Here is a 57,671-nt window from a genome sequence, read left to right on the forward strand (position 1 = left end):
AGGCACGCAAATCGTTATGGGGGTACTTCAGACTATCTTGAACACCGTAGATTTCGGCATGTCAGTTGCCGAGGCGGTCATCGCCCCGCGCTTTTCCTCCACCAGCAATGCCATTGATGTCTCGAACCGTATTCCGCGCGCGGTGACCAGATCACTCGAGGCGGAGGGTCGTCCGGTGATCCGCAATCCTTACAGCCATACGATTGGCTGGGTGCATGCGATTGGCCTGACCTCTGGCAAAATCGACGGAATGGCCGATCCGGGACGAGATGGCGTGGCCTACCGGGTCAGATCATCCGACATAAAGCCCTGTTCGAGTTGGAGCTGACACTGTTCCGGTCGCAATCTTGAAACTACGCGTGCAAAGGGCACTAGATGAACTACGGCGACACCAGACCTGATTGTCTCGATTTCAACCCTTTCAAAGCGATCGTGACACCCCGTCCGATTGGGTGGATTGGAACTCTGGATGATCAAGGCACCCCCAATCTTGCGCCTTATTCGTTTTTCAACGGGTTGGGTGCCTATCCCGATCAGGTTTTCTTTGCGAGCGATGGGGCCAAGCATAGCTATGTGAATGCCCGTGACAGGGGAGAGTTCACCTTTTCGCTGGCCACCGAAGAGCTTGCGCAGGCCATGAACAAATCCGCTGCGACCCTGCCCTACGGCGTCAGCGAGTTTGACGTTGCGGGGTTGGACAAGGGCCAGCCGGTAAACATCCGCACCCCGTTCGTTGCGGCAAGCCCTGCCGCCTTTGAATGTGTCACGATCCATACCATGCAGCTTGAAGACCGCACCGGGAAACTGATTGATCGCTATATGGTCATCGGAGAGGTCGTAAGAACCCACATTCGCGATGAGTTCGTCAAGGATGGGCGCTTCGACACGGTTGGAGCAAGGCCCATAGCACGGATGGGATATCGCGACTACACGACTGTGCAGAACGCATGGGAATTGTTGCGGCCAGATGACTGAGCGCGTTTCCGGTCTCGACAGGCCAATCTCAGGCCCGAGAACGCATGATATACGCGCGGTCCATTCGAACGATCATCAAAATGAAACGTGACACTTCACTCACCCGCCTCGTTCATCTGCTGCTCATCTATTCTGGGGCTCTCGCGTTTGGACTTGTTGCCCACTGGATGCAGTTTCCCCTGCCATGGATGATCGGGGCCCTGGTGTTCTCCTCGACCGTCCGAATGGCAGAACTGCCTCTTCGGGTGCCCGGGCAAACACGGCAGATCGGGCAGGTTCTTGTCGCAACATCGGTTGGGCTTTCCTTCACGCCCGAGGCAGTTGGTGCCATGGTCTCGCTTTTAATCCCAATGGTTGGCGCCGCGGTTTTAACAATTGGTCTTGGTTTCGTGGTTGCCGCATTTCTGATGCGCCTGACCCGGGTCGATGTCATCACGGCGGTTTTGGCCTCCATTCCGATGGGGCCTGTGGAAAGTGCAAATCTGGCGGTCAAGCACAACGTGCTTCCCGGGCCGGTCGTCTTCGCACAAACGCTTAGAATCTTGTTGTTGGTCGTCTTGATCCCGCCTGCAATCGTCGCGATCGACGGCACGGTCAAAGATCCGGTTGCGGCCCTCAGCCGTATGGACTGGACCGTTTCGGGCGCTTTGCTGTTGGCTGCGACAGGGGTCATCGGTGCTCTGGCCGCACGAGTGGTGCGTCTTGCCAATCCATTCTTTGTAGGCTCACTGGGCGGGGCGGCGTTCGCCGCTGCGCTGAGCCTGCCGATCACCGCGTATCCATATCCATTGTTGGTTTTGGCGCAAGTGTTCCTCGGTGTCTGGCTGGGAGCCGTTTTTGATCGTGATCTTTTGCGCCGTGCGCGCGGATTCATTCCGGGTGCTCTAGCAGCCTCTCTTTTTCTCATTGCCTTGTGTATTGCCATGGGCCTCGTGCTGACTTGGGTCACCGATCAAACATGGCAGGTCATGCTGTTGGCAACGGCTCCTGGGAGCGTGACTGAAATGGCCCTGACGGCGAAGATACTCGAGGACGGATTGGCAATTGTGACGGCATTTCACGTCGTTCGCATATTCATCATTCTGCCATTCGCCAATTCAATAATTGAGTTTACAGTATTTGTGGCAACCCGTTGGGGGGCTCGATGAGAGTGAATGTGGGTTGTGAACAGGCGGTCCAACTTTGGGGTCGGACCACATCAGGAGGGCCAAGACAGTTAATTGGGCCTAGAAAATGGGGCACGCCTGTGTCACCGCGCTCCCATACATGATCCCGGATCTTGGACAAAACTCGCCGTCTCCCTCCGATCCGACCCGTCCAACATCCTTGCAGACAAGGTACCTCTCCAGGTTGCCATGTCGCAGCGTCTCAGCACGCTCGACGAAGCACCACTGTAAAAGCTTACCGCTAGGCGCTCTGGGGCGCTCCGTGGATGCGATCCGCAGATTCTGACGATGCTGATACTGTGACTGACGCAAGCTCAGCCAGCGCGCGATTCTGCAAGCCTTTGCACGTTCTCTGGCGGAACATGCACCTTGTTTTATTGGCCCATCGAATCTGGAAGGTTTACATGAATTCCGGATTTTTGGTTTTCGGGGTCAAATCCGTCAACTTAGTGTAAACTTAGGGTAAACCTTTTATACGAATTCCGGACTATATCGGCCGGTTTCAGCGCATCGAAAGTTTCCACCTCTTTTAGTCAGGTAAACCTTGTGCAGCCTAGATTCAAACCTTCTGACGGCGTCCGGCGAAGGTTGGCAGTCCAGCCATTCCTCTACCTACGGGCACATTGATTGTCCGATAGCCATCTTATCATGGGTCTCTTCAGGCGACGTCATGCCAAGCCTCTCACCTATCCTCTCATAGCACAGCGTTGCTCTCCAAAAGCCCTGACCGATTCCACATCAGGCCCAAAACCTGAGTGAATGCTCAACCTAAGTCGCTCAATTTTATATTAAAAATAATCTTGCAAAAGACTCGCTTCTGGATAACGATTATTTCAGGCTCAAATGCGAGTCTAAAAAACAAATGAGCAAAGAGGCTCTTCAACTGCGGTTTCCGAACCGCGTTGGAGGGCCTTTTTTCGTTGCCGCATGAAACGGCTGCTCGTACCCAACAGAGGAGAAGTAAGAATGAAACGTCGTGATTTCCTGGGAGGAGTCGGTGCCGTGGGGACAGCCAGCGCGCTGTCGGCTCCGGCTTTGCTTTCGACGGTTAGCCGCGCCGCTGCGCAAGGCACCGACATCCCGGTGGGCTTGCTGTTTTCACTGACCGGTGCCGTGGCCGTGGTCGAGAGCACACTGCATGACGCAGCTTTGATGGCGATCGAAGAGATCAATGCGGCAGGCGGCGTGCATGGTCGTCAGTTGCGCCCGATCATTGAAGATCCCGCTTCTGATCCTGCGACCTATGCCGACCGAGCCCGTCGCCTGATGATCCGTGATAAGTGCGTGAGCGTATTCGGCTCCTACACGTCAGCCAGCCGCCAGGCCGTGTTACCGGTCACAGAGCAGCGCAAGAACCTCTACTGGTATCCAACGCTCTACGAGGGTCGCGAGTGCTCTCGTAACGTAATGTATGGCGGTGCTGTGCCGAACCAGCAGCAGGATGAGTTGATTCCGTGGGCCATCGAAAACTTCGGGCCTCGCTTCTACATGATCGGCAACAACTATGTTTATCCGAAAGAGGAGAACAACTACTGCAAGACCTTGCTGGAAAAACACGGCGGCGAAGTCGTGCACGAAGAGTATGTGCCCTTGGGTCATTCCGATTTCAGCTCGGTCATCAATCGCATCCGTGCCGAAGAGCCGGACGTAATCTTTGCAACAGTGGTTGGGGACTCCGACGTAGCATTCGCACGCCAGTATCATGCAGCAGAGCTTGATCCCGCCAAGATGCCTGTTGTCAGCCTTACACGCTCAGAGGTCGAAGTTAAGGCTATTGGCGGCGAAGCCGCGGCCGGGCACTTCTCATCCGCTCCCTATTTCATGGGCACCCAAACGCCGGAAAACGAGCGTTTCGTCGAATCCTACAAGTCCCGCTACGGCGGCGACCAGGTAACACACTTCGTCAGCGAAGCGGCGTACTTCCAAGTGTATCAGTTCAAAGCCGCTTTGGAGAAGCTGGATCCGGCAAATATCACTCCCGAAACAATCCGCGACGCTGCCGTTGGCCTGACCCTCACCGCACCACAGGGCGAAGTCTTGATCGACGAAAACCTGCATACGCATCTCTGGCCCAAAATCGGTCAGTGGCAGGCGAATGGTCAAGCGGAGGTACTTCTGCAGTCGCAGAGCCGTGTCGCCCCCCTGCCCTATGCAGCCTACGAGGGACAGAGCTGCACCGGCCAGGGCTTGGTCCAGGGCTGACGCTCGAAAACTCCGACTCACAAACGACAACAGCGGACGGCCCGGCTCTCTTGGGAGCCGGGCGAACAGGAGGGGCGTATCTATGGACGTCATATTGAACCAGATTTTCGCCGGACTCAGCATGGCCTCGATCCTGCTGATGATCGCCCTCGGCTTAGCTATCATTTATGGTGCCATGGGTGTCATAAACTTGGCGCACGGTGAGTTCGTGATGCTCGGTGCATACACGACGTGGGCATTACAGACTCACGCAGGTCTAAGCATTCTCGTGGCCTTGCCATTCGTATTCCTCACCGTTGGTGCAGTTGGATGGGTAATTGAGAAGGTTATCGTTCAGCGTCTTTACCACCGACCACTGGACACAATTCTGGCCACATGGGGCATCGGTATCATTCTGCAGCAGTTGGTTCGGCTATCCGTTGGGGCAGAATCGCGGTTCGTGAAAGGTCCGGAAATTCTCAGTGGCAACATTGAGATTGGCGGGCTTATCATGTCGAACTACCGAATATTCGTGATCATCTTTTCACTTGCAGTACTTGCGGCTTCGTGGGCGCTCATGACGCGCACAGAATTCGGAATGAAGCTGCGCGCAGTCATCCAGAACCGGCAGATATCCGAGTGCTACGGCATTGAGGCAAAGCACGTTTATTCGATTACCTTTGCTTATGGTGCAGGCTTGGCTGGAATAGCCGGAGCGCTGATTACCCCCCTCTTCAGTACAATACCCACGATGGGAACTGGCCTTGTGGTCGACGCTTTCCTCGTCGTGATCGTAGGCGGTTTGGGCAGTCTTCTAGGCGCCGCCACTGCATCAGTGCTGATCGGCGAAGCAACCGCTCTCTTCTCGATGTTGCTTAACGACACCTTGGGCCGAATTGCCGTCCTGGCTGGCATAATCGTGCTTATCCGGTTCCGCCCGCGCGGTCTCTTCCCTTCAAACACACGCCGCTGAGGAGAGCGATATGACGACCCGACTATTCTATGACCTTCTCGCTCTGGTGATATTCGCACTGGTGATCGTTCTTGGAGTGCCAATTCTCATGGGCTTCGATGGGTTCGAACTCAACACCTTTGCTCGTTATCTGGCTCTCGGCATCGTTTCGCTCGCACTGGCGTTGTCATGGGGGAGTGCCGGGTTGCTCAATCTGGGCCAGGCAGCCACCTTCGGGATGGGCTCTTACGCGATGGCAATGCATCTCAAGCTCAAAGCGAGCGGGGATGCCCTCCCCGATTTCATGGGTTGGAATAATGTCCCAGAACTTCCCCTGATTTGGGTTCCCTTTCACTCACTCGGCTTCACCCTGTTGGCCGGGCTACTGGCGCCGGCGTTCGTGGGCGGACTGATCGCTACTTTCATGTTCCGCGCGCGAATTGCCGGCGTTTTTGTCGCGATCATTACGTTGGCCTTTCTTGTGGCCTTCCAGTTGGTTGTGATCGAACAACAGGGTATAACTGGTGGGCAGAATGGCCTTACGGGCCTTGCGCCCCTGACCTTGCCAGGCTGGAGCGTCGACACCTACGGCGTTGGGTTCTATTACCTGGTTGCTGGCTGCCTAATGGTGGCGATCACTCTCGGGCTATATCTTTCCCACAGCAAATTCGGCCTGATACTTCGCGCGATCCGGGAAGATGCTGAGCGCACTCGCTTCTTTGGCTACAATGTAGCAAATTACCAAACTGTTATCTTTTGCATCTCAGCCGGTCTGGCCGGCTGGGCGGGCATGCTCTACACCTTGGTGCTGGAGTTCGCCTCGCCGACGTATATGAGCGTTTCTTTCAGCCTTGCCATTGTGATCTGGTGCGCCGTTGGCGGACGAAACTCCGTACTTGCTGCTGCAATCGGCGCAATCCTGGTGAACCTCCTCGAGGGACGCCTCTCCGACGTCTTTGTCGAGGGGTGGAATCTAATGCTCGGAATCATCTTCGTTCTTGTGGTGATGTTCATGCCGCGCGGGCTTCACGGCCTCGTTGAAGATGCATGGCGTTTCATCCGCAATCGCCCCCGCAAGAACGAAAAAGTTCTGAACAAGTCAAACTTGCAGCCCCAACCCGTCAAAACCGGACAGGAGAATTGAGCATGTCCCAACTCCAGGTGAATGACCTGCATGTCGATTTCGGCGGGCTGCGCGCTGTTGATGGTCTCAGTTTCAACGTAGCCGAAGGCGAGATTCTCTGTCTGCTTGGTCCTAATGGCGCAGGTAAGTCGACAACACTTGACCTTATCTGTGGCAAGACCCAGCCGACCGGAGGTTCCATCCGTTTCGAAGGCGTCGAGATCTCACAATTATTGGAATTTCGACGCGCACGCTTGGGTATTGGGCGTAAGTTCCAGGTGCCCTCAGTTTATAAGGAATTGACGGTCGCTGAGAACCTCTCGGTCGCGCGTGCGCGTCGCCCCGGCATACTGCATGCACTAACGCGTTTCGCCCTTTCAGACGGGCGAGCCGTGTCGCCGATACTCGAGCGCATTGGACTGGAGGCCAAGGCCAATGAACTGGCCGGCAACCTGTCTCACGGAGAAACACAATGGCTCGAGATCGCCATGCTCATCGCCCAGGACAGCCGCCTTATCCTGATGGATGAGCCCACTGCCGGGATGACCACTCAGGAAACCGAGCGCACAGCCGATATATTCCGGTCTCTCAGCAAGAGTCACACGCTGATCGTCGTCGAGCATGACATGTCCTTTGTCCGAACCGTCGCGGATCGCATCGTCGTCATGAACCGCGGCTCGATGTTGGCCGAGGGAACGATTGAGGAAATCGAAACCAACGAAGACGTCAAAACAGCATATCTGGGGCATTGATCATGGAAACCATGCGCGCAAAGGACCTTTATTCCTTTTATGGCAAGAGCCCAGTGATACAGGGCGTCGACTTTGACCTAGAGCCCGGCGAGTTTCTCGCAATTCTTGGGCGCAACGGGGTAGGCAAGACCACTTTACTCAAATCACTCATGGGTTTGACCGATCGATGTGATGGCGGGCTGGTGTTCGGCGAGCAGGACTTACTGAGCCTAAGCACCTCGCAGCGCGCACAACTTGGCTTGGCCTACATTCCACAGGGTCGCGAGATCATTCCCAACTTCACAGTTCATGAGAATATTCTTATGGGCACGTTTGCACGGACTGACGGGAAGCGTGAAATCCCGGGTTATCTCTTCGAAATGTTCCCAATCCTGGACGAGTTCATTGACCGAAAAGGTGGGGATCTCTCCGGCGGCCAGCAACAACAACTGGCAATTGCCCGCGCACTAGCGATGGACCCCAAGATCCTCATCCTCGATGAGCCGACCGAAGGCATCCAGCCGAATATCGTCAAGCAAATCGAGGAGGCCATCATTCGGCTGAACAAGGAGCGCGGCCTCGGCATCATTCTCGTTGAACAGAACGTGCCTTTCGCGCGGCGCGCCTCCGACCGTTTCATGGTGCTTGACAAGGGCCGTGTGGTTCTTGGCGGGCACAGCACAGATCTCACCGACTCCGTCGTGGAGAAGCACCTGACCTTCTGAAGGCCAGGAGATTAGCAACGAAGCACCTCAAGGAAAGGACACAACATGAGACATGGTGACATCTCAAGCAGCGACAACACAGTTGGTGTTGCAGTCGTCAATTACAAAATGCCCCGGATGCATACCAAAGCCGAGGTCCTCGACAATGCAAAGAACATTGCCGACATGATCGTCGGTATGAAGAAAGGGCTTCCCGGGATGGATCTCGTCATCTTCCCGGAATACAGCACTCAGGGGATCATGTATGATCCCGACGAGATGATGGAGACCGCAGCGACTATCCCTGGTGAAGAAACCGAAATCTTCGCAGCCGCGTGCCGCAAGGCGAATACTTGGGGTGTTTTCTCAATCACTGGCGAACGGCACGAAGAGCATCCCAAGAAGACCCCTTACAACACTCTCATCCTTATGAATAACAAGGGTGAGATCGTGCAGAAGTACCGCAAGGTTCTGCCTTGGAACCCGATCGAAGGCTGGTATCCAGGCGATCAAACCTATGTCTGTGAGGGCCCCAAAGGTCTCAAGGTCAGCCTGATCATCTGTGACGATGGCAACTACCCCGAAATCTGGCGCGATTGCGCAATGAAAGGGGCCGAACTCATCGTGCGCTGCCAAGGCTACATGTATCCGGCCAAAGAGCAGCAGGTAATCATGGCAAAAGCGATGGCATGGGCAAACAATAGCTACGTTGCTGTCGCGAATGCCGCCGGTTTTGACGGTGTCTACTCATATTTCGGACACTCTGCCATTATCGGCTTCGACGGTCGCACCCTCGGAGAATGCGGCGAAGAGGATATGGGTATTCAATACGCACAGCTTTCGATCCCTGAGATCCGCGATGCACGTGCCAATGATCAATCCCAGAACCACCTCTTCAAGCTGCTGCACCGGGGCTATACCGGCATCCATGCATCTGGCGATGGTGACAAAGGCGTGGCCGAATGCCCGTTCGAGTTTTATCGCAACTGGGTGAACGACGCCGAAAAGACACGCGAGCATGTCGAGTCCTTTACTCGCTCGACAGTTGGGGTGGCCTGCTGCCCCGTCGGCGGCTTGCCGACCGGCGCAAAAGAGAAAGAAGCGGATTGATCCCGCTGTAAATTATCCATCGGAACGGCGCTGATTGCGCCGTTCCAAGTTTTCTCGAGGGTCATGGATTAGAGATGCCTTTTCTGACTGATAGACTGCATGACACAGCGCGCCAGGAAAAGCTGGCCTCAGCCTTGGCTGACGAAAATGCGCGCATGACTGTGGCGAATACGACAAAGCAGCCGGAGACAGGTTTGCAGTCTCGTTTTACGTTCGACCTCCGGATGGTCGAAGATGAATTACGTGCGGCTATTATCGGGCAGGATGAAAGTATCAACGAATTGCTCGACATCCTCAAAGTCGTTCGGGCTGATATCGGCGACCCACGCAAGCCTCTGGCTACGGTTTTGTTCTGCGGTCCAACGGGGGTCGGCAAAACTGAAACGGTGCGAACGCTTGCACGTGCGCTCTATGGTGATGCAGACGCTTTCTGCCGCATTGACATGAATACACTCTCCCAAGAGCACTATGCGGCCGCTCTTACGGGTGCGCCTCCCGGATATGTCGGTTCCAAAGAAGGCACGACGATCCTTGACCAAGAGAAGATCGAAGGCACGCGCAACCTTCCGGGGCTTGTGCTTTTTGACGAGTTGGAAAAGGCCAGCAACGAGGTTGTGCTGGCGCTCATGAATGTGTTTGACAATGGCTTGCTGACTGTTGCTTCAGGAGAAAAAACCTACTCTTTCCGCAATGCGTTGGTCTTCATGTCCTCCAACCTTGGCGCGCGCGAATTGATGGATCTTGATGAGCAACGTAGCCGCCTATGGCATCGGTTCGTCTCACCCCGCAAAAGCCGTCGGGCCCATGCCCACGACATTGTCATGAAATGCCTTCTTGAGCGATTTCCGCCCGAGTTGGTCAATCGGATCGACCATGTCGATACGTTTAATTGGATATCCCGCGATAAGGTCCCTGCACTCGTAGACGTCGAGTTGTCGCGTCTCAATCGGCGCCTTCGCAAACACGACCTTTCACTGGACATCACCGCAACCCTGAGGGATTTTCTTTCATCTGAAGGATATGATAAGCAGTTTGGCGCGCGGGGTTTAAGACGGGCGATGCGGCGGCATCTCGAGTTTCCCTTGGCCGGCTTTCTACTGAACGGGCCATCCCCAACATCTGCTGGACCGGACCAGCATGTGATCCAAATTCATGCGGACCGAAAAGATGGAACGGTTCAGTTTCAATACTCCTGAATAAAGGTGCCTGTTCGTGACAAGAAACGAAAGCTGGAAGATCGGACTGCTCTTTTCGACATCAGGTGTGACCTCGATAATCGAGCAGTCGCAACTGAATGGCGCGTTATTGGCCATTGATCAGATCAACGCAAAGGGTGGAATTCGCGGACTTCCGCTGGAGGCGGTCAGCTACGATCCTGGCTCCATCGTTCCTCGTTACGGTGAATTGGCAGAGCGCTTGATCGTGGAAGATAAAGTAAGTGTCATCTTTGGCTGCTACATGTCATCTTCACGCAAAGAAGTTTTGCCCGTGGTTGAGCGGCGCAATGCACTTTTCTTCTATCCGACCCTTTATGAGGGCTTTGAATATTCTCCGAACGTCATCTACGGAGGTGCCTGCCCTAACCAGAATAGCGTGCCGCTCGCCAACTATTTGATGAGCGCGTTTGGCCAGCGAATATTCTTCGTTGGCTCCAACTACATCTATCCTCATGAATCCAATCGCGTAATGCGGAACGTCCTTCGGCAAGGGGGAGGTGAAGTGGTTGGCGAACGCTACTTTGACCTCCATACCTGCGCCGAGGGCTTTACAGACGTTATAAAGGAAATCATGGACGTACGGCCTGACGCTATCTTTTCTACAATCGTTGGCCAATCATGCATCGAGTTTTATCGCGCCTATCACGCGGCCGGGGGTGACGGTCGAGTCTGTCCGATTGCCAGCCTTACGACAAACGAAGGAGAGATTAACGCAATCGGAGCAGAGGCTTCAGTAGGACACATAACTGCAGCCCCCTATTTCCGATCAATCAACTCTCCAGCCAATCGGCGGTTTCTTAAGGCCTATGAACAGAAATTTGGTTCGACTATTGATGTCACAAGCTGCTGCGAAGCTGCATATAGTCAGGTGCATCTCTTTGCGGCAGTCTTGGAGGAGACTGGAGAAATGGACACGGATTGTTTGCGCGAGGCCTTGCTCGGCGAAGCGTTCGACGCGCCACAGGGGCAGATCAAGATCGACCCTGACAACAATCACACATATCTTCAATCGCGTATCGCTATGGTAAACGAAGACGGTGAGTTTGTGATTGATTTGAAGGTCCGCAGGGCAATCAAACCAGACCCGTATCTAGTCTACCCAGCGATCCATGACTGGAGCTTCCGCACCCAGAAAGTTTCCGCAGGTGGCGGTCACCATGCATGATCTGATCCGTGACTTGCGAGATCAGAATGTTCTCCTCGTCCATCCACGCGACAGGAGTGCCGACGAACTTCTACAGCAGGTCAATCGGATCGGGTGCAGCTTTGATCACATGTGGCCAGTACCACGTGCCTTGCCAGACAAGTTCGACATGGTCTTCGTCGATGTTACTGACCAGTCCGCAAGCGAGCTGAAGAACTTTCTCGACAAAAAAGAAAAGCCAGTAACCATCATTACGATCATCGGATACGAGAACCCTTCAGTATTGGATATCATTCTGGAAATCGGCGCACATGCCGTGCTGACAAAGCCTGTGAGAGCAGCTGGCGTGCTAAGCAGTATGTTGATGGCGCGACGATTTCAGTCGGAGCAAGAAAGATTCTCCAAGGACCTCAACAAACTACGGGAAAAGCTGGAGAATGTGCAAAAGGTAAATGATGCAAAATTCATCCTGATGCGCCATCGCGGAATTACAGAGCGCGAAGCTTACGATCTGATCCGCAAACAGGCTATGGCCAAGCGGACGACAACAACAGAAATTGCACAATCGATTATTAATGCTGAAAGCATCCTGAGCAATATGGGTGATAATTGAAGCGCTCTACAAGAAGCGACTGAATACTCGCAGGGGCAATCTGTGTCGCGGGATCCGGCGAGGTGCCGCACTTCGGCCATTCCTCGCCGGGAATATCAAGGTTTGTCTTCCTACGCCCGCCTTGGCTCGCAGATGCGGCGCAGGAGTTGTACACGCCGCAACGTCGGTGCCGGGTCAAGGTCCAAGCTGATCATCCGGAATAACACAAGCCAGGCGCGCTCGTTCTCGGTGAGATCTTTCATTTTCAGCATCCCATTCACCTCCTGAAGATCGCGTTGATCGCTGCCTGCGACCGGCTGGTGAGCCGAGGGTCGCTGTTGTCGGAGGCCTCCCGGATCGCCTCGATCCAGCCCCGCTCGTTCGCGGTTATCGGCTCGCCGAAGATCTCGGTCACGGCCGCCGCTGCCGTCTGCCCGATCGCCTGCTCGAGGGCGAGGCGCATCAGGAAGGCCGGGTCACACTCCAAGGCACGGGCCAGGGCCGGGACACGGTCGAGCGCCGCCTTGGAGGAGCCCTGCTTTACCATCGTGATCATATTCTGATTTCTGTAACCAGCCTGCATGGCAATTTCGGCCTGCGTCTTCCTTGGCTTCAATTCCAGAACGCGGCGTTCCACGTACTGCGCAAGCTGGGTGTCCTGATGCGGTTTCTTAGTCATCTCTGTCTCTCTCATATCAAACGCAGCACGCGCTGCATGTCTTCGATATAGCGATCGAGAGTATGGGAAAGCGTGGCAGGAAGACATGAAATGCAGTTGGGAAAAAGCACATAACCTATTGAATTATATAGGAGCGTTTTTGGTGTGTTTTGAGAAATTCTACAATGATATCAATGCAAAGAAGCGGAATCATAATCCGCGTGTCGGGGGTTCAAGTCCCTCCTCCGCTACCAGACCTTTCCAGTGAAGTTAGTACATAAAAACAAGGTGGTTATCCGATTTCTTCGGGTGATTGCGTCTTAGCGTACTGGGGTTCTATTTTACCTCAAATCGGCTAGAATTCTGGCTTTTAGCACATAACGAAGTGGAAAATGCGGGTGCCGGGATGGGGCCGCCTACGGTCCCGAGGCGAAGCGTTCGATCGTTCCGCCTTCCTCTTTCCGGCCTCCTCGAAGACACCAGGCGCGAGGATCGCCAATTCTGGCACCTCGGCGATCACCTATTCCTCCGGCGGGTTCGGCCGAGAAACACGTCGCCCGCTGTCAGGGTCCTTGATCATGCGAACTCGGTTCCAGACCTGACGACCTGCATACAACGAGTTTTGCAGGATACCGTTGGCACGCTTGGCATTACCGTTGTTTGTCGAGGCATTCCAACGCGAGCCACGCGGTGGCGCGATGCCGTCAACGTTCAGGCCGTGTGCAATGTCTCGGGGCGAATTGCCGGCCAGATATTCACAGAAGATGCGCCGAACGACATCCGCTTCACCCTCGACTATCCTTCGCACACCAACCTCGCCCGGCACTGCTTCGTACCCATAGGCCAATCCACCGGGACTGCGTCCTTTTCTGGCGCGCCCTGTCATCCCGCGTCTGATCTTGAGGACATTGTCCTTGCGGTAGAACTGGTCTGGAAATTGAATGCCGGTTTGTAGCCCGTGATCCAGACCTCGCCGAGCCCCTTGAGGACGGCACTGATATTCTGGTGCTTGAACTCAACCGAGCCTTCAGACCGGTTGTTGAGGCGTGGCAAGAGCTGCCGCCGATGCTCCGCCTTGTTGTAGGGATGGCCTGCCACATCGTCGGCCAGAATCGCGAAGTAATCCGCGACGATCAGATCGTTCTCTTCATCTGTCCACGCTTGGCTCGACATCGTGCCAGGTTAGGGGAAGGTCTGGCTATTGTCACCAAGGGCGGGTTTGGACCGTTCATGTCCGCATTAGGACGGCGGTGTGTAAGTAACTATGGCTGGACAGTGGGCCTCAAACAGCTACATTTTGTTCATGGGGTAGGTCAGGTGGCCGAAATGTTCGAAAGTGGTGCTCCGTATTTTGTGATGGAGAACCCCGTGATCTCAAGGTCCGGATCGCCCGCCCTCAATTTTCTTGGTAAATCGCCCGCTGGTGCAAGTAGAGCCGGACTGCTCCGTTGGGGCAGGCTGGAGGGCTGCGCGGACGTTCCGTCGCCAACCTCTGGCTGCTCGTCAACAGGTCGGCAGGTTCGGTCGGGGCAACAGGCATGAGGCTGACCCCGGGCTGACGGCACAGACTTCTTCGAAATAGCGCCCCACGTTATCGCAGTAAGCGTCGATATTCCCGCCCTGCTCCGCGATGGCGTCGAAGGCGTTGAGGATGTCGCGCAGTGTCGCCGCCGTGGCGTTCAAGTAGAGTTCGTCGGGGCGCAAAAGGCGTGCGCCCGCGGCGGCGCTGGTGGGAAACCGGAGTTCGCCGTTCACGGCTTCGACCACTAAAGAAAGGTTGTCGCTCGGCTCGACAGCGGGGCTGCCCTCGGTGAAGGGCGGGGAGAACCGCCACTCGACGGATTGCCCGGTGCAAACTCCCAAGGGGCCGGAGAAGCGGATGCCCCCCAGATGCGCCGTTTCGTCCGTGTCGTCGAGGTCTGGCACAGACACGAGGTTTCCCTCGGTGATCTCCGGCTCACCGGGCCGCTGCCAGACGATGCTGTCGGCTAGGCGGATGTCCATCGCGCAGGGCGCGTCCGGGAGCAGGTATTCTCCGTCCTGCTGCGGCAGCCAGTCGGGGATCCAGCGGCGCGGCAATGTCATGAAAAAGGGAATGTCGTCGGCGCCTTGGAATTCAATCCGCATGTCCGACTCGTTCGCGAAGCCGGAGGAGGCGGGGTTGGGCGGCAACGGCATCGGATCCTCCACCGGATCCGGGGGCGGCTCCACACCGGTCTCGGTCACCCGCAACTCGAAGTCGATGGCCCGGAACCCGGCCTCGCGCTGCGCGCCGGAAAAGAACAGCTGCTCGGCCGACGTGCGGAACCGCGACACCTGTCCGGCACCGGGTCCCTGCCTCCACAGCGCGACATAGACATCCCGTCCTTGCGCATTGACCACCCGTTCGAGGTCGAACAGTTCCCAGCCGTCACGGCGCATCCTGTCGCGCAGCTCCACGAGATTCGGCCGCGGCCGGAACCCGGTAAAGACCGCCGGGGGCGCGTCGCTGCGGTAGAGGCCGACAAAGCGGAGCTCGCCGCCGACCCTGACCGGCTCCACGTCCACCAGCTGAAGGTCGCGTGTCCTGTTGAGTTCCTTGCGTTCGAGGAACCGGGCGATGGGCAGCGGTGCGACGATCTCCTGGCGGCCCCGGCCCGGTAGAAAGACCCCGACCCAGCGCAGCCGCGGCCCATGCCGGAAAACCTCTAAATCGGCCAGCATCAGGTCGCCGCTTCGCTCCGCGGCCATGGTGTCGCGAAAGTCCGGCAGTCCTTCGACGACCCGCATGCGATTGCCACCTGTTCCCTCGGTGAAAAGGCCCGCGAAGCCGCGCGCACCATTGAGCCGCGCGGTCTCCACGTCGACGAGGCGCAGGCCCTCGCCGATCTGTTCGAGGGCGGTGTCGGTAAAGTCTTGGAGGCTGAGAAGACCGGTATGAAGACTGGTGGAGGTGCCCTCATGCCAGACGGACTGCATTTCAACCTCGTCGGCAGTGGCAGGAGCGGCGCCGACGAGCCCGGACAGGGCGGCCGTCAGCGCGAGAGTGCTTGCAAAGGACTTGAGCATAACAACCTCTTGCTTTGATTATGAATTGCTGGGCGTAAATGGGTTGGATCAGGGCGGCCGCGCATTCGGGCCGCCCCGAAGCGCCTTAGTCGTAGGCGGCGTGGTAGGCGTCGATCAGGACGTCTTCGGGGTCGGGGGCATGGGGGCTGTTCGTCAGCAGAACGGCATCGATCCCGTCCGGGAACCCCATCATGCCGCCATGAAAATCGCGGCCGCCCCTGCGTCCGAAATCGCCGCCATGGCCGTAGTACTTGCCGCGCGCGCCATTCTGCCAGAGCCGAAAGCCGAAATAACTGCGATGCCAGTTGAGCATCTGTTGACGAGTCTGGCCCGACAGCACGGTATCGTTGCGGAAATGCGCAAGGAACTTGGCGTAGTGGATCGCATTGCCGAACCAGCCGTAGGCACCTATGGAGGTCGCGGTGAAATCGCTCCAGGTGCTGCCGCCCGTTGACGGATCGAGCGCGTAGTAGAGACAGGGTGCCTCGTCATCGACCTCGCGTGTCATGTTATTGATGTTCATCGGCGAAAGCACCGTATCGCGGGCGAAGTCGGCGTAAGGCTGCCCGGTCACCGCTTCGATCACGAGCGCGAGGAACCAGTAGTTCCAGTTCTCGTATTTCTGCGTGGTTCCGGTCGTTCCGGTCAGCGCGTTGGACAACGTGCCGGGGAATTGCGACAGTCGGCCCGGCCCATCGTAACACGAGGTGTGGGTCAGCAGATGCTCGATTGTCACGGCGTCCAGAGAGCTGTGTCCACCGGGAAAGGTGCCGGCGATATGGGGATAGGCGGGCTCCCCGAGGTTAAGCACCCCGTCCTCCACCAGTTTCATGACGGCGACCGCACAGATCGGCTTGGCGAGCGAGGCGCTGACCATCCGCGTGCGCTCGTCCATCTCGCGGGGGTTTGTCTCTGCGGGCGTGCGCGCATCGCCGACCCCACCGGCATCGATGAGCCGGCCATTCTGAACCAGCGCCCAGGAATAGCCGACCGCCCCCGAGGCCTCCATCCGCAGCAATAGCCGCTGCATGAAGGCAAAACGGTCAAAGACGGGACCGGGGAACACGATCACATTGTCGATCAGCGGAACGTCGTTGATCCGCCGCATCGCACGGGGATTGGCGCGCCGGAAATCGCGCTCTGCCCGGGTTTCGGCCGTGTCGGTTCTTGTGTCGGCCTCATCCGGGATACCGTCCAGCGTCATGCTGGCGGACCGGGTGTCAGGTGCGAAATCGTCCATGATGAGAGTCTCCTTTTGCAAAAGATGACCGTGAGGCCTGGGCGCCGCGCGTCTCCGCGACGCCCGGTCAGGCGCGCCGTCTGCGGAGGGCAAACAGCCCGCCCAGAGCGCCGAACAGCAGCACCGCGCTGGCAGGCAGCGGCACGACCGCAGGGTCGACGTCGAATTCGACCACGCTCACTTGTGAAAACCCGTAGGCCATGTCGACGGTCTGGCCGGGATCGACGGTCAGGCGGAAAAGGAAGTCGTGTTCCGCCGTCGCGGAGGCTTCGGTGAAGCCACCCGATCCGAGGGCCGAGGTTGCGGCGGTCAGGCTTATTCCCTCCACGCCCGAGGGTTGGGACACGAGGTTGGCATCCGCAAATCCGCCTGTCCCGATCTCGTCGAAACTGGTGAAAAAGGTGTCGAGCGGAATGTAGGTCAGGTTGCCTGCGGTGTGACCCGAAAACAGTATATCCCAGGAAGTTGCGGCGCGGGCGAAGCCGTCCCCGCCGGAGTACCGTGACAGCAGGAAAGCGTCGAAGTAGCCCTCGATGGTGAAGGTGATCGGGGCATCGGTCACGTTCTCATAGCTATTCGTCCGAGAGAGGCCGTAGGCACTCGTCGCCGCCGCGGCAACCGGATCGGATGTGATCCGGACCTGTGCCAGCCCCTCCCGGGTGACGTCCCTTGTTGCCAAGGCAAAGTTCACGATATCGTCCCCCTCATCCTGCGTGGAGGTGATAGAGCCCGAGACCCTGGCATCGGCGAACTCGGTCGGATCTGTGCGGTTGGTCCGATCCTGAATGTCGTAGGTAAAGGGTATCGGGGGAGAAGAACTCGCGTTGCCGATCTGAACATCGTTTTGCGTTATATTCACCGCATCCGGGTCATCCACCGCGCTTTCAATGGTTCTGTCTATCGTGGGACCGCTGACTGAAGCCACGATGCCGGCGGGCGATGCACCCGGCGCGGCCCCATCGATGGAAAAGCCGTGGCTGGCGGTGAGGAAACTGACCGCATCCACCGTGGACGCAAAAGATCCGCTGGCCATGGTGATGGCAATCGGAAAAAATGCGGCTGCTGCAATCTTTCGGGACATCAAATCATCCTTCCTGCTTGAGACATGTCATGAGTCACGATGCGGGAAGGCAGGGGGCACGTCTTCCGTGCCACCCCCTAATTTTCCAAGGCGCGGCCACTCAATTTTCGGGCGCGGGCAGGATCCAGGGTTCACTTTGGGCCAGCAGGGCGACCTCCAGCCGACGGTCGCAGCCCAGCTTGCGAAGGATGGAAGAGACGTGGTTTTCCACCGTGCGCACGGACCGGGACATCGCGTCGGCGATCTCCGCATTAGAGTGGCCCGCCACGACGAGTCTGAGCACCGTCTGTTCCTTGGCCGTGAGATCATAGGGATGGCTGCGGGCGGCGGAATAGGGGCCGCGGGCGAGTTTGGGCAGAGCGATTCCGTCGCCTGACAGGCGCCGCAGGGCGACCCGCGCCGACTTCGCCCCGGCCTCGGCAAAGAGTGCATCGGCCTCAGGCAGCCGGCCGGCTAGCACCAGCGCCCAGCCGGCGAGGTAGCGCGATTGGGTCCCGAGCAAGGCCGCGGCCGCCGCATCGTAGTCCCCGCGCACCAAAAGACGGAACGGCTCGGGAAGGTCGGCGCTGATCCTGTCAGCGGTTTTCGCACCCAGCAACTGCCGCCAGATCAGGTATTCGCCCTCCTTGGGCGGGCTCATCAGACCCGGCTCCATCGCGTCGAACCAGTCGAGCGATGGACGCGCCATGTCCGGCTGACCGGCGAGAAACGCGGCCTCCAGCGCAGCGACATGGGCCGCAACAAGGTATTGGGGTTCGTCGATCCTTTCGGCGCCCGAAAGCGCCGCTTGCAGAAGGTCCGCCGCATCGGCACTGCCCAGGCGCAGGGCAGAACGGGCGAGCACCAGCATCGCCGGCATCCGCATCAGAAGTGTTTGGCCGTCCCGGTCCAGCACTCCCTCGCAGATCATCGCTGCCTCTTCGCAGCGGTCCTGTTCGAAGCGAAGCTGCCCCTTTCGCCCGACCAGGTAATAGGTCCAGGCGTCGAGATCATGCCCTGTGTCAAAGGCGATCCCCTCCTCGATCAGCTCACTGGCCGAGTCGAGTTCGCGCAGTTCGATCAGGCATTCGGAAAGGTTGGTATAGGCCCGGGCCGCCTGTTCGTGGCAACCATGCTCGAGGGCGATGGAGAGGCTTTTGCGAAGGTGCGCCTCGCCCGCCCTCTCGCCCCGGAACATCATAGCCGAGCCCAGGGAATTGAGCGCATGTGCCAAGGTTTCGTGATCGGACACTTCACTTGCGAGTGCGGCGGCGCGTTGCGCCCAATCCCTGGCCTCCTCCATCCGGTCGCGCAGCATGAGGAACTGCGCCCGAAGCGCGTGTGACTTGGCCCGCGCGGCGACGGCATGGGGCGCCTGTCGTTCGAGGATGTCGATGGCCTCGTGGATCAGGTCGCCCGCGATGTTGGCCTCGCCCCGGTACCAGTGGACGCGGCTCAGCGCGGCGAGGTTCTCGCCCACCTTTTCGGACCGCCCCAGGCGGCGCCACAGGGAAATCGCGGTGCGCCGTGCCGCGATCACCTGATCGTCGATCTGCAGCGCGAGAGCCGCCTCATAGGCGAAGCTCTCGTAGATTTCCGCAGCGGTCGTCTCGTCCGCGCCCTCGATGTGGTCAAGCGCGGATTGGTAGTGCAATGCCGCTTCCCTGTGCGCGCCAAAGCCTGCCGCGATCTGCGCCGCGCGGTCGGCCGTGTCCAGGACCGCGGGCCCGTCCCCCGCCCCGACGGCGTGGTGGACTATACTGTCGAGTTCGGCATCACCGCGGTCGGAGGCCATGTAGGCGGCAAGGTAGCGGGCGTGGGCATCACGCCGCTTCGTCGGGCTGAGTGGTTCATAGATCGCACGGCGTGCAAGCATGTGGCGAAATTCCAGGGTGTCGTCGATGCGGCGCAGGAAATGTCGGCGGACCGACAACGCCACGAGATCGTCGAAACGGTCGCCAACCAGCGCGCGGGTGATGTCCTGCGGGATAGCCGCCGGACAACAGGACACCAACTCAAGAAACGACCGTAAATCAGCGTCGAGGGCGCTCAGCCTTGCGTGAACCGCATCGCTGACCGAGAGCGGCACATTGCGATCTCTTGCGCCGCCATTGACCAACTCCGTCACGAAAAACGCATTGCCGAGTGTGATCCTGTGCACCTCCTCGGGGGCAAGCCCGGATCCCTCCAGCAGGGCTGTGACCCCGTCCAGCGTCAGGGGGTGAAGCGCGACACGCTCGACGATGGCGGAGGGGATCGCACCAAGCGCGAGACGCAAAGGGTGCGTTTCGTCCACCTCTTCGTCCCGGAAGCTGCCGATCAGAAGAACGGGCAGTTGCGCAATCCTGCGCCCGATGAACTTGAGCCAGTCCAGCGATTTGTAGTCCGCCCAATGCAGGTCCTCGAGCACGATGACCACCGGCTGCCGCGCCTCGAGAAGCAGGTCGAGAAGTCCATCGAACAGGTCGGTGTCGTTGCGCATCGTTTCGACGCCGAATTTCAGCATCCGCGCCACGTCCCGGACGGCCCCAAGAGGCCGCGGCGTCGCGAGAAGCTCGCAATGCCCGATGGCGACCCGCTGCCCGGGGTCGAGCCCTTGCAGAAAGGTTCCGATTGCGGTGGTCTTGCCGATCCCGGCCTCGCCGTGGATCATCACGATACGGCCGCCGGTTTCGCCCAGCGAACAGTATGCCCGACCGAGGATATCAAGGCAGTGGGCGCGTTCGACGACTTTCGTGACCGACATTCGAATTCCAGACCGCCCGCAACTATGGAACCAATCGAACTTGACGTATGGTCAACACATCCCTTTCCGACGTCAAGGTGTTTCGCGATGGCAGGAGTAGGTCAGAGGTCGTGCATCGGCTGAACCTCGCCGATCACGGCGAACCATCCCATCTGCTCATCAAGGCATAGATCGCGCTCGTCCGGGATCGGACGATCTGCGCGCCGCTCCATATTGAGGAGGACAGCATCTGGCGTCTCGGCCGTCTCATGATCGAGCGTGATCCTTTCGACTTGCCGTAATGGAAAACCGACCGCGCGGGTCGGCCGCCCAAGAGCGTTTCGAGGAACTGCCTATGTCGGCGGCGTGTCTTACCTTGCATTCTTGCGATGCGATCGATGAGCTGTGGCAATGCGCAGAGGGTGGAGTTTTCAAAGTCATGGCCGTTTCCCTACACCGGACCTGCGTGCTATGTGCAGCGCTTTCGGGCTCTGAGTCCATTCTTGCCTCCCGCCTTTTCCGTCGGCTTGGCATAATCCTTTTACTTTGTCTTACAATTGGTTCAGCATCTCCCCAAAGCGTTTGAGGGGCCGAGAGCACCAATGGCGACGACTGACGAAATGCGGGTGCTGCTTCAAAAGTATCTGGAGGCCTACCGTAAAAAAGATGCCGCAGGATGTGCGGCATGCTTCGCGTCGAACGCTGTGTTGTACTCTTCCTATGCAGCGCCTGCTGAGGGCCGCGACGCAATTGAAGATGTACATCGTGATTGGGTCTCTGAAGGTGGTGCTGACAAGACGCTGGATATTTTACGCGCAGGTTCTGACAGGGAAAGCTCTTGGTGCGTTGCGCGTTTTTCCGAAGGCGATCCGCCAAACGAAGGGTTTTCATTGAATGTATTCGAACGCGATGAAAACGGAGCTTGGTTGATTTCCGTGAGCAGCCTCTCAGAGTACGAAGGCTAACCCAAAGGTAATGTTCAAGAGCAGGTCAATATGAAGGTAATAGCGGCGAATCCTGCTCAATTCGAAGCCGTTATCAAGCTGATGACGCATTGCTTTATTGACGATCCCGTGTGCCGATACCTCTACCCGAGCACGTCCCAGTATCTCGAGTTTTTTCCTGAATATGTGCGCATTTACGGTTAGAAGGGCGTGGAGCGTGGCGGGGCCCATATTTGCGGTGACCGTGGCGCTGCGCTCTGGGTTCCACCGGATGTCCATCTTGACGAAGAGGCACTCGATGCCCTTTTGACGCGTAGTGTTGCGCCTGAAGCTAAGGCTGAACTCTTCGATGTCTATTCTGAGTTTGATCGTGCACACCCATCAGAGCCTCATTGGTTTTTACCGTTGATGGGCGTTGATCCGTTTATGAAGAAACGGGGCATTGGTGCGGCATTGATGATGCATGGATTGAATATGTGCGATCAGGACGGAACGATCGCCTACCTCGAGTCAACAAAGCCAGAGAACGTCCCATTTTACGAGAGGTTTGGCTTCAGATCACACTACACAATAGATGTGGGCGGTCACCCAAAGGTCGTCACGATGGTGAGACCAGCGAAGAAGGCAAATCCGTAGGAAGAAGGTCGACAAGCAGGGTGCGCGAAGGTTAGCCACAGAGAGCGCGCCCTTACTCCGAAGAGGTTGGCGGCGTTGGCCGTGCTGCGAAAGCCCCTTGCCGGGATCGATCAGGACGACCTCACAGAACCGTTCGAACTTGGCTCGGCGCGCGACTGGCGGCGGAGGCGACCACCGCCCTCGGCGCGACCGGCAACAAAGCCCTGATCACGCTGACGAAATCGGGGGCATCACCAGCCTGTAACCCTCATCAGACTGCGTCGAGAAAGCTGGTCTGGAGGTTAACGCTGGATTTAGCCCATGATCCAGAACTCGCCGCGACCCTTCCGCACAGCGCTGCTGTTGTGATGTTTGAACTCGACCGACCCGTCCAACCGGCTGTCGAAGCGCGTCAGAAACTGCCGTAGGATATCCCGTGAACAGCCATCCAGCGGCACCTACTTTGCGCTCAGCCTACCAGTTTTTCCTGGCGGGCGAAGGGGCTGAGGCCCAGCCAGGTCTGCATGGAGCGGATCAGGCCCGACGAGCCCACCAACAGCAGCGCCTCGCGGTCGAGGGCGTCGGCGACCGACCGCAGGCCCATCCAGATTTCCGTCATGGTGCGCAGATCCACCGTGGCAAAGAGGTCCACGTCGAATCCGGGGTCGATGTGGCAGAGGTCAACCGTGCGGTCTGGCTCGACGATCAGCCACCACTTGCGTTGCGCCGGGGGAAGTTCCGGGTAGACAAACTCGATCACCACGCGCCGGTCCGGAACCGGATCCGTGTCCAGGTTCCGTCGCATGTCCCACATCAAAAGCTCCGGGTCGAGGTTCTCCAGCGATGGCTCGGTCTCCACCCATTTTTGACCCCACATGCCGATGGCCTCGATCACCGGCTGAAGGTCGCGCCCGGCCTGGGTCAGCCGGTAGGCATTCACCTCGGGCACATCAGACAGCCGCTCGCGCGTCACCACACCCGCCGTCTCCAGTTCGCCCAAGCGTTTCGACAGCAGGGTTGGCGACATGCGCGGAACGCCCCGGCGCAGTTCGTTGAAGCGGGTCGATCCGGCAACCAGTTCACGCAGGAGGACGACGGTCCAACGGGTGCAGAGAACCTCTGCCGCCATCGCGACCGGACAGAATTGCTTGTAGCTCGCATTGGTCATTGAGTGCCTCCTTTCCTGTGCACAGCCTGACATGTCGACCCCGCTTCTGGCCAGTTCAGAACCTGTACCAGGGCAGATTCAGTTCGTGAACTGGCCTGACGGCAGACGTGGATGCCATTCTACGCACATGCCGGATCAGTCCGGCACACACAGAACCGCTTGAAACCAATGGAGAAAGCAAATGCCTCTAGTCGATATCGAACTGATCGAAGGTGTCTTCGACGATGACCAGAAACAGCGGATGATCCGGGACGTTACCGAAGCGATGGTCGGCGTCGAGGGCGAGGCCCTGCGCGGCGTGACCTGGGTCCGGGTGCAGGAAATCCCCAGTGGCGCATGGGCCATCGGTGGCAAGCCGCTGACTGCGGATTCCGTCAGGGCCGCGCGGTCCGAACCCGCCTGAGCAAACGCAACAACAGACCGGAAAGGCGCAGCCATGCCCCACGAGGACTTTCGGACCGTGATGTTCTGCGAGCGCCTCGGCGGTGCCGTCGGTATCCGCCGGATCGTCGACGGCACTTTTGCGGCCCGTATGAGCAATTCATTGATTGGCCACCGGCTTCAGCATGAAGCCATCCGGCCGGAATGCGCCGAGGTTGGGGCGACTCAATCCTCCCTGAAACCCGAAATCAACCATGTATGAGCGGACCGGCCCCGACGGCCGAGCCGCAGAAAGACAGGAATGACATGACACCACAGATTGAAACCCGTCGCTTTGAAAGCCCCGACGACCGTCTCGACATGAAGGCGCAGGGCGGCATCGACATCGTCAAGACCGCGCGGGGCTCGACCGGCATGCACGCGGTGTTCGAGCCCGGATGGACCTGGAAGGCGGACGAGAAACCGCTTCTTGGGTCGCCTGACACCTGCCCGATGCATCACACCGGCTACTGCCTCTCGGGCAGGCTGGTGGTCCGGATGGTCGAAAGTGGGGAGGAAACGCCGATCACCAAGGGCGATTTCTTCGAGATTCCACCAGGCCATGACGCCTGGGTGGCAGGCGATGAGAGAGTTGAAATGATCTTGTTCGAAGCGCAGGACACGCACACCCATGATCCGGCGTAACTTGGGTGGTTGCCTCTTTGAGGTCGAGGTGAACTGCGCCCGCATCCCCGCTCGCGGTTTCATACATCGCGCCGTCGAAAACGGTTGCGATAGGCAGACGGTGTTGTCCCGCTGTGGCGTTTGAAAACGCGTCGGAAAAAGGCGACATCCTCGTAGCCCACCGACAGCCCGACCTGCTCGATCGACGGTGCTCCGTCTTCGAGCATTTTCCGTGCAGCCGCGACGCGCAGCATCTGCAGGTAGGCGCCGGGCATTTGGCCTGTGGCCTGCTTGAACCGGCGCACCAGATTACGTCGGCTCATGCCCGCAAGGTCCGCAAGTTCCGTCACTGGAACGTCGCGGTCGAAATGCATGCTGAGGTGATGTTCGACCGCGCGGACACGCTCGTCGTCATGGGGTCGTGCCAGTGGCAGCAACGCGTAGCCGGACTGGTTGGTTCGCGGCATGTCGAGAAGCAACGCCTTGGAGCATTCGATCGCCACGCTGCGGTCGCAGAAGCTTTCGACGAGGTGCAAGCTGAGGTCGCTTGCGGCGTTGACGCCGCCGCCGCAGTAGAGCCCGGCATCTGCGGTGATGAGCAGGTCCGTCCGCCAGTCGACGTCGGGATAGCGTTGCCGGAAGTCTTCCGCCACGCCCCAGTGCGTTGTGGCCTGTCGTCCATCGAGCAGGCCGGCTTCAGCAAGAAACGCGACGCCGGAGCAGACCCCGGCGATCCGCGTTCCGCTGTGGTATCGCTCTGACAGCCAGGGCGGGAGCGCGGCGTGACGCGACATCCACTCTGCGGGCACCGGACCTGAGGCCGACACCATGACGAGATCGACCGGACCGAGATTCGCGATGGCCCGGTCAGGCGCGATGTGCAGGCCATAGGCGCTCTTGACGGGGTTTCCGTCAATTGATGCGGTGGTGACACGAAATCGTGGTTCCGGCTCGGCACCACACATCTCGTTCCACATGGTGCCGGCCGCCGCAAACACCTCTATGGGGCCAACCGCCGTCGAAGCGTAGCCTTCGTTGACGAGAACAATCGCGACATCCAGCTTGTCGTCATTCCTTGTCATGGTACTGATAATGCCATGACGCGCCAACGGATTCACCCTCTGGGCGGATAGATGGCACGATCGTCCCCGGATTCTGTCCGCATGGCCGGGTGCCAATATGCACGATCCGAACCCATTCTCTCCCTGCGAACGAAGCAAGGAGGAGACAACTATGGAACTCTACATCATCCGCCGTCACCGCATCTGGTCAAGCGAGGACGAACTCGCCGCAACCAACCAGAAGTCGCTGGAGGTCGGCGAGGAGATGAAAGACCGGCTCCGCTGGATCCGCAGCTACGCCGTGACAGAGGAAGACGGCCGCATCGGGTCGGTCTGCATCTACGAGGCCAGCGACCGTGAGGCGATCCGCGAACACGGTCAACGCATCGGCGCGCCCAGCGATGATATCCGCGTGGTGCGCGGCACCGCCGTCAAGCGGGACGACCCCGAGCCGGTAAGCGCAGTGTGACGAGTTACACGTCGGTAATGGGTCGGTAACGCGTCGGTAATGCGTCGGTAACGCATCATGTCCGACAGAATGCGGCACGCAGCCTAGCGGTGCGTGCCGCATCCAATCCTGGACCCATTCTTGTCGTCGAGATGCATCGGTACCGCCGTACCTCCGGGCCTTGGGCCAGAAGGCGAGGCTGCGCGGTCATCGCCGGCTTCCGGCGACGACGAGGTAGTCGCGCGGCACGCAGACGCCGAGATCAGTGGAGAAGCCGTCGTGGAAGTCAATGAACTCGCGCTTCAGCGCGCTGGCATCTGTCGCGTCCAGCTTGCCGACGAGTGTGCGCAGGGGGCCGTAGCCCTCAACGAAGGTTCGCCAGGCGGCGTCGCCGTCGGGTTCCCGGTAGAACGACGTGCCCTGTTCGAAAGCAAGGTCGAAATGCTCACCGAGGAGTGTCGTTACCCGCTCCCGGCTGCCCCACTCGAAAGGCGATGGGGGCGGTGTCCCCGTAGGTTTTGGCATGTAGCTTTTCATGATCTTGAACATCTCGAAGACGTTGCCGTCGGGTGTCCATGTGGCCAGCGCGATGCGTCCGCCGGGCTTGCAGACACGCGCGATCTCAGCGGCGGCATCCTCGGGGCGCTGGACGAACATCACCCCGAAGCTCGACATGACCGCGTCGAAGGACGCGTCCGGGTAGGGCAGCGCCTCAGCATCGCCTAGATCGAACGTGATGTCGAGGTTTCGCGTTCGGGCCATTTCGCTGGCCGCGGCCAGCATGTCGGGCGCGAAATCCACACCCGTCACCCGGAACCCACGTTCGGCGAGCCGCCGTGCGGCCCAGCCAGTGCCGGTCGCTATATCGAGAACACGCCCGTCCTTGGGCGGGACCAGCCGGTTTGTGCAGTGTTCGATTGCATCTAGAATGCCACGGCTGATCTCGTCATAGGCCCCGCCCGGGCTGGACCACGTGGCAGACGGGGCCGCATTGTGACTGCGAATGGGCGTGTCGAGAGTGTCGGTTGTATGTGTCATGGTTTCCTCCGTTGAAAGTGCTGGTCGTCGGGCTGAATGTGATCAAACAGCGTGGAACGGTTCCTCTCTTCGGTTGGCGTTTGAGGAGGACGCAATATTCTGGGCCGTTATTCAGCACCGGTTTCTTTCGTCGGCCTGCGCAATATCGTGGAGACGGCGACGTTGCACCGAAGGGGCCGGCCTGTCAGTGGGCATCACAGGCCCAAGTCAGCGAGGAACTCTGCCCGTTTACCGGGGACAGTGTTCCAGTATTCACGGGCAAGGGCGCGGGCCTCGTCCGACGTCAGGCCAAGCTTGCCAGCGACACGGCTGCAATTGCCGAAAAGGCCATTATAGACGCCGCACATGGCAAGCGCATTCGCGTCGCCGAGCATGGCAAACTCTGCGGTCGGTACCGGGTTGGTGTTCGTACTGGTACCGATCAGGGCGAGGGAAGGCGTTGCAGCGGCGGACGCGGCAACGGCAGCGGCAGTTATCAGGGTCTTCATAAGCTATCCTTTCTTGCCATCGGTTTGGAGGCATCACGCGTGCGCGGTGCACGGCTCCTCCGGAATGTCGATGACACAAGGATGGCGCAGAGAAGACCTGCGCGCATGAGGTGGTGGTCCTATCGCGGTGCTTCTTTTTTGAAGTTTAAACGTCGATATCGGGACGTTTGTCCCGGTCTGGTCAGTCGCGGCCAACACCAGCGTCACGGGCCAGCACAATCGCCTGCGCCCGGCTCCTGACCTCCAGTTTCGAGAAGACCGTGGTCATGTGATTGCGAACCGTCTTCTCCGATATCCTCAGCAGGTTTGCGAGGTCACGGTTGCTAAGACCGCGTGCGACACCCTCAAGCACTTGCGCCTCGCGCGCCGTCAAGCTGTCGAGCGCGGTCTCGCTGATCCGGGCAGCAGAGGCCTCAGGTTCGAGAAATCTTTCGATCTCGCGGCAGAACGTCTCCCATGCATTTTCGTTTGGAAGAAGAATGTGGTTGTTGGTTTCGAGCGGCACGAAATGCGCATTCGGTATCAGCGACGCGAGTTGGCGACCGGCCTCAAACGGGACCATGGCGTCGCGGCGGCCGTGGAACACCAGGGTCGGCGCCGCTATGTCGGCTGCGACATCGCGGATATCGAACCCGTTGAAGGCGTCCCACATCAGCCGCGCATTGCGCGCCGAGGCGCTGCGCCGCTGCATCTCGCCGATCCATTGCAGCGCGTCCTTGCCCGCCTCGGGCATCAACAGGTTGGCGAAGACCTCCCGAAAGGCACTCGTTTTCTTGCCCCAGCCCACTTCGATCATCTCGGCCAAAGCGCGCGCTTCCTGAACCAACCGGTCCGGCACACCTTGGGCAAAGGCACCGAACGGGTAGCTGTCGTAGAGAATGAGGCGGCTGACCCTGTCGGGATGCCGGGCGGCATAGGCGGCCGCCACTGCCCCTCCCTGGCACAGGCCAATCAGTGGAAAGCGTGTCAGACCGGCGCATTCGACCACAGCATCGAGGTCGTCAAGCCAGCGGTCCATTGAGAAATCGTCAACATTACGGTCGGACAGCCCGGAACCGCGCGGATCATAGCGAATGAGGGTGCGACCGTCGGACAGAAAGTCGAACCAATGCCGCCAGACAGCGCTCTGCCGATCGAGGTCGAGATGGGTGAACCAGTTTGCCACCCGAACTATAGGTGGTCCCTTGCCGGACTGGGCAAGCGCGATCCGAACGCCGTCCGCCGATGTGCAAAATCCGACATGCTGTTTCATGGTCGTAGTCTACACGCCCCCAATACTTTGATAAAGCGACAGGTGGTGAGGGGCTTTCCGGTGCCCCTCCTTGCCATGTGCACCGTAAGCGTGTCGGTCATGTCGATTTGCTCGGACATCCGCACCGGACGCCGCGGCTGGTCCACCTGCTACAAGCGAAAGCACCCACGTTCGACCCACGGCATCCTGCCGCCGCCGTTTGTCCGATGGCAGTGCAACAAGATCATGCCCAATTCCGATCGTGGTTGGCGTGGGTTTGCAAGTACGCCCCAGGGCCGAAATGGGTGTCGTAGAACCCGGTGTCGAGCTGATGCGCTTGCAGATACATCAGCGTGTGGATCGCCGGGACGGTGGCCGGAAAACGGCCAAACTCGGAATAGAGATATTCTGCCATCAGCGCGACGCAACCCACAAAGTCCTCGCCCATCGGTGCCGCGGCTCCGCGAACGCCGTCATTGTCCCGGTAGGGACCATCGGTGCCCGCATTGAACGGCCCGCCGAGGCCGAACTTCCTGTCCACGACGGCCTCGACTGCGGCGTGCATGGAGGGGTAATGCGGCGGCGTGTGGCCTTCGAAGACACCCGCGCGCCCGGTGAAATGCGGCAGCGGGTTGTCCTTGATCATGTCGAAGCGGAACCCGAGGCCCGGGACGTCGGGATCTCCGCTTGCGCCCAGCACGGTGAACGGGCTCAGCCCTTCATATATCCAGCCGCCCAGTCCCAGTGCCTGAAGCATCAGCGCACCGGCATAGCAGGCGGTCGCGGATTCGACCGTCACCTCCGTGACGCCCAACTGCTCGACATAGGAAAGCGGATAAGGGTTCTCGACATCGACGAGGTTGGCAAAGCGGTCGATACCCGGAATCGACCGGCCGTTGATGTCATCATGGATGCAGGCGCCGTTCTGAACCAGATAGCACAGCACCAGGATCATGTGCTGCGCGAGGTCGGCCACCGGGATGATCAGCGTGCTGCCGGGCACGTTGGCGCACCATGCGTTGTGCATCTCCATGTGCTGCGGCGCGCGCGGGATCTCCAGGCGCTGCCCGTCGAGCGTCACGATGCGTTCACGATGGGCCTCGACCCATCCGGCCAGGTCGGTTTCGCCCTCCAGCGTCCCGGTCGCGGCCATGTCGCGGGTCGGCAAGAAATAGGTACCATGGTCGTCGGTGAAGAAGAATTCCACGGTGTGATAACCAGCGGCGGACGGAAACGACCGGCCACCAGCCGCAGCGGCATAATTCGGGATATGGGGTGCGTAGAAGCGGTTGTGCGGGATCAGGTTCGCCCAGCCGGTATTTCCGGTGACAGTCGCCAGCAGAAGCATCTGTTCGGTGTCGTTCAAGGGTTGAGGGTCCTCGGCTGATGCGTAGGTGAGCGGGCCATGCGGGATCTGCGCGCCCCTGGCGAAACGGCGCGACCGGCGTCCGTGGATTGCCTCGACCAGCGGAAAGCGGGCTGCGGTCCGAAGGCCGTCGGAGACCTGGGAAAAGCCCTCGAGGTGCAACCGGCCCCGCGCCTTGAGTGTGTCGGCCCGGGCCCGAAAACCCAGTCCGGCGGCCACCGCACCGGCCCCCAGCATCGCGGTTCCCAGCACCCTTCTGCGTGTCAAACGTGTCATCGTCTTGCTCCTTTCCTATCCTGCGCGGTCTGTCGGGTGGCAGCGATCACGGTCGCCGCGCGATCGCGGTGACGAACGGGTTGAAGCCGTAGAGCGTTCCGGCGTCGATCCGGCGCTGGCATTCGGCGATAAGCGCATCCGCGAGCGGCTGCCCGATGATCCCCTCTGCAACGAGGGGTCCGGTCGCGAATTTCGTCCAAACCGGGCCACCGTGACCTTCGAGGTCAAGCCGGGTTTCGGTCCGGAAGATTTCGGTCTCGAACCCGGTCTCGGTCAGCAGCGGCCGCAGACGCCCGGCAAGCCACGGATCGGTCACGAAATTCCGCGAGAACCCGATGGCACAGGCCTCCAGCGGGTCATCCGGGCAGAGCGCCAGCGAGAGCCGCGAGAAATCGGCGTCGCAGACCACCACCTGCCCGCCGGGGCGTAGGACACGAAACGCTTCGGCCAACAGCGCCTGCGGCTGCGTGACGTGGCTCAGAACGGTGTGCAGGATCACCGCATCCACTGACGTGGCGTCCATTGGCTGCCGCGCCCCGTCGCAGACCTCGAAGGCGAGGTTGGGGATATCGTGGCCACGGCGGCGGGCGTCCTCGATCAACTCGGTGGCCGGGTCGGTGCCGATCACCTGTGTGCCGGGGCTGTGCCGCGCCGCCGCCCGCGCCACGGGCCCGGTGCCACAGCCGATTTCCAGCAGCGTGCCCCCGTCGGGCCAGTCGAGATCGGCAAAATAGCGATCGATGACTTCGGTCATCGCCGGATCGTCAGCCCGGTCCTCGAGCGCGTCGATGATCTGGCCGATCATCTCGTCACCGGCGGCGGAAACATCCTGAAACGGGTCTGGCATGACATACCTTCCTTTCTTTCGGCTGGTCGGTTTGGCGCGGCAGACGGCCCTCAGGCGACCGTTGCCCAGGATTTGCAGGTGATGCGCCAGCCCTCACTGGTCCGCACCAGCGTGAAGAATTCGCGCGCGTCACCACCGAAGAAGTCGCGCTCGTATACGCGGGCAAGGGCGACGTCGCCGGCAATCTCCACATCCTCGATCTCGACCCGGTGGTCGTCGCCGGTCGCACCGGGTTCCAGTTCGGCGGCGGCCCAGTGGAAGAGCGTTTCGATCGGCGCGGCCATCTGATCGTCCCCGAAATCGCCGAACATGCTGGCGTGTTCGTGGAACGCTGATCTGAGCAGCGCGACATCGGCGGTTCGCATTCCCTCTACGTAACGGTCGATGGTGTCACGGATCGGGGCGTCGTCGGGGGCCAACATGGTCTTGTCCTCCTGTCTTGCGATGTTGCGACTGGCCGGAGTGAAATCGATTCGCGTTGGAAAACCGTTGGTCTCGCGTGCAGGGTCAGTCGGCGATGCCGGCAGCGCGCAGGGTATCCGCGAGGTCGTCGCGTATCTTGGGGTCGCTAAACCCGAGCGGGGCAACGAGATCGCGCACCCGCACAGCGGGGACCAGAAGGTGGAGCGCACCGACCTCCTCGCGCGCCTGCTCCACCTCTCCCAGATGCATCAGGGCGGCGATCTCAAACGCCTTGCTCTGGTCGTTGGGTTGGGACATGCGACAGAGCGCCAGACAGGCCTCCCGGCAGTTGCCCCGCAGGTATTGCGCCATGCCGAGGCCCCAAAGGTACCAGTCCGGATGGAACGGGTTCAGCCGCATGGCACGCTCCAGCCGCGCGACCGCCTCCTGCGTCCGTCCCTCGAACATCAGCGGCCAGGCGCAGTTGGCCAGCGCGTCGGAATTGTTGGGATTGAGTGCGAGTGCATGATCGAAACAGTCGAGCGCCGCAGTATTGTCACCCGCGGCAAGATTGGCGGCGCCAAGCGCCCAATGCGCAAAGTCGAGATCTGGGTCCAGGTCCACCGACTTTCGCGCGTGCGCTTCGGTCCGGGCAATGGCGTCACCGGGATCTTCGGTCCAGCCCATATAGACCTCGAAGAACCAGGTCCAAGCCAGCCAGCCATGCGCCAGCGCTGAACCGGGCGACAGGTCCAGCGCCCGTTCAAAATGGCCGCGCGCGGCACGCATTTCGTCCTTGAGGAATTTCTCCTTCAGCATCATGCCGCGCATCAAGTGGTCATGCGCGTCGAGCTCGTCGTCCGGCTTGGCGCAGGCGTGCCGTGCTTCGCTGCGCTGTACCACGCCCTTGTAGCCGCGCAAGGTCGCGACGATCTGGCCTACCACCTCGTCCTGAACGCTCAGAATTGCGCCGCGCGGCCGGTCATAGCGCTCGCTCCAGACCACCGCGTTGCGCAAACCGTCAGTTAGTTCCACGTCCAGCCGCAATCGTTCGTCATCGAGGCGCACGCGCCCCTCCAGCATGTAGCGCACACCAAGTTCGCAGGCGATTTCGGCGGCACCCAGCATCGTTTCGCGGTACGCATCGGCCGAGTCGCCGGCGACGACAAACAGCGCCTGATCACGCGCCAGCCCGGTGCGCACATCCGCGGCCAGCCCGTCGACCAGGTGCGTGTTGGTCCCGCCGGTCATGTCGGCGAAGGGCATGACGACGATGGAGGGCTTCAAGGGTCGCCGGAAAGCCGCACGCGGAAGGCGATCATCGGCCTGCCGGACATGCTCTGCCAGCCGTTCGGTCGCAGGCTCTGGCAGTGTGTCCAGCTCTGCTGCCAGCCTGTCGCGGAAGTTCGCATAGTGCCTGAGCGCCTGTGCCCGCCGACCAAGGCCGCTCAGCGCCCGCATAAGACCGCGACAGGCGGTTTCGCTCATCGGATCAAGAGCGAGGCCCTGTTCGGCCGCACACTGTGCCGTCTCGAACCACCCCCAGGCCAGGGCCGCCTCCATATCGGCGACCGTTCTGTTCAGCGCGGCATCGCGCATGCGCGCCCGCTCCTCCGCGCACCACTGATCGAAACCGGGGGTGCCAATCTCGAGCCCGACCAGGAAATCATCCGGCCGGTCCCGTGTATCCTTCGGTACGGTCTTGCCGCCCTCGACATCGGTTGCCAGCGACGCCGGATCGATCGAGACCCGGTGCCGCGTCTGCCGCACGATCCTGTCGGCAGCCGGGCTCAGCGCGCTGCGCATTTCGTGCAGGGTGCCGCGCAAGGCGCGCCGCGTGTCCCGGTCGCTACGATCAGGCCAGAACCGCTCGGCCAAATCATCCCGAGCAGCGCCGGCGTCGCCGCGCCGTACGAGGTAGACGAATAGCGCCAGTGCCTTGCGTGTCGGAAACCTGACCGGAGTTCCATCCGCATCAAATACCTGCGGCCAGTTCGACAGCCGGACAAAGAACGATCGCCGATCACCTGCGCCACTCCGTGTCATGGCGTTTAATTCTACCAGACACCCCGTCCGTGGACAAATCCAGCCCGCGGGATCAAACCCATTGGGGCCAAGGACAGCGGGCTGGTCATTCGCCGGGGGCGAATTGAGATGAACGCCGGGAACTGGCTCATCAACCTGCGCAACACGGGCTCTCGGGTTGAATGCCGTGCATGGCAGGTGGCCAGCCTCTCGGCGGTCCAACGCTAGCGTTCAGGTATCAGGCCCTTTGGCGCGAACCGCATGACAACAAGAAGGATCGTGCCCATCATCAGGTAGCGCATGTAAGCCGCGCCGCCGATCAGGTGCTGTGCCAGATCCGAGTCTTCGCCCAGCGGCCAGGTGACCGTCGCCATGAACCAGTTGCCGAACGGTTCGGCCTGGACCCACAGGAACCAGATGATGAAACCGCCAAGGACGGCCCCCCAGTTGTTGCCGGAGCCGCCAAGGATCACCATCACCCACACGAGAAAGGTGAACCGCAGCGGGATATAGCTCGTCGGCGTGAGCTGACCCTCCAGCGTGGTCAGCATCGCGCCCGCGACACCGCAGGTGAAACAGCCCAGCACGAAGGTCTGAAGGTGACGCGCCTTGACGTTCTTGCCCATGGCGGCGGCGGCGTCGCGGTTGTCGCGGATGGCGCGCATCATCCGCCCCCAGGGCGAGCGCAGCGCGCGTTCCGCAAACCACATGATGATCGCCAGAACGGCGATGAACAGCGCCGCGTAGCACAGCTTGACAAAAAGGCCGGCGGCATCAGAGATATCCGCGGTACCAAAGAAATTGGCCAGCGAGATGAACCAATCCTGTTCTACCAGATCGACCTCGTAGGGGACCGGGCGTGGGATGCCGGTGACGTTCTTCACACCGCGCGACAGCCACTCCTCGTACTTGATGACGGCGATGATGATCTCGGCAATGCCAAGCGTGGCAATGGCCAGATAGTCGGCCCGCAGCCCCAACGCGATGCGCCCGATGAACCAGCCCGCCCCGGCGGCGACAAGGCCGCCAATCGGCCAGGCCAGCACCACCGGCAAGCCAGCACCGCCGAGATAGCCGCTTAGCGCCGGGTTGATCGACTCGATCGCGTCGGTCGCCGGGCCGAAGAAATACCCGATGACGAAATAGCCAGCCAAGAGCAGGATCAGCGTCACGGGCAGCTTGAGGGCCCGTGGCACAGCACGCCGTGCAAAGATGATCGCGGCCACCGTGCCGATCAGGCTGAGGACCGAGAGCGCGATGTCGCCGCCGGCGACGGCCCAAGCCTCGGTGACCGGCGGCATGGAAACCAGCACCGCCGTCAGCCCGCCGAGCGCGGTAAAGCCCATGACGCCGACATTGAACAGGCCCGCATAGCCCCACTGCATGTTGACGCCCAGTGCCATCACGGCGGAGATGACACAGAGATTGAAGATGCCGAAGGCAACGTTCCAGCTCTGGTAGAAGCCGACCATGATCAGCACCAGGCCCATGAGGCCGTACAGGAGCGCAACCCTCTGCGTCATATCACTTTCCCGCGGATGATGCCTGTCGGCCTGATCAACAGGACCGCGACAAGGATGATGAAGGAGACCGCGAACTTGTAGTCCGTCGACAACAGCTGGACGAGGCCGTCCGGGGCCCAGCCCTCTGGGCCGAGATAGGCCAGGAACTTCTTGAAGGCATAGGTCACCATCACCTCGGAAAAGGCGACGATGAAGGCCCCGAGGATCGCGCCAATCGGCTGGCCGATGCCGCCGAGAATGGTCGCGGCGAAGATCGGCAGCAGGATCTGCAGGAAGATGAACGGCTTGTAGGTCTTGTCGAGGCCGTAGAGCGTCCCTGCGATGGCCGCGAGCGAGGCGGCGATGATCCAGGCGATCATCACCACACGCTCGGGATTGATGCCGCACAGCAGCGCCAGATCCTCGTCATCCGAATAGGCGCGCATCGCCTTGCCCGAACGCGTTTTCTGCAAGAACCAGAACAGCCAGGTGACGACGACAAGGGCGACCACGACGGTGATCACCTGGCTCTGCTTGATGGCGATGCCCTCGTCGAGGCCGAGCAGGTCACGCGACTCGAACGCGCCGATGATGAAACGCTGACCGTCGGCGAAACTCTGGTCGGCCGGTCCGATGATGATACGGATTAGCCCGGCCAGCACGAACATAACGCCGACCGAGACAATGGCGAAGACGATCGGGTTGGAGCGCTGCCGTCGGTAGAAGCGGAACACCATGCGGTCCGTGAGCAGGGCCATGCCGATAGCCGCCAATATGCCGATCGGCAGGGCCAGCAGCGCCGTGGGCAATGGCGCGATGCTCACTCCCATGCCCTGAAGGCCCCATGTCACGAGGATTGTGATCATGGTGCCGAAGGACATCAACTCGCCATGTGAGAAGTTGGCGAATTTCAGGATACCGAAGATGATGGTGACGCCGAGCGCCCCCAGGGCAAGCTGCGCGCCATAGGCCGTCGCCGGAACAACGACGAAATTGGCGAACAGTGCAAGTGCGTTAAGGACCTCCATTCATCCCCCCAGAAAGGACCGGCGCACTTCTTCGTTGGCAAGAAGCGCTTCGCCCGTGTCGGTAAATCGGTTACGGCCCTGAACCATGACGAAGCCGTGATCGGCGATCTCCAGCGCCTGGCGCGCGTTCTGTTCGACCATCAGAATGGCGACCCCGGTCTTGGCGATCTCCAGGATCTTGTCGAACAGCTCATCCATCACGATGGGCGAGACCCCGGCAGTCGGCTCGTCGAGCATCAGAAGGTCCGGGCGCGTCATCAGCGCGCGGCCGACGGCCACCTGCTGGCGCTGCCCGCCGGACAACTCGCCCGCCGGTTGGTTGCGTTTCTCGGCCAGGATCGGGAACAGGGCAAAGACCTGCTCCTTGGTGTCCTCGATCTCGGTGTCCTCGCGGATAAAGGCCCCCATTTCGAGGTTCTCTTCCACGGTCAGCGAGACGAAGACGTTGCGGTTCTGCGGCACGAAGGCCATCCCCTGCGGCACCCGGTCCTGCGGGGCAAGTTTACTAATGTCCTTGCCGTTCAGCGTGACCGTGCCCTCACGCAGGTCGAGCATGCCGAAGACAGCCTTCATCGCCGTCGACTTGCCAGCACCGTTCGGGCCGACGACGACGGCGATCTCACCTTGCTCCACCGTGATGGTGCAGTCGTGAATGATGTCGGCACCGCCATATCCGCAGGTCATGCCGGTCGCGCTCAGAAAACTCATGCTGGCGCCTTCCGCTCGTGCTTGCGGCCCGTGCCGAGATAGGCCTCGATGACCTCTTCGTTGTTCTTGACCTCCTCGATCGTGCCTTGGGTGAGGAGCTTGCCATCGGCCATGACGATGACGGGGTCACAGAGGCGTGCGATGAAATCCATGTCGTGCTCGATCAGGCAGAAGGTATAGCCACGCTCCTCGTTGAGGCGCTGGATCGAGGTGGCGATGGTGTTCAAAAGCGTGCGGTTCACCCCGGCGCCCACCTCGTCGAGAAAGACGATCTTGGCATCCACCATCATGGTGCGGCCAAGCTCCAGCAGCTTCTTCTGGCCGCCCGAGAGATTGCCCGCAAGCTCGTCCTTCAGATGGTCGATCTCGAGGAATTCGATCACGTCCAGCGCCCGCTCGCGGTTCTTCGCCTCGATCTCCCTGACCCGGCCGAAATTGAACCAGCTGTGGCGCAGCTGCTCGCCCGGCTGATCGCCGGGCACAACTAGCAGGTTCTCCAGCACGGTCAGCGTCGAGAACTCATGCGCGATCTGGAAGGTGCGCAACAGGCCCTTGTGGAAAAGCTCGTGCGGCTCGAGTCCGGTCACGTCCTCGCCATCCAGATAGATCGTGCCTGAGGACGGCGGAAAGACGCCCGCGACGATGTTGAACAGCGTCGTCTTGCCAGCACCGTTTGGGCCGATCAGTCCCGTGATCGAGCCCTTCTTGATCGACAGCGAGACGCCATCGACCGCACGGATGCCGCCGAAATTCTTGGCGACGTTTTCGACGGTTATCATTCGAACAGTCCCGGTTTTCGGAGAAGAAGAACCGGCTGGAGACGACGGTCCCCAGCCGTTCCTGTGACAGGCAGGCCGTCGTTCGACGACGCCTTCAGTGGTACATCACCGTTTCGAACTTGCCGCCCTTGACTTCCGTCTCGCGGAAGCTGCCAGCGGACTCGCCCGGCTCGATCAGCTCCAGCGCGGTGCCGCCGACATAGTCGATCTCACCGCCGTCGGCGAGAATCTTCAGCCCCTTGGCAAGCTCACCGGGATAAATCTTCTCGCCCGGTGCGTTGGCGACGTCGAACACCTTGTCCTTGTAGACGGCGCTGTCGGTCGAGTCGGCAGCCTGCATGGCGAGCAGCATGATCGCCGAGGCGTCGTAGGCCTCGGGCACATACGGGTCGTCGCCCTTGAAGTCCTTGCCCTCGGCCAGCTCGGCCAACATCGAGGCCCCAGGGCTGTCAGTGCCCGGATTGGTGCCGATGGAGCCGTCCAGCGCCTCGCCGAAATGATCGGTCAGCGCCTCGCCAACCATGCCGTCCGGCAGCACGAACTTGCCGAAGGCGCCGGTATCGAGCGAGGCCTGGATCATGCCTTTGCCGCCCTGGTCGAGGTAACCCGCCACGATCAGCACTTCGCCACCGGCCGAGGCCAGCGTTCCGACCTCGGCAGAGTAGTCGGCCTTGCCGTCCTCATGCGCCGCGACGGCGGTGATCTCGCCGCCAGCGTCCTCGAAGGCCGCCTGAATCGCATCGGAAAGACCCTTGCCGTAGTCGTTGTTGGTGTAGGTCAGCGCGGCCGAAGAGATGCCGCGACGCTCGAGGATGTCGGCGATGATCTGGCCCTGACGCGCGTCCGAGGGCGCTGTGCGGAAGAAATAGCCACCGTCTTCGATCGTCGACAACGCCGGCGAGGTGGCCGACGGTGAAATCATGACGATACCGTTCGCGCGCACGACGTTGTTGAGCACCGCCGTGGTGGCACCAGAGCAGGTGGCCCCGTTGATGCCGTGAACGTTCTCGGACGTTATCAGGCGCTCGGCCGCGGCCGTGGCAGCGGCGGCGTCGATGCAGGTGCTGTCGCCGCGCACCGTGACAACCTCGCGGCCACCGAGGAAGATGCCGCTGTCCGACACCTCCTTGATCGCCATTTCGCCGCCCAGTGCCATCGGTTTGACAAGCGACTCGGTCGGGCCCGTAAAGCCCTGCATCATGCCGATCTTGACCGGTTCCTGCGCCGAGGCGCCCGTTGCGACGATCGCCCAGAACGCGGCCGACATAATTGTAGACAGATTTCTCATGGTTAGACCTCCCCTATGGTTATACGTCTGTCGGTCGTTGAATAGGGAGTATACATAACGAGACTGATGTTTCCACCCATCGCCGTGTATCGATTTCTCGACCGGCGGAGAGGGCAATTGATCTCGATGCTGCGCCGCCTCAAGGTCGCGCTCCGAACCAAGACGTCCAACACCGCGCCATGCGCCGACGACAGCAAGGCGCAGAAAGCCGCCGCAACATGGCTTAAAAAGGTGAAACCGAAGATATGGAAGAAGGTACGGGTGTGGATTGAACAGGCGACTGCATGGCACTCCGGATCAAGAGACAAACTGCGATCGGGTCACTCTGACGCGTCAAGCCAGCTGCGGAAACGGCGCTGGCGCAACTCTTCGGTATTCGCGTACCAACCGCTATCGCGAACGAGAACGCGGCCACCATGCTGTGGAGCGTTCGGCAGATAAGCGCGCATCGGCAGGCCCAGATCAGGGCTAAGCCCGATCCGGTCAAATGCGGACCGGCGTGTCGGACCATAGGGGATACGCGTGGCAAAGCGCGCCATGCTGACAGGTGTCGTCGCGTGGGCGATGAAATCGCGCGCGGCATCGGGCGCATCGGTGGTGCCAGCAATCGCCCAGACCTCAATCCCGATGATGCGGCCATCCCAGACAATACTGATGGGTGCCCGGTCACGCTGTGCAATGTCGAAGAACCGGCCGTTGAAGCCCGCTGCCATCACAGCCCGGCCGTCCTCGAGCATTTCGGCGGGCTTCGCCGGGTCGTCCCACCAGATGATTTCCTCGCGGATGGCATCAAGCCGTCGGAACGCCAGCCTCAGTCCGCGGTCGGTGCTGAGCAGGCCGTAGATCTGTTCCGGGGGCACACCCTCTGCCAGCAGGGCCCATTCGAGAATGCCATCCGGACTGCGCTGAATCGCGCGCGGACCGGGAAACCGCCTCGTGTCGAAGAAATCCTCGATGCGTGTCGGCTTGACCCCCGGAAATGCGCGGTCATCGAATGCCATCACGCGGGCATAGGCGTTCTGCGGCACGGCGCACCGGTCGGGCCCGACCGGTGTGAAATCCTGCAGCGCCTCCGGAGAAAAGAGCGCGCGCGGGTCGATCTCCAGCAACAGGCCGCGCGCGCAGGCGACGCGAGCCTGGTCGGCCAGCATGTCGATCACGTCCCAACTCTCGTTAGCACCGCGCTCGGCCAGGGCGGTCCAGGTTCCATCGTAGACGTCCACCTCGATGTCGTGGCCGGTGTCCTCTGCGAAGGGCGCGATGATGGCCTGTCGTTGCGCGGCCTCATAGGCCCCGCCCCATGACACGATCGTCAACTCGTCCGCGGCCAAAGGGGCCGCGCTCAGCGCACAGGCCAGACAGAGATCAGATAGACGCATTCTCTTCCTTTCGCAGACGCGCCGATTCATCGAGCCAGGCCGAAATGAGATCCGCCTCCGATACCGCGCCAAGGTATTTCCCGCTTTCGCCCGACACGACAGGCACCGCATCACCGACGAAACCACGCAGGCGCTCCATCGCTTCAGCAAGATCGGTGGTATCTTGAAAGATCAACCTGGCCGCCACGGTCCCTGCCTCGAGATCGCCGATATCGCCATGGGCGGCGGGCGTGAATACGCCCAGCAGCGCGCCGTCCCGGTCCAGAACGAAAGCTTCGCGCCATCCGTGCTCATGCAAACGGTTCGTCACATCTGACGGTGTATCATCCTCAGTGGCAGTCACCGCATGGGCTTGCAGGTAGTCAGCAACCTTCAGCGCTGCGAGATGTGCGTGATCCCGCCCCTGCGAGAAATCGATGCCGCGGCGGGCCAGTTGCACGTCGAACAGGGACCGGCCGAAAGCGCGATGCGACACAAGGTTGGAAAACACGACGGCGACCATCGCAGCGATGGTGACATCGTAATTTCGGGTCAGTTCGAACACGATCAGGATGCAGGTCAACGGTGCCCCGATCACGGCACTGGCAAACCCCATCATGCCACAGATCGCGTAGATCGCCGCACCGGAACTTGGCACGCCCGCAACGCCCGAGGCCATGGTCCAGAAGAACACGCCGATCAGGCACCCGATCAGAAGAGACGGGCTGAACGCGCCGCCTGAGAAGCCAGCGCCGATGCAGAGCGCGGTCAGCACGGTCTTGGCGACGATCAACACGATCACTTCGCCCAACCCGAAGGCACCGTCGATCGTGGCAAAGCGCAATGTCGATGTGCCGATGCCCAGCACGTCCGGCAGAGCCAGCGCCGTCAGACCGACCGCGAGACCCGCCATGGCGGTGCGCAACTCAGGCCGCTTGATCCACCGTGCCAACGAGGGTCCGATTGCCATAAGCAGGTGCATGAAGACGATGGCCCCCAATGCCACGAGAAGGCCCAGAGCAGCCACAAGGACGAATTCGTAGCCATGTGCGATGCCGGGGGATTCGATCCGGAACAGGGCGGGCCGCTCGAAGATCACATTGGCGACAACATAACCAGTGACCGACGCGACCGTCACCGGCGCAAAGGCGCGGGTGGCGTAATGGCGCAAGACGACCTCATGCGCGAAGAGAACACCCGCAATCGGTGCGTTGAACGCAGTCGATATCGCGGCAGCCACGCCGCAGCCAATCGCGATACTGGCCAGATTAGGCACGCCGAGGCGCAGACGCCGCGCAAAGCCCCCGAAGATCGCGCCGAGATAGACCATCGGCCCGTACTGGCCAACCGAGGCGCCCGCGCCCAGCGAAAGAGCGGCGGTTCCGGTCGAGATCAAGCCGCTGCGCAGGCCTGGAAGCGGTTTGTGGAACTGCACGGCCTCGATCACGTCCGGCGGGCCCAGCGGTCGCCCGGCGGGTGACAGGTGGCGATGAACCAGCCCCACGATGAGCCCGCCCAACGTCGGCACAAGGACCGTGACCGTGGCCACGAGCCAGGGAAGGCTTTCCCATTGCACCCGCGCTCTGGGGGCGACCAGCAATCCGGTGTTGAGCAGCGACACCAGTTCCACCAGTGCGATGGCCGCCAGCGAGGCCGCAGATCCGACGGCGAGCGCCACGCTGGTCAAGACAAGCAAGCGAAAAAGCGCAGGCGCCGGATTGGTGTTTGGTCCCGTAATCATCCCCAACGAGCCTGAACCACTTGCGACAATGGCGCAATGCCGCCGCAAGCGCGATGCAAACCAGACCGCCGAGTCAGGATCTCGACAAGGGCGACAACATCTCCTCACATTGGCAGGTCATTACCCAATTGGCCGAACGCGTGGTGTCGTTTTGTTTCAGTGTATTGCACCAAAGCCCCCCGAAAGACGGGCGCAGATCTCCGCATGAATTGGCCAAAAGATGCTTCTATGAGCGCGGATTTCACGTGAATGTCACATTCTTTGCTCATTAGAGCGTCGTAGGGGGCACAGATGAACAGACGGTCGGCGATTCTCGAGACGGCACAGGCACGCGGGCGTGTCATGGTTGACGAGCTGGCAGAGCTTCTGCGGGTCTCGGCGCATACGGTGCGGCGTGACATCAATGCGCTCTGCGAGCAGGGCAAGCTGCGGCGCTTGCACGGCGGGGCGGAGTTCATCGAGGGCAGTTCGAACCTGCCCTATGCCGCGCGCAGTTCGCTGAATGTCGCGGCCAAGCAGCAGATCGCGGCGCGTGTGGCGCAGGCGGTTCCGGATGGGGCGACGCTGTTCTTTTCGATCGGCACGACACCTGCCGTGGTGGCCGCCGCGCTTGCCAGTCGCGAGGGGCTGACGGTGATCACCAACAATCTTAACGCCGCGATGGCCCTTTCGGAGGCACCCGATGTGCGCATCATTTTGCCGGGCGGCGAGCTGCGCCTGCCGGATCGCGATATCCTTGGGCCGCAGGCCCTGGAGATGTTCACAGCCTATCGGGCCGATTTCGCGATCTTCGGTGCGGCCGGGATCGACAGCGACGGGGCGCTGATGGATTTCCATGCGCCCGAGGTGCGGATGCGCCAAAGCGCGCGCAACAACGCACGGCAGTCCATTCTCGTCGCGGACCGATCGAAATTTGGGCGGCTTGCCCCGGCAGTAGGCGGTCATCTGGCCGAGGCCGATATGGTCGTGACCGAGGCGCGGCCCGGTGCCAGTTTTGCCACGCTCCTGGACCAGCTTGGGGATCGGCTCGTGGTGACGGGAGAGGAGACATGAGCTTTCTGCACCTCGATGGCCTGACACGGCAATGGAACGGACAGGGCGGCGTGTGCGACATCAGCCTGTCGCTGCCGCAGAGTGCCTTTCTGTCGATCCTGGGGCCTTCGGGCTGTGGTAAATCCACGTTGCTGCGCCTGATCGCCGGGCTGGAGCAGCCGCAATCGGGCCGCATCGTGATCGACGGGCGCGACGTGACCGCGCTTCCTGCCGCCGAGCGGAACCTGTCGATGGTGTTTCAGTCCTATGCGCTTTTCCCGCATCTGAGCGTGGCCGAGAACGTGATCTTCGGCCTCAAGGTTCGCCGGGTCGCGCGGGCCGAGCGGGATCGGCGCCTTGCCGAGGTACTGGCCATGACCGGGCTGGCGGGACTGGAGCGGCGCAAACCGTCCGAGTTGTCGGGCGGACAGCGGCAGCGCGTGGCGCTGGCGCGTGCGGCGGTGGCCGAACGCCCGCTTTGTCTGATGGATGAGCCATTGTCCAATCTCGACGCCAAGCTGCGGCATTCGGTACGCCGCGACATCCGCGTGCTGGCACGCAACCTGAACCTGACGGTGGTTTACGTGACCCATGATCAGGGCGAGGCGATGAGCCTTTCGGACCGCGTGATCCTGATGCAGGATGGCCGGATCGAGCAGATCGGCACGCCCGCGGATCTATATGACCGGCCCGCCACCACCTTTGCCGCGCGCTTTGTCGGCGAGCCGCCGATGGCGCTTATCGACGGGGCTGTGCTGGGGCTGCGAGATAGTGTCACTATCGGTCTGCGCCCCGAGCGCATCAGCCTCGCCGCCGCCGGTCGTGGCGATTTCGACGCGGTGGTCGAGGATATCGAGTTTCTCGGCGGCGAGACGCGACTGGCGCTTGGGCATCCGGCCTGCGACGGGCTGGCCGCGATCCTGCCCGGCCCCGTGCAGCACGCCACTGGCCAGACCGTTGGTGTGGTAATCCCGCAAGAAAATCGGCTCCTTTTCAACTCCGTCACCGGAGACCTCGAAAAGGAGCCGCAGCAGAATCCGCAGGCGCGCATTCGCCAAAATCCCGCGCCCGAGGATGGCCAACAGGCCGCAAGTTCAACGCAACCTGTCAAAGAGGACCTTTGAAAATGACCCGTATGACTGCTGTATCCGCCATATTGGCGGCCTCCACCGCGCTCGTCAATCCGGCCGCCGCCGAGACCGAGCTGACCATGTATTACCCGATTGCCGTCGGCGGTGCGCTCACCGAAGTGGTGGACGGGATCGTCGCCAAGTTCGAAGAGCAGAACCCCGACATCTCGGTCAACGCGATCTATGCCGGCAATTACGATGACACCCGGATCAAGGCGCTTGCGGCGCTGGAGTCGGGCGAGCCTGCACAGCTGGCCGTGATGTTCTCGATCGACGCCTATGACCTGATCGAGCAGGATCTGATCGTTCCCTTCGACTCCGTGGTCGAGACCGACGAAGAAAAGGCGTGGCTCGACGGGTTTTACCCCGCTCTGATGGCCAATGGCCAAATCGAGGGCCAGACCTGGGGCGTGCCGTTCCAGCGCTCGACCATCGTCGCCTATTACAACAAGGATATGTTCCGCGCTGCGGGGCTCGACCCGGAAAAGGCCCCCACCACATGGGATGAGATGGTCGAGATGGGCAAGAAACTCACAACCGAGGACCATCACGGGCTGATGATCCCGTCGACGGGCTATCCCTATTGGATGTTCCAGGCGCTGGCCATTCAGAACGGCAAGGAGCTGATGTCGAATGACGGGCTGACGACCAATTTCGATGATCCCAAGGTCGTGGATACGCTGGAGTTCTGGAAATCGCTGTCGACCGAGCATGGCATCATGCCCGAGGGCACCGTGGAATGGGGCACCCTGCGTCAGGCGTTTCTCGAAGGCGAGACGGCAATGATGTGGCACTCGACCGGCAACCTCACGGCGGTCAAGAACAATGCCACGTTCGATTTCGGCGTCGCCATGCTGCCCGGGCAAGAGCGTCTCGGCTCGCCCACCGGCGGCGGCAACTTCTACCTCTTCAAGGACTCGACCGATGAGGAGAAGCAGGCGGCGCTGGAGCTGATCAAGTTCATGACCGCCCCCGAACAGGCCGCCGAATGGTCGATCGCCACCGGCTACATGGGCGTGTCGCCCGCCGCCTACGAGACGGAGGCGCTCAAGGCCTACACCGCCGAGTTCCCGCCCGCCCTCGTGGCGCGCGATCAGCTGGAGCATGCGGTCGCCGAATTCTCGACCTTCGAGACGGCGCGCGTGCGTGACGGCCTCAATGCGGCGATCCAGTCGGCGCTGACCGGCGACAAGAGCCCGGAAGAGGCGCTGAGCGAAGCACAGGCCGCCGCCGAGCGTCAGCTGCGCGCCTACAAGTAAGCGCAAGGCACAGACCATTCGAGGGGGCCGGTTTCCAGACCGGCCCCCCACGACAGGCAGGACACCCCATGACAGACGCCTTCACCATCGAGCGCCGCCGCCGCGCCATCCATGGCTGGCTTTTGCTCAGCCCGGCCCTGCTCATGCTGACGGCGTTCGCCTTTTACCCGTCGCTGGCCACGATGGTGACGTCGCTCTGGTCGCGCGGCACCCGACGCAACCCGCCCGAATTCGTCGGGCTGGAGAATTACCGCTATCTCTTTGACGATCCGACATTCTGGCAGGTGGCGGGCAATAATCTGCTTTATGCGGTTGTCACCATTCCGGTCTCGATGGCGCTGGCGCTGATCATGGCACTCTGGGCGAATTCGAAACTGCCCGCGCGCAGCTTCATCCGCACCGCCTACTTCACCCCCACGGTACTGCCGATGATCGCGGCGGCGAACCTGTGGCTGTTCTTCTACACACCCAGTTTCGGCATCCTGAACCAGATCGGCGCGGCCTTTGGCGCGGCCCCGGTCAATTGGCTGGGTCAACCCGAAACGGCGCTCTGGGCGATTTGCGTGGTGACGATCTGGAAGGAGGCGGGGTTCTTCATGATCTTCTACCTCGCCGCGCTGCAAACCATTCCACCTGACTTGAAAGAGGCCGCCGAGATCGAGGGAGCGAGCCGCTGGACCTATACCCGCCGGATCGTGCTGCCGCTCCTGATGCCGACGACGCTTTTCATCCTCGTCAACGCGATGATCAACTCGGTGAAGCTCATCGACCACCTCTTCATCCTGACCAAGGGCGGGCCGTCGGACAGCTCCAAGCTGATCCTCTATTACATCTGGGAAAACGCCTTCGCCTATTTCGACCGCCCGACTGCGGCGGCGATGACGGTGCTGGTGCTGGCGCTTCTGGGCGCGCTGGCGGCGTTTCAGTTCCTTGTTCTGGACCGAAGGACCCATTACCGATGATCCGTTACATGGAAACCGCCCTTGCCATCGGCCTTGCGCTGCTCTGGATTTCGCCGCTGGTCTTTGCCCTCTGGGCGGCGTTCCACGACGTCAGCGACGCGGTGAATTTCCGCCTCACCGCCCCCCTCACGCTCGACAATTTCCGCACCGCATGGGCGGGTGCGCCCTGGCTGGGCTATTTCCTCAACACGTTCTTGTTGGTGACGCTGATCCTCGCCGGGCAATTCCTGCTTTGCACGCTGGCCGGGTTTGCCTTTGCCCAGACCGAGTTTCGCGGACGAGATGCGCTCTTCCTCCTCGTTCTGATGCAGCTTTTCATTCTGCCCGAGGTGCTGATCGTCGAGAATTACCGTGTCGCAGCCACATTCGGGCTGCTCGACAGCATTTTGGGCATCGGCGCACCCTACATGGCCTCGGCCTTTGGGATATTCCTGATGCGGCAGGCGTTCAAATCGGTCCCGAAGGAGCTTGATGAGGCCGCACGCGTCGAAGGCTGCGGCACTTTGGGTGTGCTCTGGCGGGTCTATGTGCCCGCCGCCCGACCCACCTACCTGGCCTATGCCCTGGTGTCGGTTGCGACCCACTGGAACAATTTTCTATGGCCGTTGATCGTGACCAACTCCCCCTCGACGCGGCCTCTGACCGTCGGGCTGTCGCTCTTCGGTGCGCCCGAGAATGGTGTGGATATCTCGGTCATCTCTGCGGCGACGGTGATGGTGATTGCGCCGTTGCTGATCGGGTTCCTGATCTTTCAACGACAGTTCGTGCAGGCCTTTCTGACCGCAGGGGTGAAATGAGGGTGGCATGACGCGTATACTCCAGATTTCCGATTTGCATGTCATGCCCGACGGCGTGCTCTTTCAAGGCCGCGTTGATACCGCCGCCGCGCTAAACGACATGCTGGCCGGGATTACCCGGCTGCTACCCGCGATCGGCCCGGTGGAGCGGCTGGTGATTTCGGGCGATCTGACGGAAACCGGCTGCGACGCAGCCTATGTCAGGTTGAACGCAGTGATGGCAGAGTGCCCCGTACCGTGGCTTGCCATCCCCGGCAATCACGACCGCCGTGATGCGATGCGCGGTTTTGCGGCACGGGCCGGCTGGATGCCGGATCACGGCCCGATCAACTGGTGTGAGGATCTGGGAACTGCCGCGCTTATCGGTCTCGATACATTGGTCGAAGGACACGCCCACGGTGCGTTGAGCGACGAAACGTTGGACTGGCTTCGCACGACGCTGCGCGAGTTGCGGCATCATACGGTTCTTGTTTTCATGCACCATCCGCCCATCAAGACGGGGATTGCAGGTATGGATGCGATCGGGCTCGAACGCCCCGAGCGACTGGAGGCCGTGCTTCGAGAACATGACGGCCCGCTGCAGATCGCCTGTGGTCACGTTCATCGCATGATGGTCGGTCATTTTGCCGGGCGGCAGGTCGTGATCTCTCCCGGCACGTCTCACGCTGTCGGCCTTGATTTACGTGCGCGCGGCGGACTTGATTTTATCCCGGGGCATGTCGGCGCAATTCTTCACGTCCTCGAACCCGAGCCTCAGACGCTGCTCATCTCAGCCGAAGACTTTCTGAATCCCATTCAATTCGGATGACCGCATAGCAGATCCCCGACGCGATGGGTGCCGGTTTGATTTTTTGTGGAGTGCTTAGTCAAGCTGCACCGCAAGGATGCGCGCCACCTGATCGCCGATCACCCGTATTTCCCGACTGGGATTCTCATAATCTGTGTCGTCCAGACGCAGAACCGCCCCGGCGCTTAACCGTTCCACGTCACCTGCACTTGACCTCAATTCCACTTCGCCGGAAAGCAGGACGCAAAGCTGGCGGCGACTTGAAAAGTCCTTGCTGCTTGAATAGCCGGACGGCAATTCCGTAAAGAAATAGCGCTTGCACGGCTGCGCCGAGGACATCATCGGTGACGTGGCCAGAAAGTCGCTGAGGCCAACGTTCAAGTTTATCTCTTCGTGACCGAACTGTGTGCCGCCTTTGCCATCGTTCGAAAAGGTCGTGATCCGCATCGCCATTCCGGCCCCCTGTTCTGCCTCTTGTGCATGACCTGAGCGCGCCGAAGAATGTCACGCAACTAGAAGCTACAAGTCTCTTTTTCATTTGGGAATGCATTTCTGGTGACAACGCAGCATTCCAGCGTGTTCAGATGCTGATTTCCTTGCCTATGGCAGTCGGACCAGACAGTATTCCAGTCAGAACAGACGGATCAGGCGGCTGGGGTGCGGGATGGGACGATGGCTTGCGGGTTTATTGATGTGCCTTGGCATGGCCCTGCTTGGGGGCGGGGCCGTGATGGCCTGCACGCTGCCCGATATGCGGACGGATGTAGCGCCCACGCCCAAAAATGGCGGTCCGGTTCAGGTGGATGCGTCCTTTACCGTGCTCGACATTTTGGGCGTTGACGATGTGAACCAGCAGATCAATGTCGATATCGGCGCGATGCTGGTCTGGCAGGATCCACGGCTGCAATCGCTCGAAGGCTGCCGGTTTGCCCGCTCTCAGGTCTGGGTACCCGACATTGTCTTGCAAAACTCCTCTAACCTGCGCACCGCGCGCAACAATGCACGCGATCAGGTGGTAGTTGGTGCGGAGGGACGGGTGACCTACCGGCAGCGGTTCTTCGGCGACATCTCCAGCTATCACAACCTGCGCGATTTCCCGTTTGACACGCATGATTTCGCGATCACCTTTCTGCCGGTCGAGACCGGTGTCGAGACAGTGAAATTCGTGCCGGATCAGGCGAATACATGGCTGTCGGACCACCTCAATATTTCGGGGTGGCAGGTCAACGGCCTGTTGCTTGAGGAACAGAGCGCGAAACTGCGCGAGGCCGGACAGGTCCTGAGCATGCTCACCCTCACGATCTCGGCGGAACGCGAGGTCAATTACTACCTCTTCCGGATCATGCTGCCGCTTTTCTTTGTGGTCGCAATGTCCTGGGTGATCTTCTGGGTACCGCCGAGCCGATTCGAGTTCCAGATCGGTCTCGGGGCAACGTCGATGCTGACGGTGATCGCCTTCAACCTCGCTGTCGCCGGGGCGCTGCCGCCGCTCGGCTATCTGACGATTCTGGATCAGATTCTGATCTGGTCCATCGCCATGGTGTTTCTCGCCATCGCCGAGGCGCTGGTGACCGGGCTTCACGTCGTCAATGGCCAAGAGACACGCGCGCACCGGATTGACCGCTTGGCGCGCATGGTCTTTCCCATCTTGCTGATCGGCGGCTGGGCCACACTTGTCCTATCGGGACTGCGGTGAACACCAAGGCGCCGGCGCGCATTACTCCGGTCCGGGGCTGACGCGCCACGCGCCGTCCGCCGTGCGACAGCGCCATGTACGAAAGGTGGCGGGGTCCGGTCGCTTGACCGTGCTGACACGGTGCACCAGTTCGGCACAGTTGCCGTCAATCCGGCCCAGCGTGACCGCCCCCTTTGAGCGGCTTGCAGGGTTGCTCCAACGGCGCGCGTCACCGGTGCGTCCCATCGGCTCGAACAGTTGCTGCGCAGCCGTTTCCATGACCGAGATATCATTCGGCGACAGACCTGAATCAAAAAGAATCTTGCCAAGACTGCGCGCCTGCGCCTCACCCGATCCCATCAATGGCAGCGCCAGCAGCGCTGCGGACAGCAGAATTTTCGTTCTCATAATCAATTCCTTTCCTGATTATCGCCTCAGACGGTCACCGTACCGTCGGCTTTTCCAGCCGCAAGGCCATCACGATCAGCGCCGCCCCGCTACCCAGCAGTTCCAGCGACAGGATCACGCCCAGTTGCAGCGTGACGCCCAGCAGAACCAGAGCACCAAGCACAACCGCCAGCGCACCGGCCACAAGCACCGCCCAGAACAGCGGATCGGTTCGGTAGCGCCGCCCGATCCAGAGCTTGGCCAGCCCGCCTATAACCAGCAGCCCACCCAGCAACCACCGCAGCAGCGTACCATCGCCGATCGGTCCGATCAGCAGCGACAGCCCCAGAAACAGCCCCGCCGCAGCAAACAGACCCGCCCCGGCCCGTTCACGAAAGGCCGAGGATTTCCAGGCCGCGCGCCCCTGCAAAAGCCCCATCAGCACCAGCGCCCATCCCGCGATGGTGGTCGAGGTGATCTGTGCGGCATTCGGATTGATCAGGCCCAGCACACCGCCCGCCAACGCGACCAGCCCCGCCAATAGCCACCATAGCCAGTTTTTCATTACCGCCTCCTCAGCTTGTTTGGTCCCGGGCGGCAAGGCCCAGGACGATCAGGGAAATTCCGTTCGAAATCAGCTCAATCGCCAGCAGGATACCCAGAACCACCGCCGCCGAGAACGGAAAGCTCGTCAGGATCATCGCGCCCAACGCCAGCGAGATGATCCCCGAAAGGATCAACACCAGCCGGAGCCCGCCACTAGGTAGCCGAAACGCGAAGATGATCCGCAACACGCCGATAAACAGCATCAGCAGCGCCACCACGACCGTCAGTTGCAGCACGCCCTGCAACGGATTGCTCACCAGATTGACACCGATCGCCAGAACCGCAGCGCCCAGCACCAGCGACAACAGCCGCGAGACCCAGCTTTCATCGGCAAAGATCGACATCAGCATGAGCGCACCGATGGCAATAAAGAGATACCCGGTCAGAAGTTCCGCCGTCAGCGTCGCCGCCAGCGGGTTCAACAGGGCGATGATGCCACCGATCAGCGACAGCGCGCCGATGCCGAGCAACAGGATGGAATTTTTCATTGTATGTCTCCCGAAACTGCCAAAATCTATGCCTCCGATGGCTCTGCCACCAGATCGAAGCTGTCGAGCCGCAACCGGTCGCTCAGCCACAACAAAATCCTCTCCGCCAGCGACAGCGCCGCGCGCTCTGCCATCACCTGCCGCGCCAGTGCGGGTTTGTTGGTGATCAGCCCGTCCACCCCCATCGAGATCATCCGCGACATGGCGCGCGGGTCGTCCACCGTCCAGACATAGACCCGCTTGCCCGTCGCATGCGCGCGGCGCAGCAGATGCCCCGAGACCTGCCCGGTATTGACCGCCAGAAACTCGGCATCGAGCGCGCTCAGGTCACCAATCGCCCGCGCCGCGAGGATGCCCATCGGCCAGTCCGGGCGCAGGGCGCGCATCTTCGCCACACCCGACCGCTTGAGCGACATGATCATCACGTCATCCGCCATGCCGGTCTCTTCGACGATGCGCGCCACCCGCTCTTCCAGCCGTTCGTCATGGCCGTAATATTTCAACTCGATCAGCACCCGGCCGCGCCCCTTGGCCACCTCCAGCACGTCGCGCAATGTGGGCACGCGGGCCTCCGCATAGGCAGGATCGAACCAGCTTCCGATGTCGATCTGCGCGAGATCGTCAGGCGTTGCGTTCCAGACCTTCAGGGCCACGCCCGCCTGTTTCATGAAGTCGCTGTCATGGGTGACGATCACGGTGCCGTCGGCGATCTCCTGCACGTCGATCTCTACCCAGTCGGCCCGATCCTCCAGCGCCTTTTCCACGGCGGCCAGCGTATTCTCGGGTCGCGCCGCCGCCGCGCCACGATGCGCGATGACCTCAACCGCCTGCGGGGCCGCAAGACGCCCCGCAAGATCGCCCAGAACCGTAACCGCGCCCAGGCCCGCCACACCTGCCGCGATGGCGAGCCCGGCCAGAACCAGCGCACCGCCGACCGGCGCGCTGTCCTGCTGCGGTGCCAGAACCTTGGGCGCCACGCTGCGATGCAGGTCATCTAACAGCACTGCCAGCGCCCCGTTGGACACCGCTGCCAGAACCGCGTTGGCCAGCGACCAGAGCACGAGCGTCAGAAGCGCGGCCAGCACCACCCCGGTGAGGCTTGGCAGCGCCAGTGCCTGCGCGCCCGACCCGAACACGCCGATCAGCGCCGCGACCCCGGCGGCAAGCGCCAAACGCAGCGCAAGCCAGCCAAGTATGCGCCGGATCACCGCGCCACGCCGCGTGCCCAGATGCGCCTCGCTTTGCGCAAAGCAGTCGCGCGACGGCACCCCGTCGATCAGCCGCAGATGCAGGGCGAGCGCCCAGCCCGACAGCCGCCAGATCAGCAGCCCCGCCATGATCAGGGTGAGCGTGCCGATCACCCCCGCAGCCAGCAGAAACTCCGGCGGCCAATAGGTCAGGTAATAGTTGATGTCATGCGCCCGCAGCGTGAGCGCCGCCACCGCCGCGCCCATCACCAGAAACGGCACGGCCAGCAGCGCCACCCGCAGCACCAGCCGCAAGGCAAAACCAAACACCGCCCCGAGCCGGGGCAGCACCAGTCGCCAGGCCGCAGCAAGCGCGGGCCGAACCCCTGTCACCGGCTGCCGCAGCACCGCCGTCATCAAGGCAAGATCAAGCACCGCCGCGACAATCAGCACCCCCGCCACGGCCAATGCGCCAATCGCCCCCAGAGGCGACAAGACAAAGCCCGCGATGTCCTGATCGGTCAGCGCCGGATCACCCGACCAGCGCAGCGCCAGCCCAAGGATCATTCCGGCCAGCGGCAACACCAGAACCGAGACCGCCAACCGCACGCTCAGATGCAGTGCCGTGAACAGCAGCGCGTCGGACAGGGCGCGGCGATAGGCCGGAAGGACCGCGCGCAGCCCCATCGGTCAGGTCTCCGCTTCGCTGGATTTTTGCCCTTTCAAGCGTTCCCGCAGGGATTGGAATATCACGTAGAGCGCCGGGATCACGAAGATGCCCACCAGCGCCGCCGCCAGCATGCCGCCCGCCACGCCCGTGCCCACGGCGCGGCGCGACAGCATCGAGGCGCCCTCGGCGGTGACCAGCGGAATAAGCCCCGCGATAAAGGCAAACGAGGTCATCATCACCGCGCGGAACCGCGCGCCCGCGCCCTGCACGGCGGCATCGAGAATGGTCTCACCGGCCTCGCGCCGTGCCTTGGCGAATTCCACGATCAGAATCGCGTTCTTGGCCGCCAGCGCCAACAGCACCACCAGCCCGATCTGCGCATAGATATTAAAGGGCAGCCCCGCCAGTAGCAGCGCCGCAATCGCGCCCGCCACGCCGAACACCACCGACAGCATTACCGGCACCGGAATCGTCCAGCTTTCATAGAGCGCCACGAGGAAGAGATAGGCAAAGAGCATCGCCAGCACGAGGATCATCGTCGTCTGCCCCGCTGCCTGCTTTTCCTGCAACGCGGTGCCGGTCCATTCGTAATCAAAGCCCGGCGGCAGATTGGCCTCGGCCACCTCTTCCATCGCCGCCAGTGCCGCCCCCGAGGACAGGCCCGGCGCGGGGGTGCCGCTGATCTTGGCCGCGCGCTGATTGTTGTAGCGCGAGAGCGACATCGGCCCGGTGATATAGTCGGCCCGCGCAAAAGCCCCGATCGGCACCATCTCTCCGGACGCGCTGCGCACCTGAATGCGCCCGATATCGTCCACGGCGTCACGATATTCGGGCGCGGCACTCATCCGCACCTGCCACGAGCGGCCAAACAGGTTGAAATCGTTGATATAGGCGGAGCCGAGCGTCGGTTGCAGCGCGGCAAACACGTCCGATACGGGAATGCCAAGCGCATAAAGTCGCTCGCGGTCGATCTCGAGGAAAAGCTGCGGGCTGTTGGCCGAGAACGTGCTGTAGACCCCCGACAGCGTCGGATTGCCATTGGCGGCGAACGAAAGCCCCCGCGCGGTTTCGGCCAGTTCCTGCGGCGTGAGGCCCTGCGTGTCGAGCAGTTGCATCTCAAAGCCCGACCCGGTGCCAAGCCCGGCGATGGGTGGCAGGTTGAAGGCGATGACTTGCGCCGACCGGATCGCCGCGCCCTGACGCATCGCCTGCTCGATCACGTTGAACACGCTTGTCTCTTCGCTCGTGCGTTCGGCGAATTCGTGCATCGACACCAGCGCGAAGGCGGCGTTCGACTTGGTGATCCCGTCCAGCAGCGAAAAGCCCGCAACCGAGGTGACGGACTCGACCCCCGGCAGGCCCAGCAATATCTCTTCCACCTCGCGCTGCGCCGCGATGGTGCGGTTGACCGAGGCCGCCTCTGGCAGGCGCGTCTCGACAATGAACGAGCCCTGATCCTCGGACGGCAGGAACCCGGTCGGCACCGCCTTGAACAGCCCGCCGGTCAGGGCAATGGCCCCGATCAGCAGCGCAAGCCCCAACACCGCGCGCCGCGCGATGGACCCGGCGACCCGCGCATAGCCGTCGCGCGCACTGTCGATACTGCGTGAAATCCGCCCCATTATCCCCTTTTTCGGCCCATGATGTGGCTTGAGCAGGATCGCGCAGAGCGCGGGCGACAGGGTCAGCGCGTTGATCGCCGAGATCACCATCGACACCGAAACGGCGACCGCGAATTGCTGGAACAACTGCCCGGATATACCCGGAATGAACGCCACCGGCACAAAGACCGACAGCAGCACCAGCGTCGTTGCGACAATCGCGCCGGTGATCTCGGACATCGCCGCCGAAGAGGCCTCGGCCGGTGACATCCCGGGGTTTTCCTCCATCTTGGCCTCGACTGCCTCGACCACCACGATGGGGTCATCAACCACGATGCCGATGGCCAGAACCATCGCCAGAAGCGACACGGTATTGAGCGAAAAGCCCATCGCCTGCATCACCGCGAAACTGCCGACCAGCGCCACCGGCACGGCAATCAGCGGCACCAGCGTGGCGCGCAGCGAACCCAGGAAGATGAACACCACGATCACCACGAGGACGAACGCCTCGATCAGGGTCTTTTGCACCTCGTGGATGCTTTCCTTGACGAAGGTGGAACTGTCCGAAACGATGTCATAGGCCATGCCCTCGGGGAAACCTGCCGCGACATCCTGCATCATCGCCTTGGCGGCGTCGGCGGCGGCGATGGCATTGCCACCCGGCGCAAGATAGAGGCCGATCAGCGTCGCGGGCTTGCCGTCAAAACTGGTCACCACATCGGAGTTCTTCTCGCCCAGTGTCACCTCGGCCACGTCGCGCACCCGCACGACGCTGCCGTCGCTGCCCGCGCGCAGGATGATCGCGCCGAATTCCTCGGGGCTCGACAGCCGCCCCTTGGTCGAGAGGTTGAGCTGCAACCCCGGGTCCTCGGTCACCGGCTGTCCGCCCACGCGCCCAATGGCCGCCTGAAGGTTCTGGCTGCGCAGGGCCGCGCTGACATCGGCAGGTGTGAGGTTCAGCGCTGCGAGCCGGTCCACGTCCAGATTGACGCGCATCGCAAACTCATTAGCCCCGAACATCGAGGCATCGCCCACTCCCTCGACCCGCTTGAGCCGGTCCATGATGTTGAGCCGGGCATAGTTCGTGAGGTCACTGCCCTCAAGCGCGTCACTCTCGGCGTAAAGCGCGATGCCCATCAGCAGCGAGGAGGATTTCTTAGCGACCTTCACCCCGGTCTGGCGCACCTCCGACGGCAAGAGCGGCTCGGCCAGTGATACCCGGTTCTGCACGTTTACCGTGGCGATATCGGGATCGGTGCCCACCTCGAAACTGATGCTGAGGATATAGGTGCCATCCGCGCCCGAGGTCGAGGACATGTAGATCATGTCGTCGACGCCCACGACCTGATCCTCGATCACCTGTGCCACCGTCTGCTCGACCACCTCCGACCCCGCACCGGGATAGCTTGCCGTAACCGAGACCTGCGGCGGCACGATATCGGGGAACTGTTCCACCGGCATCTTGGTCAGCGCGATGAACCCGGCCAGGAAAAGGACAATAGAAATGACCCCGGCAAAGCGGGGGCGCTTGATAAAGGTATCTGCCAGCATGAATCAGCCCTCGGGTGCGGCGGCATCGACCGCGCTGCCGGGGCGAACCTTGTTCACGCCCTCGGTGATCACGCGCTCGCCCTCGCTCAGCCCCTCGGCGATGACGGCATAGCCTTGCGCATTGCGGCGCACGGTGACGCGGCGCTGCTCGGCCACCTCGCCCTCGCCCACCACCAGCACAAACGCCCCCTGAATGTCGCGCTGCACCGCCTGCGCCGGGATCGCCAATTCGCCCTCAGGCGTGTCCGAGGTGAGCGTCACGCGCACCAGTTCGCCGTCCAGCAAACGCCCGTCAGGGTTGGCAAACCGCGCCCGCAACGTCACGCTGTCTGTGCCTGAATTGACCCGGCTGTCCACGAAATCGACATCGCCCGGCGCGTCATAGACGGTGCCATTGGCCAGCGTCAGGCTGACGGCGGCCTCTTTCGAGACCTCTCCGCGTTCGACCCGTTCGAGAAAATTACGCAAAGTTGCAGTCGGCACGGGGAATTCGGCGTGGATCGGATCAAGCTGCACCAGCGTCGCCAGCGCGCCTGCCTCCGGCCCGACAAGCCCGCCTTCGTCCACCGCACTGTCGCCGATGCGGCCCGCGAACGGGGCCTTGATTTCGGTGTAAGACAGGTTGGTGCGCGCCCGGTCGAGAGCGGCTTCGAGCCGCAGCACATCCGCCTCGGCCGTAGCAAGCGCGGCCTCGGCCTGATCGAGACGCGCCTGCGCACCGGCCTCGCGCGCGACAAGTTCGCTCTGACGATCCCGTTCGATCCGCGCCAGATCGCGCTGTGCCTGCGCCGCGCCCAGCGCGCCCTCAGCCTCGCGCGCCGCTGCTTCGTAAAGATCGCGCTCGATGACGAATAGCATCTGGTCCTGCGTCACCTCGGCACCCGGGGCAAATCCGATCTGCTCGATCACGCCAGACACGCGCGCGACAAGCGCCACCCTGCGATTGGCGTCCAGACGTCCGTTGAAATCAGAAGTTTCCGCCAAGTCCAGAGTGGTCGCCTCGACTGCGACGACAGCGGGGGGAGGCGCTGCTTCCTGCGAGATCACGGCTCCGCTCGCGGATGCAAAAACAATGGATACTAAAATCGTTCTAATCAATTCAGCCTCCTGACGCGAAAGGTCGATGATCAAACGATACGCGATGTCTCTGAAGAGTCACCAAAAAAACGGTCAGTGATGTGCGCCAAGGCTTTTAGGCCCTTTGCTTGGTATTTTTGGGCTCAGAAAGAACACAGATGTCATTGCAGAACGAGCTTGGGGACGGGTTCGAAAGGGACGCCCTGGTGCAGGTTGTTGATCGCGGCCATGTGGTCAGCGAGGTGGCCGCGAGCGTCTTCCACGGGCACCTCATTCCATTCCCGGCCATCCGATATCGGTTGGCGTGGGGCGCAGAGGCAGGAAGATGCCCGCGTTGCGCGGCTGGTTTCGGAGGCTCAATCCTGCGGGGGCTGCGATGCCTTGGCGAGGGCCATCTGGATGATCCCGGCAGCCATCTCCTTGGCGACCTGCGCTGCTTCGGGCATGCCGCGCACATGCGCGGTGGCGATCGCCCCTTC

56 protein-coding genes and 1 pseudogene (1 of these 57 running past the window's edge) are annotated in these 57,671 nt (G+C 61.2%); 25 read left to right on the forward strand and 32 right to left on the reverse strand.

The features are described 5' to 3' along the window. From RID11_RS00125 to RID11_RS00180, 12 genes are all read left to right on the forward strand, one after another. Positions 1-328: gamma-glutamyltransferase (locus tag RID11_RS00125; RefSeq protein WP_350134651.1), on the forward strand; the 328-nt coding region annotated here is incomplete at its 5' end. A gap of 47 nt (positions 329-375) precedes the next feature. Then, on the forward strand, positions 376-975 hold the full coding sequence (locus RID11_RS00130; RefSeq protein WP_350134654.1) for a flavin reductase family protein: 600 nt from the start codon (positions 376-378) through the stop codon (positions 973-975). A gap of 80 nt (positions 976-1,055) precedes the next feature. Then, positions 1,056-2,123, forward strand: coding sequence for an AbrB family transcriptional regulator (locus RID11_RS00135; RefSeq protein WP_350134657.1), 1,068 nt, complete (start codon positions 1,056-1,058; stop codon positions 2,121-2,123). 984 nt (positions 2,124-3,107) lie between these two features. After that, positions 3,108-4,343 carry a transporter substrate-binding domain-containing protein gene (locus RID11_RS00140; RefSeq protein ID WP_350134660.1) on the forward strand — a complete coding sequence of 412 codons (1,236 nt, stop codon included), beginning with the start codon at positions 3,108-3,110 and terminating at the stop codon, positions 4,341-4,343. Positions 4,344-4,425: 82 nt separating this feature from the next. Continuing rightward, entirely contained in the window at positions 4,426-5,295 is an 870-nt protein-coding gene (urtB, locus tag RID11_RS00145; RefSeq protein ID WP_350134663.1) for an urea ABC transporter permease subunit UrtB, read from the forward strand. Between the two features lie 10 nt (positions 5,296-5,305). Further along, positions 5,306-6,418, forward strand: a complete 1,113-nt coding sequence (gene urtC, locus RID11_RS00150; RefSeq protein WP_350134666.1) for an urea ABC transporter permease subunit UrtC — start codon at positions 5,306-5,308, stop codon at positions 6,416-6,418. 2 nt (positions 6,419-6,420) lie between these two features. Then, positions 6,421-7,149 carry an urea ABC transporter ATP-binding protein UrtD gene (gene urtD / locus RID11_RS00155; RefSeq protein WP_350134669.1) on the forward strand — a complete coding sequence of 243 codons (729 nt, stop codon included), beginning with the start codon at positions 6,421-6,423 and terminating at the stop codon, positions 7,147-7,149. Between the two features lie 2 nt (positions 7,150-7,151). Continuing rightward, positions 7,152-7,853 carry an urea ABC transporter ATP-binding subunit UrtE gene (gene urtE / locus RID11_RS00160; protein ID WP_350134672.1) on the forward strand — a complete coding sequence of 234 codons (702 nt, stop codon included), beginning with the start codon at positions 7,152-7,154 and terminating at the stop codon, positions 7,851-7,853. 45 nt (positions 7,854-7,898) lie between these two features. Next, the gene (locus tag RID11_RS00165; RefSeq protein WP_350134675.1) at positions 7,899-8,942 is read left to right on the forward strand and encodes an aliphatic amidase; all 1,044 of its coding nucleotides are present in this window, start codon (positions 7,899-7,901) and stop codon (positions 8,940-8,942) included. A 134-nt stretch (positions 8,943-9,076) separates the two neighbouring features. Next, on the forward strand, positions 9,077-10,138 hold the full coding sequence (locus RID11_RS00170) for an AAA family ATPase (RefSeq protein WP_350134678.1): 1,062 nt from the start codon (positions 9,077-9,079) through the stop codon (positions 10,136-10,138). A gap of 16 nt (positions 10,139-10,154) precedes the next feature. Beyond that, a complete protein-coding gene (locus tag RID11_RS00175; protein ID WP_350134681.1) occupies positions 10,155-11,324 on the forward strand; it encodes a transporter substrate-binding domain-containing protein in 1,170 nt (389 codons plus the stop codon). Next, on the forward strand, positions 11,317-11,916 hold the full coding sequence (locus RID11_RS00180) for an ANTAR domain-containing response regulator (protein ID WP_350134684.1): 600 nt from the start codon (positions 11,317-11,319) through the stop codon (positions 11,914-11,916). The genes RID11_RS00175 and RID11_RS00180 overlap by 8 nt, the downstream gene beginning before the upstream one ends. Before the next feature lie 256 nt (positions 11,917-12,172). On the opposite strand, the gene RID11_RS00185 is transcribed toward RID11_RS00180, so the two are convergent. The 7 genes and pseudogenes from RID11_RS00185 to RID11_RS00215 form a co-directional block, all read right to left on the reverse strand. Further along, on the reverse strand, positions 12,173-12,574 hold the full coding sequence (locus RID11_RS00185; protein WP_350134687.1) for an XRE family transcriptional regulator: 402 nt from the start codon (positions 12,572-12,574) through the stop codon (positions 12,173-12,175). 499 nt (positions 12,575-13,073) lie between these two features. Then, positions 13,074-13,400 carry a recombinase family protein gene (locus tag RID11_RS00190; protein WP_350134690.1) on the reverse strand — a complete coding sequence of 109 codons (327 nt, stop codon included), beginning with the start codon at positions 13,398-13,400 and terminating at the stop codon, positions 13,074-13,076. An 83-nt stretch (positions 13,401-13,483) separates the two neighbouring features. Continuing rightward, positions 13,484-13,726 (reverse strand): annotated as a pseudogene (locus tag RID11_RS00195) (protein NO VEIN domain-containing protein); the annotation flags it as partial. 330 nt (positions 13,727-14,056) lie between these two features. Next, on the reverse strand, positions 14,057-15,601 hold the full coding sequence (locus RID11_RS00200) for a hypothetical protein (protein WP_350134693.1): 1,545 nt from the start codon (positions 15,599-15,601) through the stop codon (positions 14,057-14,059). An 85-nt stretch (positions 15,602-15,686) separates the two neighbouring features. Further along, a complete protein-coding gene (locus tag RID11_RS00205; RefSeq protein WP_350134696.1) occupies positions 15,687-16,841 on the reverse strand; it encodes a serine hydrolase domain-containing protein in 1,155 nt (384 codons plus the stop codon). Positions 16,842-16,908: 67 nt separating this feature from the next. Next, the gene (locus RID11_RS00210) at positions 16,909-17,922 is read right to left on the reverse strand and encodes a VPLPA-CTERM sorting domain-containing protein (protein ID WP_350134699.1); all 1,014 of its coding nucleotides are present in this window, start codon (positions 17,920-17,922) and stop codon (positions 16,909-16,911) included. Between the two features lie 100 nt (positions 17,923-18,022). Beyond that, positions 18,023-20,647, reverse strand: a complete 2,625-nt coding sequence (locus RID11_RS00215) for an ATP-binding protein (protein WP_350134702.1) — start codon at positions 20,645-20,647, stop codon at positions 18,023-18,025. Between the two features lie 581 nt (positions 20,648-21,228). Between RID11_RS00215 and RID11_RS00220 the strand changes: the two genes are divergently transcribed. Continuing rightward, positions 21,229-21,591, forward strand: coding sequence for a YybH family protein (locus RID11_RS00220; protein ID WP_350134705.1), 363 nt, complete (start codon positions 21,229-21,231; stop codon positions 21,589-21,591). Here RID11_RS00220 and RID11_RS00225 read toward each other — a convergent pair. Continuing rightward, positions 21,574-21,948 carry a hypothetical protein gene (locus RID11_RS00225; protein WP_350134708.1) on the reverse strand — a complete coding sequence of 125 codons (375 nt, stop codon included), beginning with the start codon at positions 21,946-21,948 and terminating at the stop codon, positions 21,574-21,576. The genes RID11_RS00220 and RID11_RS00225 overlap by 18 nt on opposite strands. A 30-nt stretch (positions 21,949-21,978) precedes the next feature. On the opposite strand from RID11_RS00225, the gene RID11_RS00230 reads away from it, so the two are divergent. Beyond that, entirely contained in the window at positions 21,979-22,206 is a 228-nt protein-coding gene (locus RID11_RS00230) for a GNAT family N-acetyltransferase (RefSeq protein WP_350134711.1), read from the forward strand. Between the two features lie 448 nt (positions 22,207-22,654). Here RID11_RS00230 and RID11_RS00235 read toward each other — a convergent pair whose 3' ends face one another. After that, positions 22,655-23,353: a winged helix-turn-helix transcriptional regulator gene (locus RID11_RS00235; RefSeq protein WP_350134714.1), complete on the reverse strand. Its 699-nt coding sequence runs from the start codon at positions 23,351-23,353 to the stop codon at positions 22,655-22,657. Between the two features lie 181 nt (positions 23,354-23,534). Between RID11_RS00235 and RID11_RS00240 the strand changes: the two genes are divergently transcribed. From RID11_RS00240 to RID11_RS00250, 3 genes are read left to right on the forward strand one after another with little or no spacing between them, the layout of a single operon-like run. Further along, positions 23,535-23,756, forward strand: a complete 222-nt coding sequence (locus tag RID11_RS00240) for a tautomerase family protein (protein ID WP_350134717.1) — start codon at positions 23,535-23,537, stop codon at positions 23,754-23,756. A gap of 33 nt (positions 23,757-23,789) precedes the next feature. Continuing rightward, positions 23,790-23,996: a hypothetical protein gene (locus RID11_RS00245; protein ID WP_350134720.1), complete on the forward strand. Its 207-nt coding sequence runs from the start codon at positions 23,790-23,792 to the stop codon at positions 23,994-23,996. A 44-nt stretch (positions 23,997-24,040) separates the two neighbouring features. Continuing rightward, complete coding sequence (locus RID11_RS00250; protein WP_350134722.1) at positions 24,041-24,418, forward strand: cupin domain-containing protein; 378 nt, start codon at positions 24,041-24,043, stop codon at positions 24,416-24,418. Between the two features lie 59 nt (positions 24,419-24,477). On the opposite strand, the gene RID11_RS00255 is transcribed toward RID11_RS00250, so the two are convergent. Further along, complete coding sequence (locus tag RID11_RS00255) at positions 24,478-25,479, reverse strand: GlxA family transcriptional regulator (protein ID WP_350134725.1); 1,002 nt, start codon at positions 25,477-25,479, stop codon at positions 24,478-24,480. Between the two features lie 151 nt (positions 25,480-25,630). On the opposite strand from RID11_RS00255, the gene RID11_RS00260 reads away from it, so the two are divergent. Next, a complete protein-coding gene (locus RID11_RS00260) occupies positions 25,631-25,927 on the forward strand; it encodes a nickel-binding protein (RefSeq protein ID WP_350134728.1) in 297 nt (98 codons plus the stop codon). A 186-nt stretch (positions 25,928-26,113) separates the two neighbouring features. Here the strand turns inward: RID11_RS00260 and RID11_RS00265 are convergent, their stop codons facing one another. From RID11_RS00265 to RID11_RS00330, 14 genes are all read right to left on the reverse strand, one after another. Next, the gene (locus RID11_RS00265) at positions 26,114-26,944 is read right to left on the reverse strand and encodes a class I SAM-dependent methyltransferase (RefSeq protein WP_350134730.1); all 831 of its coding nucleotides are present in this window, start codon (positions 26,942-26,944) and stop codon (positions 26,114-26,116) included. A gap of 194 nt (positions 26,945-27,138) precedes the next feature. Next, a complete protein-coding gene (locus tag RID11_RS00270; protein WP_350134732.1) occupies positions 27,139-27,432 on the reverse strand; it encodes a hypothetical protein in 294 nt (97 codons plus the stop codon). Positions 27,433-27,613: 181 nt separating this feature from the next. Further along, positions 27,614-28,597, reverse strand: coding sequence for an alpha/beta fold hydrolase (locus RID11_RS00275; RefSeq protein ID WP_350134733.1), 984 nt, complete (start codon positions 28,595-28,597; stop codon positions 27,614-27,616). A gap of 310 nt (positions 28,598-28,907) precedes the next feature. Then, the gene (locus tag RID11_RS00280; protein ID WP_350134736.1) at positions 28,908-30,305 is read right to left on the reverse strand and encodes a hypothetical protein; all 1,398 of its coding nucleotides are present in this window, start codon (positions 30,303-30,305) and stop codon (positions 28,908-28,910) included. A 46-nt stretch (positions 30,306-30,351) separates the two neighbouring features. Then, positions 30,352-31,152: a methyltransferase domain-containing protein gene (locus RID11_RS00285; protein ID WP_350134739.1), complete on the reverse strand. Its 801-nt coding sequence runs from the start codon at positions 31,150-31,152 to the stop codon at positions 30,352-30,354. A 50-nt stretch (positions 31,153-31,202) separates the two neighbouring features. After that, on the reverse strand, positions 31,203-31,574 hold the full coding sequence (locus RID11_RS00290; RefSeq protein WP_350134741.1) for a nuclear transport factor 2 family protein: 372 nt from the start codon (positions 31,572-31,574) through the stop codon (positions 31,203-31,205). Between the two features lie 85 nt (positions 31,575-31,659). Beyond that, positions 31,660-33,600: a BTAD domain-containing putative transcriptional regulator gene (locus RID11_RS00295; protein ID WP_350134744.1), complete on the reverse strand. Its 1,941-nt coding sequence runs from the start codon at positions 33,598-33,600 to the stop codon at positions 31,660-31,662. Positions 33,601-33,803: 203 nt separating this feature from the next. Beyond that, positions 33,804-35,102: a branched-chain amino acid ABC transporter permease gene (locus RID11_RS00300; RefSeq protein ID WP_350134747.1), complete on the reverse strand. Its 1,299-nt coding sequence runs from the start codon at positions 35,100-35,102 to the stop codon at positions 33,804-33,806. After that, positions 35,099-36,109, reverse strand: a complete 1,011-nt coding sequence (locus RID11_RS00305; RefSeq protein ID WP_350134750.1) for a branched-chain amino acid ABC transporter permease — start codon at positions 36,107-36,109, stop codon at positions 35,099-35,101. Before RID11_RS00305 ends, RID11_RS00300 begins: the two co-directional genes overlap by 4 nt. Next, complete coding sequence (locus tag RID11_RS00310; protein ID WP_350134753.1) at positions 36,110-36,817, reverse strand: ABC transporter ATP-binding protein; 708 nt, start codon at positions 36,815-36,817, stop codon at positions 36,110-36,112. Next, positions 36,814-37,596: an ABC transporter ATP-binding protein gene (locus RID11_RS00315; RefSeq protein ID WP_350134756.1), complete on the reverse strand. Its 783-nt coding sequence runs from the start codon at positions 37,594-37,596 to the stop codon at positions 36,814-36,816. The genes RID11_RS00310 and RID11_RS00315 overlap by 4 nt, the downstream gene beginning before the upstream one ends. 94 nt (positions 37,597-37,690) lie before the next feature. Further along, positions 37,691-38,863, reverse strand: coding sequence for an ABC transporter substrate-binding protein (locus RID11_RS00320; protein WP_350134759.1), 1,173 nt, complete (start codon positions 38,861-38,863; stop codon positions 37,691-37,693). 341 nt (positions 38,864-39,204) lie between these two features. Then, on the reverse strand, positions 39,205-40,263 hold the full coding sequence (locus RID11_RS00325) for an extracellular solute-binding protein (protein ID WP_350134762.1): 1,059 nt from the start codon (positions 40,261-40,263) through the stop codon (positions 39,205-39,207). Next, positions 40,250-41,920: a chloride channel protein gene (locus RID11_RS00330; RefSeq protein WP_350134765.1), complete on the reverse strand. Its 1,671-nt coding sequence runs from the start codon at positions 41,918-41,920 to the stop codon at positions 40,250-40,252. Before RID11_RS00330 ends, RID11_RS00325 begins: the two co-directional genes overlap by 14 nt. Positions 41,921-42,274: 354 nt before the next feature. Between RID11_RS00330 and RID11_RS00335 the strand changes: the two genes are divergently transcribed. The 6 genes from RID11_RS00335 (at position 42,275) to RID11_RS00360 (ending at position 47,971) form a co-directional block, all read left to right on the forward strand. Continuing rightward, positions 42,275-43,036 (forward strand): DeoR/GlpR family DNA-binding transcription regulator, encoded by a 762-nt coding sequence (locus RID11_RS00335; RefSeq protein WP_350134768.1) that lies wholly within the window; start codon positions 42,275-42,277, stop codon positions 43,034-43,036. Next, positions 43,033-44,139 (forward strand): ABC transporter ATP-binding protein, encoded by a 1,107-nt coding sequence (locus RID11_RS00340; RefSeq protein ID WP_350134770.1) that lies wholly within the window; start codon positions 43,033-43,035, stop codon positions 44,137-44,139. The genes RID11_RS00335 and RID11_RS00340 overlap by 4 nt, the downstream gene beginning before the upstream one ends. 2 nt (positions 44,140-44,141) lie before the next feature. Beyond that, entirely contained in the window at positions 44,142-45,404 is a 1,263-nt protein-coding gene (locus tag RID11_RS00345; protein WP_502949323.1) for an ABC transporter substrate-binding protein, read from the forward strand. Positions 45,405-45,472: 68 nt separating this feature from the next. Beyond that, a complete protein-coding gene (locus RID11_RS00350) occupies positions 45,473-46,366 on the forward strand; it encodes a carbohydrate ABC transporter permease (protein ID WP_350134773.1) in 894 nt (297 codons plus the stop codon). Beyond that, entirely contained in the window at positions 46,363-47,163 is an 801-nt protein-coding gene (locus tag RID11_RS00355; RefSeq protein WP_350134776.1) for a carbohydrate ABC transporter permease, read from the forward strand. The genes RID11_RS00350 and RID11_RS00355 overlap by 4 nt, the downstream gene beginning before the upstream one ends. Before the next feature lie 7 nt (positions 47,164-47,170). Continuing rightward, complete coding sequence (locus tag RID11_RS00360) at positions 47,171-47,971, forward strand: phosphodiesterase (RefSeq protein ID WP_350134779.1); 801 nt, start codon at positions 47,171-47,173, stop codon at positions 47,969-47,971. 54 nt (positions 47,972-48,025) lie between these two features. Here the strand turns inward: RID11_RS00360 and RID11_RS00365 are convergent, their stop codons facing one another. Further along, the gene (locus RID11_RS00365; RefSeq protein WP_350134781.1) at positions 48,026-48,403 is read right to left on the reverse strand and encodes a cupin domain-containing protein; all 378 of its coding nucleotides are present in this window, start codon (positions 48,401-48,403) and stop codon (positions 48,026-48,028) included. Between the two features lie 250 nt (positions 48,404-48,653). Here RID11_RS00365 and RID11_RS00370 point away from each other — a divergent pair, with 250 nt between their 5' ends. Continuing rightward, positions 48,654-49,646 (forward strand): ligand-gated ion channel, encoded by a 993-nt coding sequence (locus RID11_RS00370; protein WP_350134784.1) that lies wholly within the window; start codon positions 48,654-48,656, stop codon positions 49,644-49,646. 21 nt (positions 49,647-49,667) lie between these two features. Here the strand turns inward: RID11_RS00370 and RID11_RS00375 are convergent, their stop codons facing one another. The 7 genes from RID11_RS00375 to RID11_RS00405 all read right to left on the reverse strand — a co-directional run. Then, positions 49,668-50,033, reverse strand: coding sequence for a hypothetical protein (locus RID11_RS00375; protein ID WP_350134787.1), 366 nt, complete (start codon positions 50,031-50,033; stop codon positions 49,668-49,670). A 34-nt stretch (positions 50,034-50,067) separates the two neighbouring features. After that, positions 50,068-50,577, reverse strand: coding sequence for a DUF308 domain-containing protein (locus RID11_RS00380; protein WP_350134790.1), 510 nt, complete (start codon positions 50,575-50,577; stop codon positions 50,068-50,070). A 10-nt stretch (positions 50,578-50,587) separates the two neighbouring features. After that, positions 50,588-51,106 (reverse strand): HdeD family acid-resistance protein, encoded by a 519-nt coding sequence (locus RID11_RS00385; protein ID WP_350134793.1) that lies wholly within the window; start codon positions 51,104-51,106, stop codon positions 50,588-50,590. Positions 51,107-51,132: 26 nt separating this feature from the next. Next, positions 51,133-52,980 (reverse strand): glycerophosphodiester phosphodiesterase family protein, encoded by a 1,848-nt coding sequence (locus tag RID11_RS00390; RefSeq protein WP_350134795.1) that lies wholly within the window; start codon positions 52,978-52,980, stop codon positions 51,133-51,135. 3 nt (positions 52,981-52,983) lie between these two features. Beyond that, a complete protein-coding gene (locus RID11_RS00395; RefSeq protein ID WP_350134797.1) occupies positions 52,984-56,115 on the reverse strand; it encodes an efflux RND transporter permease subunit in 3,132 nt (1,043 codons plus the stop codon). Positions 56,116-56,118: 3 nt separating this feature from the next. Further along, positions 56,119-57,162 (reverse strand): efflux RND transporter periplasmic adaptor subunit, encoded by a 1,044-nt coding sequence (locus tag RID11_RS00400; RefSeq protein ID WP_350134799.1) that lies wholly within the window; start codon positions 57,160-57,162, stop codon positions 56,119-56,121. A gap of 386 nt (positions 57,163-57,548) precedes the next feature. Beyond that, positions 57,549-57,671, reverse strand: partial view of a TetR/AcrR family transcriptional regulator gene (locus tag RID11_RS00405; RefSeq protein ID WP_350134802.1) — the end only. It continues 480 nt past the right edge of the window; the window shows 123 of its 603 coding nt (coding positions 481-603); its start codon lies beyond the right edge, outside the window; it ends in the stop codon at positions 57,549-57,551.

The sequence above is a fragment of the Roseovarius sp. genome (assembly GCF_040219995.1).
Taxonomy (GTDB): domain Bacteria; phylum Pseudomonadota; class Alphaproteobacteria; order Rhodobacterales; family Rhodobacteraceae; genus Roseovarius.

Coding starts and splice junctions, on each gene's coding strand:
- RID11_RS00135 (WP_350134657.1), top strand. CDS start 1,056: ATGAAACGTGACACTTCACTCACCCGCCTCGTTCATCTGCTGCTCATC.
- RID11_RS00365 (WP_350134781.1), bottom strand. CDS start 48,403: ATGGCGATGCGGATCACGACCTTTTCGAACGATGGCAAAGGCGGCACA.
- RID11_RS00185 (WP_350134687.1), bottom strand. CDS start 12,574: ATGACTAAGAAACCGCATCAGGACACCCAGCTTGCGCAGTACGTGGAA.
- RID11_RS00165 (WP_350134675.1), top strand. CDS start 7,899: ATGAGACATGGTGACATCTCAAGCAGCGACAACACAGTTGGTGTTGCA.
- RID11_RS00180 (WP_350134684.1), top strand. CDS start 11,317: ATGCATGATCTGATCCGTGACTTGCGAGATCAGAATGTTCTCCTCGTC.
- RID11_RS00280 (WP_350134736.1), bottom strand. CDS start 30,305: ATGACACGTTTGACACGCAGAAGGGTGCTGGGAACCGCGATGCTGGGG.
- urtC (WP_350134666.1), top strand. CDS start 5,306: ATGACGACCCGACTATTCTATGACCTTCTCGCTCTGGTGATATTCGCA.
- RID11_RS00315 (WP_350134756.1), bottom strand. CDS start 37,596: ATGATAACCGTCGAAAACGTCGCCAAGAATTTCGGCGGCATCCGTGCG.
- RID11_RS00325 (WP_350134762.1), bottom strand. CDS start 40,263: ATGCGTCTATCTGATCTCTGTCTGGCCTGTGCGCTGAGCGCGGCCCCT.
- RID11_RS00265 (WP_350134730.1), bottom strand. CDS start 26,944: ATGACACATACAACCGACACTCTCGACACGCCCATTCGCAGTCACAAT.
- RID11_RS00215 (WP_350134702.1), bottom strand. CDS start 20,647: ATGTCGGTCACGAAAGTCGTCGAACGCGCCCACTGCCTTGATATCCTC.
- urtB (WP_350134663.1), top strand. CDS start 4,426: ATGGACGTCATATTGAACCAGATTTTCGCCGGACTCAGCATGGCCTCG.
- RID11_RS00255 (WP_350134725.1), bottom strand. CDS start 25,479: ATGACAAGGAATGACGACAAGCTGGATGTCGCGATTGTTCTCGTCAAC.
- RID11_RS00200 (WP_350134693.1), bottom strand. CDS start 15,601: ATGCTCAAGTCCTTTGCAAGCACTCTCGCGCTGACGGCCGCCCTGTCC.
- RID11_RS00355 (WP_350134776.1), top strand. CDS start 46,363: ATGATCCGTTACATGGAAACCGCCCTTGCCATCGGCCTTGCGCTGCTC.
- RID11_RS00205 (WP_350134696.1), bottom strand. CDS start 16,841: ATGGACGATTTCGCACCTGACACCCGGTCCGCCAGCATGACGCTGGAC.
- RID11_RS00285 (WP_350134739.1), bottom strand. CDS start 31,152: ATGCCAGACCCGTTTCAGGATGTTTCCGCCGCCGGTGACGAGATGATC.
- RID11_RS00235 (WP_350134714.1), bottom strand. CDS start 23,353: ATGACCAATGCGAGCTACAAGCAATTCTGTCCGGTCGCGATGGCGGCA.
- RID11_RS00130 (WP_350134654.1), top strand. CDS start 376: ATGAACTACGGCGACACCAGACCTGATTGTCTCGATTTCAACCCTTTC.
- urtD (WP_350134669.1), top strand. CDS start 6,421: ATGTCCCAACTCCAGGTGAATGACCTGCATGTCGATTTCGGCGGGCTG.
- RID11_RS00395 (WP_350134797.1), bottom strand. CDS start 56,115: ATGCTGGCAGATACCTTTATCAAGCGCCCCCGCTTTGCCGGGGTCATT.
- RID11_RS00270 (WP_350134732.1), bottom strand. CDS start 27,432: ATGAAGACCCTGATAACTGCCGCTGCCGTTGCCGCGTCCGCCGCTGCA.
- RID11_RS00140 (WP_350134660.1), top strand. CDS start 3,108: ATGAAACGTCGTGATTTCCTGGGAGGAGTCGGTGCCGTGGGGACAGCC.
- RID11_RS00300 (WP_350134747.1), bottom strand. CDS start 35,102: ATGACGCAGAGGGTTGCGCTCCTGTACGGCCTCATGGGCCTGGTGCTG.
- RID11_RS00335 (WP_350134768.1), top strand. CDS start 42,275: ATGAACAGACGGTCGGCGATTCTCGAGACGGCACAGGCACGCGGGCGT.
- RID11_RS00260 (WP_350134728.1), top strand. CDS start 25,631: ATGGAACTCTACATCATCCGCCGTCACCGCATCTGGTCAAGCGAGGAC.
- RID11_RS00320 (WP_350134759.1), bottom strand. CDS start 38,863: ATGTCGGCCGCGTTCTGGGCGATCGTCGCAACGGGCGCCTCGGCGCAG.
- RID11_RS00390 (WP_350134795.1), bottom strand. CDS start 52,980: ATGGGGCTGCGCGCGGTCCTTCCGGCCTATCGCCGCGCCCTGTCCGAC.
- RID11_RS00310 (WP_350134753.1), bottom strand. CDS start 36,817: ATGAGTTTTCTGAGCGCGACCGGCATGACCTGCGGATATGGCGGTGCC.
- RID11_RS00305 (WP_350134750.1), bottom strand. CDS start 36,109: ATGGAGGTCCTTAACGCACTTGCACTGTTCGCCAATTTCGTCGTTGTT.
- RID11_RS00350 (WP_350134773.1), top strand. CDS start 45,473: ATGACAGACGCCTTCACCATCGAGCGCCGCCGCCGCGCCATCCATGGC.
- RID11_RS00210 (WP_350134699.1), bottom strand. CDS start 17,922: ATGTCCCGAAAGATTGCAGCAGCCGCATTTTTTCCGATTGCCATCACC.
- RID11_RS00290 (WP_350134741.1), bottom strand. CDS start 31,574: ATGTTGGCCCCCGACGACGCCCCGATCCGTGACACCATCGACCGTTAC.
- RID11_RS00380 (WP_350134790.1), bottom strand. CDS start 50,577: ATGAAAAACTGGCTATGGTGGCTATTGGCGGGGCTGGTCGCGTTGGCG.
- RID11_RS00340 (WP_350134770.1), top strand. CDS start 43,033: ATGAGCTTTCTGCACCTCGATGGCCTGACACGGCAATGGAACGGACAG.
- RID11_RS00345 (WP_502949323.1), top strand. CDS start 44,142: ATGACCCGTATGACTGCTGTATCCGCCATATTGGCGGCCTCCACCGCG.
- RID11_RS00360 (WP_350134779.1), top strand. CDS start 47,171: ATGACGCGTATACTCCAGATTTCCGATTTGCATGTCATGCCCGACGGC.
- RID11_RS00240 (WP_350134717.1), top strand. CDS start 23,535: ATGCCTCTAGTCGATATCGAACTGATCGAAGGTGTCTTCGACGATGAC.
- RID11_RS00385 (WP_350134793.1), bottom strand. CDS start 51,106: ATGAAAAATTCCATCCTGTTGCTCGGCATCGGCGCGCTGTCGCTGATC.
- RID11_RS00250 (WP_350134722.1), top strand. CDS start 24,041: ATGACACCACAGATTGAAACCCGTCGCTTTGAAAGCCCCGACGACCGT.
- RID11_RS00370 (WP_350134784.1), top strand. CDS start 48,654: ATGGCCCTGCTTGGGGGCGGGGCCGTGATGGCCTGCACGCTGCCCGAT.
- RID11_RS00220 (WP_350134705.1), top strand. CDS start 21,229: ATGGCGACGACTGACGAAATGCGGGTGCTGCTTCAAAAGTATCTGGAG.
- RID11_RS00245 (WP_350134720.1), top strand. CDS start 23,790: ATGCCCCACGAGGACTTTCGGACCGTGATGTTCTGCGAGCGCCTCGGC.
- urtE (WP_350134672.1), top strand. CDS start 7,152: ATGGAAACCATGCGCGCAAAGGACCTTTATTCCTTTTATGGCAAGAGC.
- RID11_RS00375 (WP_350134787.1), bottom strand. CDS start 50,033: ATGAGAACGAAAATTCTGCTGTCCGCAGCGCTGCTGGCGCTGCCATTG.
- RID11_RS00230 (WP_350134711.1), top strand. CDS start 21,979: ATGGGCGTTGATCCGTTTATGAAGAAACGGGGCATTGGTGCGGCATTG.
- RID11_RS00295 (WP_350134744.1), bottom strand. CDS start 33,600: ATGACACGGAGTGGCGCAGGTGATCGGCGATCGTTCTTTGTCCGGCTG.